This window comes from Streptomyces sp. NPDC020884, from assembly GCF_044333935.1.
Taxonomy (GTDB): domain Bacteria; phylum Actinomycetota; class Actinomycetes; order Streptomycetales; family Streptomycetaceae; genus Streptomyces.
Genome location: NZ_JBIRRY010000015.1, coordinates 111,779 through 169,449, shown reverse-complemented (window position 1 = coordinate 169,449; position 57,671 = coordinate 111,779). Strand labels below are relative to the sequence as shown.

The window sequence follows — 57,671 nt, the reverse complement described above, 5'->3', positions numbered from 1 at the left end:
GCGGCCCGGGGCCGGGGCCAGGCCGAGTCGGTCCGCGACGGCCGCGACGACACCTCCGAGCGTGCGGTGCTCGAAGAGCAGCGTCCTCGGCAGGGAGCCGAACTCCCGCTCCAGGCGCACCGTCAGGTCGACGATGGTGAAGGAACTGAGCTGGAGTTCCTCCAGGGTCGTCGACTCCCGGAGCCGGTCCAGCGGCACCCGCAGCACCTCGTGGAAGGCCTCGCGCACCCCGGTGAGCACATCCGCGGCGTCCCCGCCGCGGGCGTCCGCGCTGCCGTCCGGGGCGTCGGTGGGGCGCTCGTCGGCGGTGATACGGGCGTGCACCTCGTCGATGCCGGTCAGCTCGGTGGCGATGACCACCAGGGACTCAGGACGCACGGCCACCGCAGCGGCCTTCGCCTCGTCCCCCGTCCCGTCCTTGTCCTTGCCGTCCCTTTCCTTGGGTTCCGCTTCCGCGCCGGACGGCTCCTCCTGCTCGGCCGGGTCCAGCGGCCGGAACGTCAACGCGGCCGCGTACTCCGCGGGCAACCGGTACACCAGGGCGCCGTCCGGACTGCTGGACCCGCCGCTCTCCCCGGATCCGGTGGATTCCGGTTCGGCGTGGTCCCCGGCGACGGAGTCCAGGAAGCGACGCACCGGGGCGTTGCGCTCGGTCGGGCGGAACGGTACGTCGAGCCGCTCGAAGCCGCCCCGCAGCGCCTGCTCGCCCAGATGCGCCAGCACCCGGTGCTCAACGCCGCGCCCCAGCACCCGGCAGCTCATCATCAGCCCGTCGACCACCAGCGCCTCGCCCGCCCCGCGGGTGAACGCGATGCTGACCAGCCCGTAGTCCCCGAAGCGGTCACTGACGGCGGTGGCCCAGCAGGTGCCGCCCTCGTCCGCCAGACCACGGATCTCGGACTCGGTGCGACGCACCGCGGTGGTGTTGAACTGGTTGGTGCGGTACGTGAGCTGGGAGACCCGCGGGGCCTGCTCGGCGGTGGCCTCCGCGATGGCGATGTCCAGGCCGAGACCCTCGATGAACGCCGAGTAGTCCATGGCCGACTCACGGAACCGGTCGCGCTCCTGCCCGGCCCGGTAGTAGTCGGCGCGGCGGCCGTCCTCGGCGGTCACACCGAGCTGGTCGAACACCCACAGATGGTCCAGGAGCGCCGGGAACCCGGCCGCGTCCCCGGGGAGGGTGAGGGTGAGCACCTGCGGGTGCGCGGCGGCCATCTCCGCGGTCTCCACCGGGTTGTCGTCGAGGAAGACGAACGCATCGAGTCCCAGACTGAGTTCCTTGCCCAGCGCCGCCATGTTGAGCGACTTGGGGTCCCAGTTGACCCGCCGTGCGGCGATGTGTTCCGGCCGCAGCACCATGTCCTCGCGCTCGAAGACGGCCTCGACGTCCTGCTCGACGTTCTTGCTCGCCAGGGCCAGCAGGACGCCGCGTTCCCGCAGCCCCAGCGCCCAGCGCTGGAGCCGCAGATGCCCTTCCTCCAGGACGACGCCGTCGGCCCCGTCCTCACCGCACACCCCACGCCAGAGGGTGTTGTCACAGTCCAGGACGAGCACCTTCGCCGGCGGCCGCAGCAGCGCCCGGACGGCGCGCATGGCGACGGTGGCGAGCGCGGTGTACGCCTGCGGGGTGTAGGGGATGTGCCCCAACTCCTCGCGCATGGAGTCGTGGTGGTCCGTCACCCGGTACAGCGGGCCGAAGTGGTCCCAGTCCAGCAGGTGCACCCCGGCCACCGGCTCCAGGGCGGCGCGGAGCGTGCGCTCGGCGTCGGCGAGATCGCCGGCGCGGGCCTCGTCCGCCAGGGCGTCCGGGGACGCGGGACACAGCAGCACGACCAGCGGGACCCGGCTGCGCCCGGCGAAGGACCGGACGGCGGCGGCGAAGTCCTCGGTGATGCGCGCAAGATCGTCATCCGGCCAGTCCTGCAGGCGCAGCAGCAGCAGGTTGCCACCCTGCCGGTTTGTTCCGAACTCACCGTTTACGTCCAGCAGTTGCTGGAAGATCTGTCCGTAGTCGGTGAACTCCACCGCGAGCGCCAGCCCGAGATGACCGCTCCAGAAGCGCAGCGCGCCCTCGATGGGCTGGGCGGTGAAGGTCGCGGAGACCACCAGCCGGCCGTCCACGGGCTCCTCGCCCTCGCCACCGCCGGACACCGCCGGCACGGACGACGCGGGCTCGGCGGCCGGGGTCGGGCCCCCGGTGACGGACACCGGGGACGCCGGGGACTCCGGGAAGTCCTCGACGAGTTCGACGTCCCGCCCGGACGCGGTGCCGGGGGCGCTCAGCCGCGCGACCAGGGTGGCGGCGACCACCTCCGGCTCCAGCGGCTGCTCCCCGCTCGCCGGGGCGTGGGTGAGCGTGGTGCGCAGTCGCGGCGGCCGGGCCACCACGCACCGTACGCGGGGCTGCTCGGCGACCAGCGAGCGCAGCAGACCCTCCAGCGCCGTCTTCGCGGCCACGTAGTGCGGCCAGCCGCGCGGTGGGTCGGTGACCGCGGCCGACGAGATGGCGAGGACGGTGCCGTCGTTCGCCGCGACGTCGGAGAGGAGGGCAGCCGTCGGGGCCTGCACCATGGCGAGCGATTCCCGCACGTACTCCACGAGACGGGCGCCGCCGTCGGCGCGGACGTCCATGTCGTGCAGCGGCGGGCAGGCGTTGAGCACCAGGATGTCGCAGCGACCCTGCTCGGCGATCACGCGTTCGCCCAGTTCACGGCACCAGTCGGGGTCGGCGCAGTCGCCCCCGGCGAGCAGCACGCGCCCGGCGGATTCCGCGAGCGCCTCGCGTACCTCCTCGGCGGCCTCGCGGCTCCGGTGGTACCCGAGGTAGACGGTGCAGCCCTGGGTGGCGAGGGCCTGCACCAGCGCGGCGCCCAGGCCGCGACTGCCGCCGACGACGACGGCGACCTTGCCGTCGAGCCGGTCCGAGGGCGGCAGCAGCTCGGTGAGCCGCTCGATCCGCGCCGAGGTCGCCTCGGGGCGGGCCCGCACCTGGATCTCGGCCTCGGCGACGGTCCGGGCGGTGCCGTCGTCCGGGTCCCCCGAGCGCAGCGAGCCCGTCACGGTGAGGGCGGCGAAGTCGGCGTGGAACGCGGTCACTTCGGCCGTGCCCCGCAGGGCGGGCCGGCCGTCGGTGCCGGTATCGCTCTCGTCGTCCGCGCCGGTGTCGTCCGCCTTCTCGGCGCCGGCGTCGTCCGCGTCGTTCTCATCGTCCGCGCCGGAGCCGTCCGCGTCGCCGGTGTCCGCTGCGGCCGGGAAGGTCAGCGCGATCCGGGAGAGCAGGGAGGCCTCGCCGGGGAGCTCCATGCCCGCGGTGTAGCTGCACCAGGCCAGTGCCGCCAACTGCGCTGCACCGACGCCCCGTTCATCGAGCTCCCAGTCGGCGACCAGCGCGTCCAGCTCGGCCCAGTCCGGCGCGTAGGGAGCCTCGACGGTCAGCCCGGTCCGGATCTCCGCGGCAGGGCGGGCGGCGGCCGTGGTGCGGCTCCACACCGCGCCGCCCCCGGTCGGGAGTTCAGCGGTCGGTCCCGCGGCATCGGCGAATCCCGCGTCCAGCGTCAGCACCGGCCGGTCGCCGTCGAACAGGGAGGCGCTGACACGTAAGCCGTCGCTCCCGGCCCCGGCCCCGTCCGCCTCCTCCGTGACCGCCCACCGGTAGGCGCGCCCGGGAAAGACCGGCGCGGGGAAGCGGATGTCCAGGCTCGCCAATCGCTGTCCGGGCCGGGGGCCGACGGCGGCGAGGGTCCGCAGCGCGGCCAGCACCCCGTGCGCGACGGGCTCCCCGAAGGGCGTACTCCGTGCGTAACCCGCGTCCGTGTGCAGGGGGTTGCGGTCACCGCTGGCACGGGCGAACCGCGCCACGTCACTGCTGTCGAGGCGGACGGTGACGACGGGCTCGTCACCGTGGCCACCGGCGGTCGCGGGCGTGTTCATGCGGTCACCTCGGCGCTGTTCGCACGCTCTTCCAGGACGTTGGCTGACGGACGGACGGGTTCAGCAAGCAGTACGGCGTACATGTCCAGGGTTCCTCGTCGCGGTTGGGCCGGGCAAAGACGTGAGGCGGGTGCCTCTGCCGGTCATGCCGGTGGCGGTGAGGGCAACCGCCGACAGCGGGGAGCCCGGCGCTGTCCGCCCCGGGCCGGGCCCGGAGTCATGAGGCGTCCCGAGCGGTGGAGGTCTCCCCGTGCGAGCCGTGACGCTCCCACGGGTAGATGCCGTGCTCCACGAAGCGGGTGATGCGCCGCAGGTTGGCCGGGTCGGAGAAGATCTCCCGGTTCGCGGCCACCGCGGGGTCGCGGTGCCTCTCCAGCGGGGCGATCTGCGTGCTCACGAACCGCTTGTACCGGGCGATGCCGTCGCCGGACAGCTTGCTCAACCGGCCCAGATGCCGGGCGAGGAGCGGGCCGCTGCGCTCGGCGCTGCTGTCGACGAGTCCCCACTCGGTGGCCTGCCGCGCGTCGACGGCCCGGGTCGTCAGCGTCAGGTAGTTGGCGCGCTGGAATCCGACGCGTCGCACCAGGAACGGCAGCACCATCGCCGGGTACAGGCCGAACAGCAGCTCCGAGAGGCCGAAGGTGGCGGTGGTGTCGGCGATCACGATGTCGGAGGCCGCGACGAAGCCGATGCCTCCGGCGTTGGTCCTGCCCCGGACGTGGGAGACCGTGATGTACGGGCCGGTGGCCATCCGCAGCCACAGGTCGTAGAGCGGCGAGGGGTCGTACTCGGCCGGGGCGCCGGTGGCGTCCGCCTCCGGCGCGGTGAAGGCGGTGAAGTCGGCGCCGACGCAGAAGGCCTCCTCGTCGCCCTCCAGCACCACGACGGTGGTCCCGTCCTTCTCGCAGGAGTCGAGCAGCGCGTGCAGCTCGCGGATCACGGCGTCGTTGATCGCGTTCTGCTGTTCCGGACGGTTGAACCTGACCCGGCACACCGACTTCTGACGGTGCACCACTATTGCTGAAGGTTCCATTCAGTCGGTCCCCACCGCGAGCAGTCGCCGCGCCATGAGGTCCGCGGCCTCCTGGAGGAGGCGGAGGTTGATCTCCGCGACCCGGCGGCGACGCCAGTCCTGGAGCTCGGTGCCCTTGACCCACTGGTTGAAGGCTCCGAGGGCGGGCCCGCAGTGCACCTGGTAGTCCACCCGGCCCTCGTCGGAGCCGCTGAGGGCGGCCTGCGTCGAGTAGCCGAAGTACCAGCGGAAGACCAGGGCCATCTTGTGCTTGGGGTCCTGATCCGCCTTCTCGATCTCGGCCGCGGGGTGGTGGGCGCGCACCTCCTGGTACACCTCGTCGAAGGTCCGGCCGAAGTACCGGGTCTGGAGCTGCCCGGCCGTCGTGGCGTCGATCTCGTCCAGCGAGTCGTGGCGTTTGTACAGCTCGTACAGCTTGTTGGCGCGGGCGGGGAACAGCACGCCCTTGCGCAGCACCTGCACACGGGAGCCGTACTCGAAGAGGTCGCCGGCCGGGGCGTAGTCGGTGTCCTGGATGTCGATGTCCTGGAGCAGGTCCTTGACCTGCTCGCTGGTCCCGGCCTCCGCGGTGCACTGGTTGATGGACCCGGTGGTGACGAAGTCCGCGCCCATCAGGAAGCAGGCCGCGGCGGCTTCCGGGGTGCCTATCCCTCCGGCTGCGCCGAGGCGGACCCGCTGCCGGTAGCCGTACTGGGCGGTCACGGTGTCCCGCAGGCGCCGGACGGAGGGCAGCAGGGCGAGCGCGACGCCCTGGTCGGTGTGGCCCCCGGAGTCCGCCTCCAGGCAGAGGTCGTCGGCGACGGGGAGGTCCGCGGCGAGTTCGGCCTCCTCGGCGGTGATCCGGCCCTGCTCCAGCAGTTGGCCGACCAGCCGGGCGGGGGCCGGGCTGAGGAAGGCCTTGGCGACCTCGGGCCGGGAGACCTTGGCGATGACGCGGTGGCGCGGTACGACCCGGCCGTCCGCCTCGCGGCGCAGCCCGGTCAGTCGGTAGCGGACCACGGCGGGCGTCAGCGTGATGAAGGCGGAGACCTCCGCGACGCGGATGTCGTGCCGCAGCAGCAGGTCGACGAGGCTGTCCTCCCACCCGGCGCGCCGCGGGTCGTGCACCAGGTTGACGCCGAACGGCGTGCCGTCGGTGAGGGTCTGCTTCAGCCGGCGGATGCCCGCCTCCGCCTGGTCGACGGTCTGGCCCGCGGTGCCGAGGAAGCCCAGCATTCCCGCGCGCCCCACGGCGGCGACCAGTTCGGGGGAGGCGATCCCGCGGTACATGCCGCCCGTGACACAGGCGTAACGCAGCCCGTAGTCCCGCCGGAAGCTCGCGCTGCCCAGGTCGGTCGCCAGGATGGTCCGGGCGGCGGCCGGTGCGGCGGAGGCGGTGTCGGCGGCGGTGACGGCGAGGGGGGCGGCGGCGGCCGGTGCGACGGTGGCTGCGGATGTGGTGGCGGGTGCGGTGACGTCCGTGCGCTGCGACGGCTCGTTGAGCAGGGCGGCCTCCCGCTCCTCCTCCGGCGTGACGATGAGGGGTTCGGCCTTGCGCCGGATGCTGCGCACCAGTCCGGTCAGCACCCGGCCGGGGCCGACCTGCGCCATCTCCTCCACATCCTTGCCCATCAGATAGCGCACGCTGTCGCACCATCTGACGGGGGACGAGATCTGCGAGACCAGGGTGTCGACGACGCGGTCACGGCGGTAGGGGCGCGCGGTGACGTTGGCGATGACCGGCACGGTGGGCGGACGCAGCTCGAACTGGTGGGCATAGGAAGCGAATTCGCGCTGGGACTCGACCATCTGGCGGGAGTGGAACGCCCCGCTGACCTTGAGTACGGAGTAGGACTGCGCGTTGGCCGCCATGAAGAGGTCCTTGGCCTGCTCGACGTCCTCGCGCGGTCCCGAAATGACCGTCTGGGTGAGGGAGTTGAGGTTGGCCACGTCGATGCTGTCGAGGCCGGAGTCCCGCAGGACGTCCAGCACCTCCTGCTCGCCGAGGCCCAGCACGGCGGCCATGCCGCCCCCGCTGACCTGCCCCATCAGCTCACCGCGCTTCTTGACCAGCCGCAGCCCGGTCATGAAGTCGAAGACGTCGGCGGCCAGCAGCGCGTTGTACTCGCCCAGACTGTGCCCGGCGACGTAGTCGGGGCGCGGCTTGCCCTCTTCGAGGAGCTGGTAATAGCTCAGCGCGTTGACGACGTACAGGGCCGGCTGGGTGTACTCGGTGTTGCCCAGGCGCTCCGGCTCGTCGAGACAGAGGGAGCGGATGGAGTAGCCGAGCACCTCGTCGGCGATGTCCGTGAGCTTCTTGAACTCATCGAACAGGTCGGCGCCCATGCCGAGTTGCTGCGATCCCTGCCCAGGAAAAAGGTAAGCGATCATGACGGTAAGTCAGTCCCCTCCGCGCGTCCCTGGAAGCCGGAGCGCCTGCCGTGTCACGGCCGGGATCGTCCAGCATCACTCGGGGTTACAAGAAAGGCGGAAAGCCAGGAATTCCTCAGATTCGACAGCCCGCCGGGCACCCCACTCGGAGAATTATCCATTCCAAGCGGAGTCAGCATGCAAACATGACCACAGGCGCATAAACGCAATCGCGGCACGCCATGCAGACAACACAAATAAGAGAGATTCGCTGCGCCCCCCGACTGACACTCCGTCACCAAAAAGTGAGGTCCCCGTTCCCCCCTCCGCCCACGAGAACTACATAGGAGGAGGTGGCGACCATTGCACCCCATGGGCTGACTCAAAATCAACCACCCCAGAGCTCGTTTACCGGATCGTAACGAAGCGCGGAGTTTCTGGACCGGCGGGACGATGGTATGCGCAGGTCACCGAATCATTCACACACCCCACCAAAGATGACCCACGCCCCGACCGGCGCCATCCGGTACACCGAATCCCTATTGCCATTTCCCCCGCATATCGACCACATCGGGCCAACAGCAGAGATATCCGACACCCGCGCCCGACCTGCGGTGTTCCCCGGACGAGCCCCCCAACGAGCCGCAAAATGAGCCGAGTTGACGAGGGCCGGAGCGGCCCGTAATCTTCTCCAGCCCTTCTGGTAAGCACAGGGCATGAGCGCCCGGCCAAACACCGGCGGCGCTACTCATCAGTAATCGACAAACCGCCGACAGCAGTTCACAACAAGTTTCCCGGGGGATCCATCGTGAGCAATACTGTGTACCTTCTCGGCGGTCAAGGTTCGCAGTACATAGGGATGGCTTCATCTCTCTATGAGCAGAACTCCGAGTTTCGCAGCACCATGGACCGACTGAATGCCGTGTGCCTGGATCACTACGGCTGGTCGGTCACGGCCGGCATGTACGATCCGTCGCGCGGGATAGCCGACGCATTCGACGACCTACCGAAGTCCAATGCCGCCATCTTCATGGTCGAGTATTCCCTCGCTGCGGCGCTCGCCGCAGAGGGTCTACGGCCCGACATACTGGTCGGTTCCAGCCTCGGAGAATTCGGCGCCCTCGCCATCGCGGGACATGTGGCGCCGGAGGACGGTCTGCGGTTCGTGATCGACATGGCACAACTGCTGGACCGCAGGCTCCCGCGGGGCGGGATGCTGGCCGTTCTCGGGGACCCCCGGCTGCACGAGGAACTGCCGATCCTGCACCAGCACACCGAGATGGCGTCCGTGAACCACGACGGCCACTTCGTGCTCAGCGGTGAGCCCCAGGGGCTGGAGCGGGCCAGGGTGGCCCTCAAGGAGCGCGGGCTGATGGCCGTGCCGCTGCCGGTCTCCAAGGCGTTCCACTCCTCCGCGCTGGACACGGTGCGCGAGGAAGTCACCGCGCTCGCCTCGTCGTTCTCCTTCGATCTGGCGGACGGCACGGCCCCCACGGCACCCGTGGTGGTCTCCGCCACCACCGCCGGCATCCTCACCCGATGGACCCCCGAGGACTGCTGGAACACCCTGCGCCGGCCCATCAGCTTCACCAGGTCGCTGGCCGCGGTCCCCGGCGCGAGCGAGGCCCGCTATGTCGACCTCACCCCGTCGTCGACCCTCTCCACCATCATGAAGACCAGCCACCGCGGCTACCGCACCTACCCGATCATCACTCCGTTCGGCAGCGAACTCGCCCACCTGAAGAGCCTGTTGGCGGACCTCCTGCCGTGAGTCGAGACAGCAGGGCCGTCATCACCGGGCTCGGGGTGCAGTGCGCCGGCGGCAGCGGCCTCGCGGAGTTCACCGGGTCACTGCGCGACGGCGTCCCCGGCGTGACGTTCCAGCCCCCGGACGACGGACTGCCGGCCGCCGTGGGCGTGACGGCCATCCCGCACAGCTCACCCCGCGACGTCCTCGACACGCTGCTGACCGGTACCGACCCCGAACTGCGGGGACGGCTAGGGTCGTTGATGCGCCGGGCGACCCGTTCCAAGCAGTACGCGCTGCTCGCGGCCGTCGAGGCGTGGTCGCACGCCGCCCTGCCCGCCGACCGGGACACCACCCGCACCGGGGTCGTCATCGCCGGGGGCAACCAGGCCCATGAGCTGTACCAGGACATGGGCCGCCGATTCCGCAAGTCGCCGTCCTACGTGCGCCCCAGCTACGCCGTCGAACTGTGGGACACCGACCTGCTGGGCACCGTGTCCGAGCTCCTCGGCTGCCTCGGCGAGGGGCTGAGCACCGGCGGGGCCTCCGCCGCAGGCAACGTCGGCCTCATCACCGGCCTGCGCATGGTGCGGGACGGATACGCGGATGTGTGCCTGGTCGTCGCCCCCGTCACCGAACTCTCCCCGGTCGAGCGGATGGCGCTGTTCAACCTCGGTGCGCTCGGGGCCAAAACGCAGCAGGAACCGGCTCCGGAACGCAGCCGCCCGTTCGACTCGCAGCACGACGGGTTCATCTACGGCGAGGGTGCCGCCGCCCTGCTGCTGGAGTCCCGGGAGCACGCCGACCGGCGCGGCGCCCGGCCGCTCGCCACGCTGCTCGGCGGCGCGTCGGCGCTGCACGGCAGCCGGCTCACCACGCCGTCCCTCGACGGGGAGGTGCGGGTGATGCGCCAGGCCCTCGCCGAAGCGGGCCGGGATGCCGACCAGGTCGATCTGGTCAGCGCGCACGCCACCTCGACGCCCCTCGGGGACGCCACCGAGGCCGAGGCGATCCGCACGGTCTTCGGCGAACGCACCGGCGAGGTCTGGGTGAACGCGACCAAGTCGCTGATCGGCCACTGCCTGGGGGCCGCCTCCGCGATCGAGGCGATCGCCGCCGTACAGCAGATCCGGTACGGCTTCATCCACCCCAACGCCAACATCGAGCAGCCGATCCCCGAGGCCGCCCCGCTGCGCCTGGCCCCCGCCACCGCCGTGGACGCACGGCCGCGGCTGGTGCTGAGCAACGCCTTCGGCTTCGGCGGGATCAACACCTCGGTGCTGCTGGGCGAGGCGGAGTAGCCCCCAACTGTCGTCTCTCACGCCTGGGTTGATTCGATACAGTCGCCCCGTGAAGCAGATCGACCCGCTCCCCGCGCGGAGCCTGGACTTACCTGCCCTGGCCGCCACCGCGGGCACCGGTGAACCGGCCCCGCCGCCGACCGGGACGCCCACGGTGTGGCTGTCGCCCGCAGCCGTGGTCCCTGAACTCCCCGCCGGGCTCGCCGAGTCCGTACTCAGCGACGAGGAGTCGAAGAAGGCGGCCCGCTTCGTCCACGACCGGGATCGGCACGCCTACGTGGCCGGCCACCTGGCGGTCCGGCTGCTGCTGGCCGCCCGACTCGGCCTGCCGCCACGGGAGATCACCCTGCTGCGCGAGGCCTGTCCGGGCTGCGGCAAACCGCACGGCCGCCCCGCGGTCGCCCCCCACCACGGGCTGCACTTCTCCCTGAGCCACACCCGGGAACTCGCCGTGGTCGCCATCGCCGGGCGTCCGGTCGGCGTCGACGTGGAGACGCTGCCCGCCGAACGCACCATCGAGCAGCTGGTCGACCAGTTCCACCCCGCCGAGACGGCATCGGTGCGGGCGCTGCCCCCCGCGCTCCGCCCGCAGGGCTTCGCCCGTGTCTGGGTGCGCAAGGAGGCCTATCTCAAGGGCCTGGGAATCGGCCTGGGCCGCCCGCTGGAGGCGGACGACCTGACGGGCGACCCGCCGGGCTGGAGCATCCGCGAGGTCGACCTCGGCGGCAGCCACCCCGGCCACCGCGCCGCACTGGCGGTCGCCGCCGGCTGACCGGCCGCGGCTCCCCGTCAGGCGGGGGGGGCGGCCCGGCACCGATCACCAGACCGGCGTGACCTCCACCGAGATCCCGGACGGTGACGGCGGCGTCTGGGGCGCACCGGCCCGGACCGAAGGATCGTTCACCCTGGCCTCCGGGGGCGTCTCCGACGTGGTGAAGTACAGCTACGGGCCGAACACCAACCCGCCCACCACCGAGGCCACTCCGTCATCGGCGGGCGGCTCCGTGACGGTCAGGCTCACCCCCACCCACACCGGCCCCCACATCCCGTACGTCGTCAGCCACGACGGGGCCGGCAACAAGTCCGACACCCAGGCGGTGCGGCCCCTTGCGCGTCACACGGGCCGCACCGCCCCGGGACTCGACGAGGGCGGGATGCCGGCACCAACACAGAAGAAACCCCAGGTCAGAGAATTGACCTGGGGTTTCGACGGGGCCGCCTTCGGGATTCGAACCCGAGACCTACGCATTACGAGTGCGTTGCTCTGGCCAACTGAGCTAAGGCGGCGCGGCCTGTCGCACTATGGTGCGATCAGCAGCGGGGCCAAGTCTACACAGTTTCCGGGGGTGCTCCGCACAAGGCGCCCCCGGAGGCATCTGCACAGGTCAGGGCAGGTCAGGGCAGGTCCGGTGGTCAGGGCAGGCGGTCAGGTCCTGCGGTCAGGTGCACTTCTTGCCGTCGGTGGGCGGGGTGCCCTCCAGGAGGTACGTGTTGATCGCCGTGTCGATGCAGTCGCTGCCCCGGCCGTACGCGGTGTGCCCGTCGCCGTCGTAGGTGAGCAGGGTGCCGGAGGAGAGCTGCTCCGCGAGGGAGCGGGACCAGGTGTACGGGGTGGCCGGGTCGCGGGTGGTGCCGACGACGACGATCGGGTCGGCGCCCTTCGCCTCGGTGCGGTGCGGGGTGCCGGTGGCCTCGGTGGGCCAGTAGGCGCAGTTCAGGGAGGCCCAGGCGAAGCCACGGCCGAAGACCGGAGAGGCCTTCTCGAAGTCGGGGAGGGCCTTCTCGACGGCGTCGGGGCCGTCGAAGGCGGGCGGCAGGTCGAGGCAGTTCACGGCGGCGTTGGCGAACATCAGGTTCGCGTACTTCCCGCTCGGCTCGCGCTCGTAGTAGCTGTCGGCCAGGGACAGCAGGCCGGAGCCGTCGCTGCGCTGCGCCCCCGCCAGCGCCTCGCGCAGCTGCGGCCAGGCCGCCTCGTCGTACATCGCGGCGATCACCCCGGTGGTGGCCAGGGCCTCGCCCAGCTCGCGGTCGTCGCCGGTCGGGATCGGGTTCGCGTCCAGGTCCTTGAAGAGCTGCTTCAGCGCGGTCGCCGCGTCGGCGGTGGAGGTGGTGCCGAGGGGGCAGTCCGGCTGCTTGACGCAGTCGGCGGCGAAGGACTGGAAGGCCCCCTCGAAGCCGGCCGTCTGGTCGCGGTTCATGTCGATGGCCTTCAGCGACGGGTCCATCGCCCCGTCCAGGACGAGCCGCCCGGCCCGCTCCGGGAAGAGGTCCGCGTACGTCGCGCCCAGGAACGTGCCGTACGACGCTCCGACGTAGTGGAGCTTCTCGTCGCCGAGCAGCGCCCGCAGGACGTCCATGTCGCGGGCCGTGTCGACGGTGGAGACGTACGGCAGGATCTCGCCGGACCGCTTCTCGCATCCCTGCGCGAACTTCTCGAAGGCCCCGCTGAGCCGCTGGATCTCCGCCTCGTCGTCGGGCGTCTGGTCGACCTGGGTGTAGGCGTCCATCTCCTTGCCCGTGAGGCACTCGACGGGCTCGCTGCGGGCCACCCCGCGCGGGTCGATGGCCACCATGTCGTAGCGGGCCCGCACCTGGGCCGGATAGCCGAGTGCCGCGTACCCCTGGAGATAGCCGATCGCGGAGCCGCCGGGACCGCCCGGGTTCACCAGGAGGGAACCGATTCGCCGGCCCGGTCCGGTGGCCTTCTTACGGGAGACAGCGAGGTCGACGTCACCGTCATCCGGCTTGTCGTAGTCCTTCGGCGCCTTCATCGTCGCGCAGGCGAACCCCTCCACCCCGCAGTCGCGCCAGCTCAGCTTCTGCGTGTAGTACGACGACAGCCCCTCGGGAGCCGCGGTGCCGGTGGCCGAAGCATGCGGCGACGAACCGCTGCCACTGCAGCCGGAGATGAGCAGGCCGGCAGTGCCGATCCCGATGGCGAAGGTGCGGAGCAGCCGCCTGGTATCCATCCTCGGAGCGTATCCGGCAGGTGACGAGTCGTCCGATTCCCTGCTCATTCGGGTGAACAGGGCCCGCACACCGGGGCCCTCGTCATCCCGCCCGCAGCGCCATCGTCATCGCCTCCACCGCGAGCAGCGGCGCCACATTGCGGTCCATCGCCTCCCGGCAGGCGATCACCGACTCGATCCTGCGCAGGGTCTGCGCGGACGTCGAGGACTCCGCGATCCGGTCGAGGGAGTCCTGCACGTCGACGTTGGCGATGGCGACCCGGGAACCGAGCTGGAGCGCCAGCACATCGCGGTAGAACCCGGTGAGCTCGGTCAGCGCCAGGTCCAGGCTGTCGCGCTGCGTGCGGGTCTTGCGGCGCTTCTGCCGGTCCTCCAGCTCCTTCATCGCCCCCGCCGTGCCGCGCGGCATCCGGCCACCGGCCACCCCGCCGAGCGCCGCCTTGAGGTCCTCGGTCTCCTTGACGTCGACCTCCTCCGCCATCTGCTTGGCGTCGTCGGTGGCCGTGTCGATCAGCTCCTGGGCCGCCTTGAGGCAGCCGCCCACATCGGCGATCCGCAGCGGAACCTTCAGCACCGCGGCACGCCGCGCCCGCGCCCGCTCGTCCGTCGCCAGGCGGCGGGCCCGGCCGATGTGCCCCTGGGTGGCCCGCGCCGCGGAGTGCGCGCGCTCGGGGTCGACGCCGTCGCGCCGGATCAGGACGTCGGCCACGGCCTCCACCGACGGGGTGCTCAGGGTCAGGTGCCGGCAGCGGGAACGGATCGTGGGCAGGACGTCTTCGAGCGAGGGCGCGCACAGCATCCAGACCGTGCGCGGCGCGGGCTCCTCGACGGCCTTCAGCAGGACGTTGCCCGCGCCCTCGGTGAGGCGGTCGGCGTCCTCCATGACGATGACCTGCCACCGCCCGACCGCCGGGGAGAGCTGGGCGCGCCGGACCAGGTCGCGGGTCTCCTTCACGCCGATGGAGAGCAGGTCCGTGCGGATGACCTGGACGTCGGCGTGCGTGCCGATCAGGCTCGTGTGGCAGCCGTCGCAGAAGCCGCAGCCCGGGATGCCGCCCAGCGCCCGGTCCGGGCTCGTGCACTGGAGCGCGGCGGCGAAGGCCCGCGCCGCCGTGGACCGGCCGGAGCCGGGCGGTCCGGTGAACAGCCAGGCGTGCGTCATCTTCGAGCCCTGCTCGACAGCCTCGCGGGGCTTTCCCTCGGCCACGACGGTGACCAGCGCATCGGCGTCCTTGGCGGCAGCGGCGAGCTGTTCCTGCACCCGGTCCTGTCCGACCAGGTCGTCCCATACGGTCATGGGTCACCGCCCTTCCGGTGGTGTCGTGCGGCGGTGGCACGGTGCGCTGTCCGTCGTCGCCCTCCATTGTGGGGGACGCCACCGACAGTCCGGCCCGCCCGCCCCCGGAGGGACGGACGGGCCGGGACTTCACCGTCGGCGGTGGGGCAGGGCGGGCGTCAGCCGCGCGAGCGGCGCCCCCGGCCCCCGGAGCCGTCGTCGTCCTGGCCTCCGAGCAGCTCGTCCGCCAGGGTCGGCAGATCGTCCAGCGGAGTCTCCTCCGCCCAGTCCGGGCGGGGGCGCTTGCGGCGGCCCTGCTGCCGGTCGGGCGTCTCCCCGGCGTTCGGGTCCTCGACCTGCGGCAGTTCCCGGGTCCGCTCGTTCTCGTTCTCCGCGGAGGAGGACGCCGGGCTCTCGTCCCGGAAGAAGCCCTGGGGCACCCGGTCGGAGGGCTGATCGGCGGGCACCGGCGGCAGCACGGCTGTCTCGTCCGCGTCCCGGACCGGCCGCCGGTCCGCCGGCCGCTGGTCCGTGACGCGCGGCAGCATCGCCGTCTCGTCGTCCCCCAGACCGGAGCCGGAACGGGAACCCGTGCCCGTACCCGTACCGGAGCCGGAGCCGGAGCCGGAGCCGGAGCCGGAGCCGGAAGGAGCGTCGCCTTCCGGTCGGGCCGTCGGGACCGGCTGCGTGATCTCGTTCGGGTTCACGATCGGTGTGGGCACCGTGAGCTCGTTCTCCGGGACGGACGGGCCGTCCGACCGCGAGGACAGGGGCGAGGACGTCTCCGTACGGGACGTGCGGGACGCCCGCTCGGCCTCGGCCCGCTCGGCCTCCGCCCGTGCCGCCTCCGTACGGGCGGCCGCCTCGGCCTCCGCCTTGCGACGGGCCTCCTCGGCGCGCATCAGGGACTCTTCGGCCTTGCGCTGCTTCTCCAGCCGCTGTGCCTCGGCCTCCTTGCGGAGCCGGGCCTCCTCCTCGGCCTGCCGGCGCAGCCGCTCCTGCTCGGCCTCGCGGACCCGCTCCTCGGCCTCCAGCCGGATCCGGTCCTCCTCGGCGCGACGGCGAGCCTCCTCGGCACGCTGCCGGGCCTCCTCCGCCTGGCGTTCGGCCTCACGGCGGCGGGCTTCCTCCAGCTCGCGCTGCTTGCGCTCCTCCTCCTCGGCGCGCAGCCGGGCGAGCTGTTCCTGGCGCTCCTTCTCCAGGCGCTCCTCCTCGGCCTTGCGCGCGGCCTCTTCCTCCGCCTTGCGCCGGGCCTCCTCCTCGGCCTGGCGCCGGGCCTCCTCGATGGCCTCGACCTCGGCCTCGGAGAGCGGCAGGAGCTGGTCGAGCCGGTGGCGTACGACCGTGGTGATCGACTCCGGCTCCTGGCCGGCGTCCACCACCAGATAACGCGTGGAATCGGCGGCGGCCAGGGTCAGGAAGCCGGACCGCACCCGCTCGTGGAACTCGGCAGGCTCCGACTCCAGCCGGTCCGGAGCCTCGGTGAACCGCTCCCTCGCGGTCGCCGGGTCGACGTCCAGCAGCACCGTCAGATGCGGTACGAGGCCGCTCGTCGCCCACCGCGAGATCCGGGCGATCTCGGTCGGGGCCAGGTCCCGGCCCGCGCCCTGGTAGGCCACGGACGAGTCGATGTACCGGTCGGAGATGACGATCGCGCCGCGCTCCAGCGCCGGGCGGACGACGGAGTCGACGTGCTCGGCGCGGTCGGCGGCGTACAGCAGGGCCTCGGCCCGGTTGGACAGCCCGGCGGAGGACACGTCGAGCAGGATCGACCGCAGCCGCTTGCCGACCGGGGTGGCCCCGGGCTCGCGGGTCACGACGACCTCGTGGCCCTTGGCCCGGATCCATTCGGCGAGCGCCTCGACCTGGGTGGACTTGCCCGCTCCGTCGCCGCCCTCCAGGACGAGGAAGAAGCCGGTGGCGGCGGGCGCGACCGCCGGGTCGCCCCCGCGCAGCGCCTCGCGCAGGTCCCGGCGCAGCGGCACGCCCGCCCGGTCGTCCGTCTTGGCGAGGACGAGCGCGGCGACGGGCAGCAGCAGCGCGCCGAGCAGCATCAGCGTGAACGCGGCTCCGCCGTGGGCGAAGACGAAGTCGCCCGCGACCAGGCGGTGCCGCCCGATCGCGGCGGCCAGCAGGGGCCCGGCGACCGCGCCGAGCGCGACGAGCACCCGGACGACGGCCTGGAGGTGCTCGGTGGTCCGGGCCTGCCGGAACACCTCGGTCTCCTGGTCGATCAGGGTGTGCCCGGTGTTCGCGGCGACCCCGGCGGCATAACCGGCGAGCAGTGCGACGCCCAGCCCGGTCGCGGTGTCCGGCACCAGGCCGAGCGCGAGGAGCGCGAGGCCCGTGACGGCGGTGGCCAGCGCCAGCAGGCGGCGGCGGGACAGGGCGGGCAGCACCTGGCCCGCGGTACGGATGCCGAGGGCGGTACCGCCGGTCAGTCCGAGGATCAGCAGCGCGAACGTCGCGGGCCCGCCGTCCAGGTCGTAGGCGTGCAGTACGGAGACGGCCGCGGCCGCGGCAACGACTCCGGCGACGGCCGCGCAGACCGCGACGAGCAGCGGGACGGCGCCGGTGCGGCCCTTGTCGGGGCCGTTGCCGGTGGCGGGGCGGCGCAGGCCCTCCAGCGGGGAGCGCGGCCGGGGCGTCTGGATGGCCGGGAACTCCAGGAAGTACAGGGTGGAGATGGAGGCGGAGAAGAGTCCGGCCGCGACGTAGGACCCCAGGGCCGCCTGGTGGAAGGAGAACCACTCCAGGCCCGAGCCGAGGAGGTTGCCGACCAGCGTGGCGGCCAGCAGGACCGCCGCGGCGGCGGGCACGGCGAGGAAGTCGGTCCGGAGCGAAAGACGACGCAGGGCGTCGAGGTGGTCGGGCAGGGGGCGTACGGCTGCGCCTTCGAGGGGCGGGGCGGGCAGCAGCGCCGGGGCGGCGCCGTCCTTGGCCACGGCCCACAGGCGCTCACCGGCGCCGGTCACGAAGACGGTGATGAGGATCATCATGAGCGCCTTGTCCGGCGTCCAGTCGATCCACAGCGGGGCGATGACCAGCAGCGCCAGGCGCAGCCCGTCCACCCCGATCATCAGCCATCGCCGGTCCAGCTTTCCGCCGGGCCCCGTGAGGGACGTCAGGGGCCCCAGGAGTACGGCTCCGAAGAACAGGGTGGAAAGGATCCGGGCACCGAAGACGGCGGCGACGGCGAAGGCCGCCCCGCGGTATCCGGTGCCGAATGAGCCCTCAAGGACCGCCGCTTGCAGCGACAGCAGCACCAGCACGAGAAGGGCGAGTGCGTCGCCGATACCGCCGACGAGCTGGGCGCTCCACAACCGCTTCAGCGGAGGAATACGCAACAGGGCCCGTACGGCGCGCTCGCGTGAGTCTGCGGCAAGTGTGTCGGAGGTGGGGCTCACGACCGTTGGCTGCTCGGCTCGCGTCATCCGCCCAGCCTATCGGCAGCGGTGCGGTGACTGTCGGCCCGTCCGAACATATGGACGCAGACAGCTTCCGGCCATGTCTCCCGCCCGCCCCTGACGCACCGCCGCCCGGCGTCCGGATCACGGGGATCAAGGCGCCGGGCGGCGGAGTGGTGCGTGCGACGGGACGGTCCGTGCGAGAGGGCCGTCAGTCGTCCGACGGGGCCGAGGAGGAGGCCGAAGCCGTCGTCTTCTTGGCGGCCGTCTTGGCGGTCGTCGCCTTCTTGGCCGTCGTCGTCTTCTTCGCCGCGGTCTTCTTGGCGGCCGTGGTCTTGGTGGCCGTCGTCTTCTTCGCGGCCGTCTTCTTGGCCGTCGCCTTCTTCGCCGGGGCCTTCTTGGCCGTCTTCTTCTTGGCGGGCCCCTTGGCGCGCTTCTCGGCGAGCAGCTCGTAGCCGCGCTCCGGCGTGATGTCCTCGACGCTGTCGTCGGTCCGCAGCGTCGCGTTGGTCTCGCCGTCGGTGACGTACGCGCCGAAGCGGCCGTCCTTCACCACGACCGGCGCACCGCTGACCGGGTCGGTGCCCAGCTCCTTCAGCGGCGGCTTGGCCGCGGCCCGCCCGCGCTGCTTGGGCTGGGCGTAGATCGCGAGGGCCTCGTCGAGGGTGATGTCGAAGAGCTGGTCCTCGGCGGTCAGCGACCGGGAGTCGGTGCCCTTCTTCAGATACGGGCCGTAGCGGCCGTTCTGCGCGGTGATCTCGACGCCCTCGGCGTCCTCACCGACGACGCGCGGCAGCGACATCAGCTTGAGGGCGTCGGCGAGGGTGACCGTGTCCAGGGACATGGACTTGAAGAGGGAGGCGGTCCGCGGCTTCACCGCGTTCTTGCCGGTCTTCGGCGTCCCCTCGGGCAGCACCTCGGTGACGTACGGGCCGTAGCGGCCGTCCTTGGCGATGATCTGGTGGCCGCTGACCGGGTCCGCGCCCAGCTCGAAGTCGCCGCTGGGCTTGGCCAGCAGCTCCTCGGCGAGCTCGACGGTCAGCTCGTCGGGCGCCAGGTCCTCGGGCACGTCGGCGCGCTGGTGACCCTCGGCGTCCTTCTCGCCCCGCTCGATGTACGGGCCGTAGCGGCCGACGCGGAGCTTGATGTCGTTGCCGACCGGGAAGGAGGAGATCTCCCGCGCGTCGATCGCGCCGAGGTCGGTGACCAGTGCCTTCAGGCCGCCGAGGTGGTCGCCGTCGCCGTTGCCGGCGTCGGAGGCCGCACCGACTCCGGCGGTGTCGTCGCCGGGCTGGGCGCCGAAGTAGAAGCGCTTGAGCCACGGCACGGACTGGGCCTCGCCCCGCGAGATGCGGTCGAGGTCGTCCTCCATGCGGGCGGTGAAGTCGTAGTCGACGAGCCGGCCGAAGTGCTTCTCCAGCAGGTTGACCACGGCGAAGGACAGGAAGGACGGGACGAGGGCCGTGCCCTTCTTGAAGACGTAGCCGCGGTCGAGAATGGTCCCGATGATCGAGGCGTACGTCGACGGGCGGCCGATCTCGCGCTCTTCGAGCTCCTTGACCAGCGAGGCCTCGGTGTAACGGGCCGGGGGCTTGGTGGCGTGCCCGTCGACCGTGACCTCCTCGGCGGACAGGGCGTCGCCCTCGGCCACCTGCGGCAGTCGGCGCTCACGGTCGTCCAGCTCGGCGTTCGGGTCGTCGGCGCCCTCGACGTACGCCTTCATGAAGCCGTGGAAGGTGATCGTCTTGCCGGAGGCGGAGAACTCGGCGTCCCGGCCGTCGCTCGCCCGGCCGCCGATCTTGACGGTGACGGAGTTGCCGGTCGCGTCCTTCATCTGGGAGGCGACGGTCCGCTTCCAGATCAGCTCGTAGAGCCGGAACTGGTCGCCGCTGAGCCCGGTCTCGGCGGGGGTGCGGAAGCGGTCGCCCGAGGGACGGATCGCCTCGTGCGCCTCCTGCGCGTTCTTGACCTTCCCGGCGTACGTACGCGGCTTCTCGGGCAGGTAGTTCGCCCCGTACAACTGCGTGACCTGGGCCCGCGCCGCGGAGATCGCGGTGTCGGAGAGGGTCGTGGAGTCGGTACGCATGTAGGTGATGAAGCCGTTCTCGTACAGCTTCTGCGCCACCTGCATGGTCGCCTTCGCCCCGAAGCCCAGCTTGCGGCTCGCCTCCTGCTGGAGGGTCGTCGTCCGGAAGGGGGCGTACGGGGAGCGGCGGTACGGCTTCGACTCGACGGACCGGACCGCGAAGGAGGAGTCGGCGAGCGCGGCGGCCAGGGCGCGGGCGTTCGTCTCGTCCAGGTGCAGGGTCTGGGCGGAGCCGGCCTTCAGCAGCCCGTCGGGGCCGAAGTCGCGGCCCTGGGCGATCCGGCGGCCGTCGACCGCGCTGAGGCGGGCGGTGAGGGTCGAGGGGTCGGAGGCGTCACCGGTGCGGCCGGTGGCGAACTTTCCGGTCAGGTCCCAGTACTCGGCGGAGCGGAAGGCGATGCGCTCGCGCTCCCGCTCGACGACGAGCCGGGTGGCGACGGACTGGACGCGGCCCGCCGAGAGCTTCGGCATGACCTTCTTCCACAGGACCGGCGAGACCTCGTAGCCATAGAGGCGGTCGAGGATGCGGCGGGTCTCCTGGGCGTCGACCATGCGCTGGTTGAGCTCGCGCGGGTTGGCGACGGCGGCCCGGATCGCGTCCTTGGTGATCTCGTGGAAGACCATCCGGTGGACCGGGACCTTGGGCCTCAGCACTTCCTGCAGGTGCCACGCGATGGCTTCGCCCTCGCGGTCCTCATCGGTGGCGAGGAAGAGTTCGTCGGACTCGGCCAGCAGCTGCTTGAGCTTCCTGACCTGGGCCTTCTTATCGGCATTGACCACATAGATGGGCTGGAAGTCGTTCTCGACGTCCACTCCGAGGCGGCGTACCTCGCCGGTGTACTCGTCCGGGACCTCGGCCGCGCCGTTCGGGAGGTCGCGGATGTGCCCGACGCTCGCCTCGACGACGTATCCGGGGCCGAGATAGCCCTTGATCGTCTTCGCCTTGGCAGGCGACTCGACGATGACGAGTCGGCGGCCGCCCTGTGCGGTCTCGCTGGTCGGGGACAACTTCGCTCTTCTCTCCGGTCGACACTCGATGGGCATCCGGGCAGCGTCATGACGCTGCCCGCGGTGCTGTCGCTGCGGAGTGTGACGGTACAACCCGCCCCCGTGTCAAACGGCAAAAGCCCGCAACGGCCACTCGAACGGTAACCCGACTTCCGCCATTCCTGCCGCCCGGACCGCCGGGTCCGGGCGGCGCGGAGGCTCGGCGCGGACGTTTTCCGAGGTGGTCGAGGTCGCCGCCGGGCAACCTGCCGGCAGGGCCCCGCCCGGCCGGGGGCGGGAATCAGACGAGCGTGAAGCACCACACGCCGAGGCCGAGGAAAACTACGCCGAAGAGCGTCGTGAGTGCGGTGGAGGCGACGGGGCTCACACCGTGCGCCACCGGCGCGCGGTGCAGGGCTCGCGCCCCTGTCCAGATCAGCAGGGCGGCACCGAACAGCGCCAGGGCCGTGCCGGCGAAGACTGCTGAGACGCTCTCCATGTCCTACCCCTAGCCCGTCGTGGCGAACCGCCCGGGACCGGCCCGCCGGGGCCCGGATCCGGACCTCGCAGGTCCGGCACGGGGAGGTTGTCACCCCGGGGCGTCGCCCACACGAACCCCGGGTGAACAGCACTCCCCCGCCGACCGGCGGAACACCATCGGCCGCATGCGGGAGGGCGGTGCGGGGCTCACGGACACCGCGCCCGGCCGGCTGACGGGCCACGGAGGAGTCCCCGGGCGGGTCGTGACCGGAATACGCGGACCGGGCGCGTCGGGGAGGAAACCGAACACGAACGCGCTGGTGACAAGGACAGCGCCGCCCGAGCGGGCAGCAACGTCGGCCGGTACCGGAAGAAGGCCGAACCGGCACGGCCTACCGGCTGCCCGGAGCCGTGCGGTCACCCCTCCCGCTCCCGGATCCTGCCGCCCGGAGCCGTGAAGCCACCGCTTCCGGATTCTGCCGCCCGGAGCCGTGCGGTCACCCCTCCCGCTCCCGGATCCTGCCGCCCGGAGCCGTGAGGCCGCCTCCTCCCGCTTCCGGATCCGGGCCGGCGACGCCGGCTCAGCGGTCGGCACGCCCCGACATCCGGGCCCCCGGCCTGACCCCGCCGAGGGGCAACGGCCCGACCACCCCAAGCCCCGCCCCGCTCCGCCGCGGCCCGACCGTCCCGGGCCCCCGCTCCCGCCCCCGCTCCACCGCGGCCTACCGCCAAGGGCCGCGGCCCGGCACCGTACCTCCGCGCCTTACTCGCCCTGCGATCCGGCGCCGGGCACCGGCTCCAGGAAGCCCTCCTCGACCAGCAGCCGGATCGCCTGCGGGGTGCGGTCGCGCAGGAGCACCGGGTCCTGCGACATCAACTGCGCGATGGCGTCCAGGATCCGCCCGGCGGGCAGCGAGCCGTCGCACACACCCGCGAACCCGGCGGCCACCGCGTCGACCTTGGTCGCCCGCATCATGCCGCGGTGCTGACGCAGCACCACATGCTCGGGGTCCTCCGCACCCGGCAGGCCGACCTGCTCCTGCACGACCTCGACGGCGAGGGCGAAGTGCCCGGCCAGCAGCGCCGCGTCATCCTGGTCACGGAGGTAGTCCTGGCGGGCGAAGTGCTCCTGGACGGCCTGTCCGAGCGGCTGCTGCACCGCGTGCGGCCATTCCTCGACGACGATCGAGGGATTCCCGGCCGCCGCCGCTGCCGACCTGCGCAGGGTGATCCAGCCGAATCCGACGGACGTGGTGCCCCGCGCCTCGAACTCGTCGAGCCACGCCTCGTACCGCTCGTCGTACTCGGCGGGATCGCTGCGGTGGTCGCCGCTGTCCCGCAGCCACAGCTCGGTGTACTGCGTGACGTCCTGGACCTCGCGCTGGACGATCCAGGCGTCGCAGCCGTACGGCACCCAGGAGCGCAGCCGGTCCTGCCACTCCTCGCCCTCCACGTGCTGCCAGTTGGCGAGGAACTGGGCGTATCCCCCCTCGTTCAGATGGTCGCCGGACTGCTGCACCAGCGTGCGGCACAGGTCGTCGCCGCCCATGCCGCCGTCCCGGTAGGTGAGGCGGGCGCCGGGCGAGATGACGAAGGGCGGGTTGGAGACGATCAGGTCGAACGTGTCGGAGCCCACCGGCTCGAAGAGGGACCCCTCGCGCAGGTCGGCGGGGGCGGCGCCGGACAGGGCGAGGGTGAGCCGGGTGAACTCCAGGGCGCGGGGGTTGAGGTCGGTGGCGGTGACCCGGGTCGCGTGCTGGGCGGCGTGCAGCGCCTGGATGCCGGAGCCCGTACCGAGGTCGAGGGCCGAGACGACCGGCGCCCGGACGGTGATCCCGGAGAGGGTGGTGGAGGCCCCGCCGACCCCGAGGACGACGCCCTCCTCGCGCGAGGCGATACCGCCCGCACCGCCGACCGCGCATCCGAGGTCGGACACGATGAACCAGTCCTCGCCGTCCGGCCCCCCGTACGGCCGTACGTCGACGCTCGCGCGGACCGTCCCGTCCACGTGGGTCACCCAGCCGTCCGCGACGCACTCGGCCAGCGGCAGGGCGGCGCGGGCCCGCTCCTCGTCGACGGGGCGCTGCAGGAGGAACAGCCGCACCAAGGTGTCGAGCGGGGTGTCGCCCCGGGTGGCCCGCAGGGCGGGCACCGTCTCGCTGCGGGCGAGGGCGGCATAGGCGGGCGCGCCGAGGCGTTCGAGGAGCCCGTCCGCGGTGAAGTCCGCGGCGAGGAGAGCCTCGCGGAGGGCGGCGGCGTGGTCGGATGTGGGAAGGCTGGTCTCACTCACCCACCCATTGTGTCCGGTCCCACCGACAACGGCAGCGGCCCGGACACCCACCGGGTGTCCGGGCCGGGAGAACGGCGCTCAGGCCTTCTACTCCGAGTCCTTCTCCGCCGAGTCCTTCTCGGTCGAGCCCTTCTCGGTCGAGTCCTTCTCGGTCGAGCCCTTGTCCGTCGAATCCTTCTTCTCGGAGGCCGAGCTCTCCGGGGACGCGGCGGCGTCGGCGGCTCCGGAGCCGGAGGGGCCGGTCGAGGCGGTCGGCTTCTGGCAGCCCTCCTGCTTCGACATCGCGACACCGACCTCGCCGGACTGGAGCTTCTTCAGAGCCTGGTCACCGCTGGTGCTGATCTTGTTCAGCTCGTCGGCGATGCCCTTCAGTCCGTCGGCGAACTTCGCCTGGTCCTTGGTGTCGAGCGCGTCGACCTTCGTCTTGAGGCCGGCGTACGCCTTGGAGGAGGCGTTGAGCTCCTTCACCGCCTCCTTCTGCGTGGTCTCGCCGTCGTCGACCGGCGGCGGGCCGGCCGAGTCCACGGCGGTGCCCAGGGACTTGTACGCCTGGGAGATCTGCTGGAAGGCGGCCGAGTCGGTCTTCTGGACGTCAGCGGGCTTGCTGTTGTCCGCGGTCTGCTGCTGGATGGAGGCGTTGGCGTTGGCGATCTTCTGCAGTTGCGGCTGAACCTGGTCGCAGACCTTCTTGGACCAGTCGTTGACCTTGTTGTCGCTGTCGTCACTGCAGCCCGACAGCGTCAGTACGAGTACCGCACCGCCGGACAGTGCGGCTGCAAGCTTCTTGTTCACCGGATTGGTCCCTTCCAAGGCTCTCGGCCCCGGAACTTACACGCCGAGGGGGCGAGAGCCGGGTGCCGGTCATCCGGTGTGCACCCTTTTGAAGCCATTTGCACCAAGGGAAATGAGGGAGATGCCACTCATGCAGGGAATCGGACGCCTGATCGGTCACTCACCCGAAGGGCTTCTGGCGATTCTCGGCACACCGCCGGTGCCCACACCGCCGGACGCCACCGGACACCGCCGGACGCCCGTGGCGGCAGGGGAAGAGGGCGGACGGCGCGTCAGTGCGCACCGCCCGCCCGTCACCTGATCGTGCGTCACGCCATGGAGCGGCCGACGCCCCTCCCGTACGCACGGATCACGGGGCCGCCGCGGGATCCGGTGCGGGGACCGAGGGACCCGCGCCCGCCGAGGCGTCGTCGTCGCCCACCGTGATGCCCCGGCGCTTGGAGATGTAGACCGCGACGACGATGATCCCGATGGAGACGACGGCCACCAGCGCCCGCACCCAGGGATTCGCGTCCGCTCCATAACTGAACTGCACGATCGCCGGAGCGATGAGCAGGGCGACCAGGTTCATCACCTTCAGGAGCGGGTTGATCGCCGGGCCCGCCGTGTCCTTGAACGGGTCGCCGACCGTGTCGCCGATGACGGTCGCGGCGTGGGCCTCGCTGCCCTTGCCACCGTGGTGGCCGTCCTCGACGAGCTTCTTGGCGTTGTCCCAGGCGCCGCCGGAGTTGGCGAGGAACACCGCCATCAGCGTTCCGGTGCCGATCGCGCCCGCGAGGTACGAGCCGAGCGCGCCGACGCCGAGGCTGAAGCCGACCGCGATCGGCGCCAGCACCGCGAGCAGTCCCGGCGTGGCCAGTTCGCGCAGCGCGTCACGCGTGCAGATGTCGACAACCCGCCCGTACTCCGGCTTCTCCGAGTAGTCCATGATCCCGGGGTGCTCGCGGAACTGCCGCCTGACCTCGTAGACCACGGATCCGGCCGAGCGGGACACCGCGTTGATGGCGAGCCCGGAGAACAGGAAGACGACCGCGGCGCCCAGGATCAGGCCGACGAGGTTGTTGGGCTGCGAGATGTCCAGGCTCAGCCCGAGCTCGCCCACTCCGGCCCCGACGTCGTCGACCGCCGTGGCGATGGCGTCGCGGTAGGACCCGAAGAGCGCCGCCGCCGCCAGCACGGCGGTGGCGATGGCGATGCCCTTGGTGATGGCCTTGGTGGTGTTGCCGACCGCGTCCAGGTCGGTGAGCACCTGGGCACCGGCCCCCGTGACATCCCCGGACATCTCGGCGATGCCCTGGGCGTTGTCCGAGACCGGACCGAAGGTGTCCATGGCCACAATGACCCCCACGGTGGTGAGGAGCCCCGTTCCGGCGAGCGCCACCGCGAAGAGCGCCAGCATGATCGACGTACCGCCCAGCAGGAACGCCCCGTAGACGCCGAGGCTGATCAGCAGAGCGGTGTAGACGGCCGACTCCAGGCCGATGGAGATGCCCGCGAGCACCACGGTGGCCGGGCCGGTGAGCGAGGACTTCCCGATGTCCCGGACGGGGCGGCGGTTGGTCTCGGTGAAGTAGCCGGTGAGCTGCTGGATGAGCGCGGCCAGGACGATGCCGATGGCGACGGCGACCAGGGCGAAGACGCGCGGATCGCCGCCGTGCGCGGCGATCGCCTCGTCGGTGACCCCGTCCAGCTCGGCGTAGGTGGACGGCAGATAGACGAAGGCGGCCACGGCCACCAGGGCGAGCGAGATCACCGCGGAGATGAAGAAGCCCCGGTTGATCGCGGTCATCCCGCTGCGGTCGGCGCGACGCGGGGCGACCGCGAAGATCCCGATCATCGCGGTGACGACGCCGATCGCCGGAACCATCAGGGGGAAGGCCAGACCGGAGTCGCCGAACGCGGCGGTCCCGAGGATGAGCGCGGCGACGAGCGTCACGGCGTACGACTCGAAGAGGTCGGCGGCCATGCCCGCGCAGTCACCGACGTTGTCGCCCACGTTGTCGGCGATGGTGGCGGCGTTGCGCGGATCGTCCTCCGGGATGCCCTGCTCCACCTTGCCCACCAGGTCGGCACCCACGTCGGCGGCCTTGGTGAAGATCCCACCGCCGACCCTCATGAACATGGCGATCAGCGCGGCGCCGAGACCGAATCCCTCCAGCACCTTGGGCGCGTCGGCCGCGTAGACGAGCACCACGCAGGAAGCCCCGAGCAGACCGAGCCCCACCGTGATCATTCCGACCACGCCACCGGTACGGAAAGCGATCTTCATCGCTTTGTGCGAGACAGCGGTGAGATCCTTTTCCGGTTCTCCCTCCGCCGGAGTCGCCTCACGCGCGGCCGCGGCCACCCGCACATTGCTCCGCACGGCGAGCCGCATGCCGATGTATCCGGTCGCTGCCGAGAAAATCGCGCCCACCAGGAAGAAGAGGGAACGCCCCGCGCGCTGCGACCAGTTGTCGGCCGGCAACAGGAACAGCAGGAAGAACACGACGACGGAGAAAACACCGACCGTGCGCAGTTGTCGGGCCAGATAGGCGTTCGCGCCTTCCTGGACCGCCGCGGCGATCTCCTTCATCCGTTCGGTGCCCTCGCCGGCCGCCAGGACCTGGCGTACGAGCAGCTGGGCGACGATCAGCGCGGCGACGGCGACGACCGCCACCACGATGATGATCATCCGGTTGCCGTCGGTGAGTACCGCCGCCGCGAGGGAGACGGGTCGGTCGGAAAGTGCGGATTCTTGCGTCAGTGCTGCCATTGGGGTGGTGAAGAACTCCGCCATACGTCCTCCTTGACGCTCAGCGCTCAAGTCGTGGACGGATTGTAGGGAGCGGAACCTGATCAAAACAGTGGGCGGGAGGAGAATTGATCGATCTCCCCTCAACGCCAAAGATCAGCGGAGAGATTCTGCTCGAATGCAGTAATGCGGCATACGCATTACCCCCGGCCTGGGGAGCGCCCCGCGAAAAGCCTCGACAAGAAGGTCAAGAAGCGGTTCACGAAGAGAAACAAGAAGAAAGGCCCTGCTCAGCAGGGCCTGGGAAAACGAAACATCGCCCGCACGCCTGGGCGCCCCCGCACCTCAGGGAGCGCGAAGGCGGTCCCGGCGCCTCAGCCCCTCGGGGTCGCGGGCACGGGCGGGAGCCTCAGGGCTGTGCCGCGACGCCGGCCGTCGGCCAGCTCATACGGATCACTCCGCCGCCCGCACCGGAGCGGACTTCCACGTCGTCGACGAGACCACTGATGACCGCGAGGCCCATCTCGTCCTCGCCCTCGCCGTCCGGCTCGTCCAGCCCCGCTCCGGAACCACCGGCGCCGTCACGCGCCCCCGAGGCGGCCGGCTCCCCGCCGGGGCCGGGAACGCTGTCCCCGACCTCGATGGAGAACATCTTCTCCTCCTCGGTCAACGCCACGCTGACCGGCGCGGTGATGCCGTGACTGCGGTGCAGCCCGACCGCGCGGCTGCACGCCTCGCCGACGGCGAGCCTGACCTCGTCGAGCACCGCCTCGTCGACGCCGGCCCGGCGCGCCACGGCGGCCGCCACCAGGCGGGCCGTCCTGACATGTTCAGGCTGGGCGCTGAAGCGGAGTTCAACGGTGGCCATGCCATCCCCCTCGAACGTTTGGGCGTACGCCTCAGAGGCCCCGGGCGTTTCGCCCGGCACCCCTGCTCTCCTCCTCCGGAAGCCGACAAAGCCGGCAGCCGACCCAAGGGTCGACCGCCTGCCCGTCACGGCCCAAGCACTGCCGCTGCCGGCCTGTTCACTGCCTGCCGACCGGCCCGGAGGCCAGTCCGCTCCGACCTCAGTCGGTGGCGGCGACAGCCTCGTCGACCGTGGTGTGAATCGGGAACACCTTGGTCAGACCTGTGATCCGGAAGATCTTGAGAATGCGCTCCTGGTTGCAGACCAGGCGCAACGAGCCCTCATGGGCCCGGACACGCTTCAAGCCGCCCACGAGCACGCCGAGGCCGGTGGAGTCGAGGAAGTCGACACCTTCCATATCGACAACCAAGTGGTAGCTGCCGTCATTCACCAACTCGACCAACTGCTCGCGCAGCTTGGGCGCGGTATACACATCAATCTCGCCACCGACCTCGACGACCGTACGGTCGCCACCAGGGCCGGACACATTGCGAGTCGACAGGGACAGGTCCACGGATCCTCCAGCACCTTGCTATCGAGCGGTCGCCCCTCGGTCTCCCCGACGGAGGCCAGGGGACGGATCGCCAGCCGCGATGGCATTCAATCACTTACCAGCAGCCATGCACGACGCCTTGGGACCATTGTCCGTCACGCCAGTGACACACTCGGTGCCGATGGCCAAGAATCACCGTCCCGGACGACCACCCGAGAGTGGGGACTCGCGCCCCTCTCCCGCCATGATCCTCGACCGGCTCGCCGCAGGGGCGGGCCGGGCCGCGCGCATCACTCATACGGAGCACTTGCCCCCGCGGTCGGGAACCCATGCCATCTGGCCGGATCGCATCCGGCCAGAAGTGATCTCGGCGATCGAAAAAGCCGGGATCGACCATCCGTGGGCCCACCAGGCGACCGCGGCCGAGCACGCGCTGGACGGCGAATCCGTCGTGATCGCCACCGGCACGGCCTCCGGGAAGTCCCTCGCGTACCTCGCGCCGGTCCTCAGCGCCCTCCTGAGCGGCTCCGAGGCTCCGAACGGCCGCGGGGCCACCGCCCTGTACCTCGCGCCCACCAAGGCCCTGGCAGCCGACCAGCGGCGCTCGGTGAAGGCACTCGCGGCCCCGCTCGGCAACGCCGTCAGGCCCGCGGTCTACGACGGCGACACCCCGGTCGAGGAACGCGAATGGGTGCGCCAGTACGCGAACTACGTTCTGACCAACCCCGACATGCTGCACCGCGGGATCCTGCCGTCCCACCCTCGCTGGGCGTCCTTCCTGCGGGCCCTGCGATTCGTCGTGATCGACGAGTGCCACACCTATCGGGGCGTCTTCGGCTCCCACGTCGCCCAGGTCCTGCGCCGCCTGCGCCGCCTGTGCGCCCGCTACGGGGCCGATCCGGTCTTCCTGCTGGCCTCCGCCACGGCAGCGGATCCCGCGGTCGCAGCCGGGCGTCTGACGGGCCTGCCGGTCCAGGAGGTGTCCGACGACGCCTCCCCGCGCGGCGAGCTGGTGTTCGCCCTGTGGGAGCCCCCGCTGACCGACCTGCACGGCGAGAAGGGCGCCCCCGTACGCCGTACCGCGACGGCCGAGACCGCCGACCTGCTCACCGACCTGACCCTCCAGGGCGTCCGCTCGGTCGCCTTCGTACGCTCCCGGCGCGGCGCGGAGCTGATCTCGCTGATCGCCAAGGAGCGGCTCGCGGAGGTCGACCGCTCGCTGCCGAAGCGGGTCGCCGCCTATCGCGGGGGCTACCTCCCCGAGGAGCGCCGGGCCCTGGAGCGGGCGTTGCACTCCGGCGAGCTGCTCGGTCTGGCGGCCACCACCGCCCTGGAACTGGGCATCGACGTCTCCGGTCTCGGCGCGGTCGTCATCTCCGGCTACCCGGGCACCCGGGCGTCACTCTGGCAGCAGGCGGGACGCGCCGGCCGCTCGGGCCAGGGCGCCCTGGCCGTTCTCGTGGCCCGGGACGACCCGCTGGACACCTACCTGGTGCACCACCCGGAGGCACTCTTCCGGCAACCCGTCGAGTCGACGGTGCTGGACCCCGACAACCCCTATGTCCTCGCCCCCCATCTCTGCGCCGCGGCCGCCGAACTTCCCCTCACCGAAACCGACATCGCGCTCTTCGGCCCGGCCGTCCCCGAGCTGCTGCCGCAGCTGGAGGCTGCGAAGCTCCTCCGGAAGCGTGCCTCGGGGTGGCACTGGACCCGTCGCGAACGGGCCGCCGACCTCGCCGACATCCGGGGCGGGGGCGGCCGTCCCGTCCAGATCGTCGAGGAGGGCACCGGCCGCCTGCTGGGCACCGTCGACGCGGCCGCCGCGCACACGACCGTCCACGAAGGGGCCGTCCACCTCCACCAGGGCCGCACCCACCTGGTCCGGAAACTGGACCTGGAGGACTCCGTGGCCCTGGTCGAACAGGCCGACCCGCCCTACTCGACGGTCGCCCGCGACACCACCGCCATCACCGTGCTGGAGACCGACACCGAGATCCCCTGGGGTCAGGGGCGGCTCTGCTACGGCTCCGTCGAGGTCACCAACCAGGTCGTCTCGTTCCTCCGCCGGAAACTGATCACCGGGGAGGTCCTGGGCGAGACGAAGCTCGACCTGCCGCCCCGCACCCTGCGCACCCGCGCCGTCTGGTGGACCGTCACCGAGGACCAACTCGACGCGGCCCGGATCAACCCGGAGATCCTCGGCGGCGCGCTCCACGCCGCCGAGCACGCGTCGATCGGCCTGCTGCCGCTCTTCGCCACCTGCGACCGCTGGGACATCGGCGGCGTGTCCGTGCCGCTGCACCCGGACACCCTGCTGCCGACGGTCTTCGTGTACGACGGCCACCCGGGCGGCGCCGGATTCGCCGAGCGTGCCTTCCACACCGCAGTGACGTGGCTGACGGCGACCCGGGAGGCCATCGCCTCCTGCGAGTGCGAGGCGGGCTGCCCCTCCTGCATCCAGTCCCCCAAGTGCGGCAACGGCAACGAGCCCCTGCACAAGCGCGGAGCCGTACGCCTGCTCACCGAACTCCTCAGGGCCGCGCCCCCGGAGCCGGACGGAGCGAACACACCGGAGGGTTGATCCGCCGGATGCCCGGCGGTCGACGAGCGCGGTCAGGACGGCAGGAGCGGTACGACCAGCCGCTTCAACTCCGCCTCTCCGATCGCTCCGATCCGTGCGGCGGCGATCCGCCCCTCCGGGTCGACGATGATCGTGAACGGATATCCGGTGGTGTTCACCACACCCTTCGGGAGCCGGAGGAGCTGCCGACCCTGCGGGTCGTGCAGACTCGGATACACCAGCTCCGCGTCCTTCTCGAAGGCACGTGCATCGCCGATCGACACATCCGCGTTGACGCCCACGACCCGTAGCCCCCTGCTCCGCAGTTCCTCGTGCACCCGGGAGAGACCGGGAGCCTCCGCACGACACGGACCGCACCATGACGCCCACGCGTTGACCACGACGACCTTGCCCCGCAGCCCCTTCAGGCTGAACCGCCCGTCGCCGTCGACGCGTTCCCCCGCCATCTCCGGCATCGCCACCCGGTCTGCGGGGGCGTACGACGTCAGCGGCGCGGGCCCGCCGGCGTCGTCCGCGGGCAGGGGCGATGTCGAGCATCCCGCCGACGCGGCCAGCGAAATGGCCACCGCAGTCAAGGTCCGTAGCATCTTCACGTTCGTCGATAATGCCACCGGGCTCATGACCGACTACCCGTGCCCGCCCCGGGCCGGTCGGAACGCTTGGGCTGGTTGGGCTGGTTGGGCTGGTTGGGCCGCTCAGGCTGGTCGGGCCGGTCGGAACGCTCGGGCCAGGCTGGTCGGGACCGTCGGGCTGGTCGGGCTGACCGGGCTGGTTGGGCTGGTCGGGCTGGTCGGGCTGGTCGGGTTGGTTGGGCTGGTCGGGCCGGTCGGAACGCCCGGAACGCTCGCGCTGGTCGCGCTGGTCGCGCTGGACGCGACGCTCGGGCTGGTCGGCACGCTCGGGTTGGTCAGGCCGGTCGGGCCGCCCGGAACGCTCGTGCCACGGCGGCTGGCGCGCCCGCATTACCGCGGCGGCCGGCCGGACCCGGATGACCTTGTCGGCCGCCGTGGCGCGGGGAGCGGTCGGCGGGCCGGCTCGGGCCCTGACGGCGGGCTCGTAGGGCCCGAACCTCGAACGGGCGGTCACATCGGCGATCTCCCCGCGCACCGCGCAGCGAACGAGCACGGCGCCCTGCGCCAAGGCCACCCGCTGGGCCGCCCCGCAGGCGACGCCCGTTCCCTCCAGCGCCCGGTCCGCAGCCGCGAGGGCCGCTAAATCCGCGGCACCGCCCGCCCGGTGACGGGCCGCCACGGCCTGTCCCAGCGCCAGCACAACGGCGAACACGGTGCACAGGCCGGCCGCCGTGACAGCCACCCACACGGTCGCCATGCCCCGATCCCTGCCGCGGAGCACGCCTCCATCCACGCCAGGGACTGCGCTCCGATCCACGCCGCGGACCGCGCCCAGGTCCGCACAAGGGCCCACGCCCCGATCCACGCCCAGGTCCACACCACGGACCACACCCAGGTCCGCACCCTGAGCCCGGCCTCGCCGTCGGAGCACATCCCGACGGCACCGCTCGTCGCGCCCTCGGCCCTCGGGTCCCCTCTCCCTCATGGCCCGGCACCCCCCACCGTGTCCTCCGCCAGGGCGGCCGCCTCGGCGCTCAACGTCAGGGTCAGCGCGCCCGGCCCCGGGGTCGGCGCCTCCACCCGGACGCGCCACAGGTCTCCCGCCCGCCCCACCTCGATCCGGGCTCCCTGGGGCGCCGCGTCACGCGCGGCCTCCCGCACCGCGGCCTCCGGCTCCGAACGGGCCGCGGCCCGCGCCCCCGCACGCGCCGCGTCCACGCACCGGATCTGGTCCGAGGCCGCCATCAGCGCCCAGAGCAACGCCATCGTGAACGCCACCAGCACCGGGATCACCAAGGCCGCCTCCGCGGTCACCGCGCCCCGGTCACCACGCCCGTCGCCTCGCGTGGCCCGGCTCCGGTTCCGCCCCCGGGGAAGGTCGCGGGCCGACGCCACACACCCCTTCCCCGGACGAGGCCCCGCCTGGACCTCAGAACTTCGCATCGAGCGCGTCCTCGACCAGCGACTGCATCGCCGACAGCACCGGCCCGCTGTTCACGACCTTGTAGAGCACCGCCGCGAAGGCACACGCCGCGATGGTGCCCACCGCATACTCGGACGTGGTCATCCCCCGATCGGACCGGCCAAGCCGCCCCGCCCACCATGTGGACCACTTCGCTGGCCGGTCCGGCGCCCCTGTGGACAGCCGCCCCGCGCGCAGAGCGTCGACGGCCCGGTCCCAGAACTTCGTTTCCATTTCATCCCCCGATGAGCATCGATGACGAGCGGGTGCCCCAACGGAACACCCGTGAGTGACAGCGAAAATGACCGACCGGTCGCCGATGGTCCGACCCACGCGCAACGTCACGGGCCCGGACGGCCGTTCGCGAGCAGGTCGCCGGCCAGGCCAATGATCACCGGCGCCACCCCGACCGTCAGGAAGGCGGGGAGGAAGCAGAGCCCGACCGGCGCGGTGATCAGCACCCCGGCCCGTTGCGCCCGCGCCACCGCCGCACCGGCTCGCTCGGCGCGCATCGACTCGGCCAGCCGGGCAACCGGCTCCGCGGCCGGAGCCCCCGTCGAACCTGCCCGGTGCAGGCAGCGGGCCAGCGGGCCTGCGCCCGGTATCTCCCCGAACCGGCCCCATGCCTCGGCCGGTTCACCGCCGAGGCGGATCTCGGCGGCGGTTCGGGCGAGCCGATCGCCGACCGGGCCACCGATGGATTCACCCACCTCCTCGGCCGCCTCCCGGGGGCCCGCCCCGACCGCGATACAGGCGGCCAGCAGATCCGCGGCCAGGGGAAGCTGCTCGGCGATCACGGCCCGCTCCGGGCGCGTACCGCCCGGACGACGACGGGGCCGGGTCCGCTGCCACCGCCATATCCCGTACGCCACGGCCGAACCGACGGCGCAGCCCAGCACACCGCCGACCAGGATCCATCCGGTCAGCCAGGCCCCCGCCGGAGCCGCCCACCGCCGAGCGGCCTCGGAGAGACCCGGCCCGCCGCTCGACCGGAACGGTGCAGCCATCCGGCTCCACCTGCCGGGCCGTGCCGCCGTGACCATGCCCAGCAACAGTGCGCCCCGCCCGCGAACCGCCCGCTCCCGATGCCCGGCGGCAGTCATGGCGGCCAGCTGCGCCATCACGCCGAGCACCGCCGCCGACATCCCCAGGCTGTGGAGAACTTCTCCGCCCGGCGCGCTCACCCCGCCTCCCCTCCCCGCACGATCCGGCAGGCCCAGAAGAGCCCGGCCGCCTCCAGGAACGCGCCCATCGCCAGACAGACCAGGCCGCCCGGGGTGTGCAGCAGTACGCGCAGGGGGTCGGCTCCGAGGGCCGCTCCCAGCCCCAGGCCCGCGACCGGGAGCAGTGCCAGGACCACGACCGTCGACCACGCTCCCGCCAGTTGGGCGCGCAACTCCTCCCGTCTGCGCCGGTCCCCCCGCAGCGCCGCCTCCAGGCGTTCGAGCCCGGTCGCCAGCCCGGCCCCGCCGTCCACGGCCACGCGCCAGCACACGGCCATCCCGGACAGCCCCTCCAGACCCGGACCCGCCGCCGCCTGCCGCAACGCCGCCGGCACGTCACCGCCGAACCGCGCCGCCGCCAGCACCGCGGCCTCCGCCTCCCCCAGCAGGCCGCCGGCGGCGGACGTCGCCCAAAGGCCGTCCTGCGCCAGGCCCTCGCGCAGCGCGACCAGCAACGCCTGCCCCGGCTCGCGGCCGGCCCGCAGCTCCCCGACCACGGCTCCGCACAACGCCGCCACCCCAGCCGCCGCCCTCTCCGCCTCCCGCGCTCCGGCCCTCCTCCGCAGCCATCGACGCGCCAACGGGACCGCAACGGCTCCCGCGACCAGCGGCAGCACCGAACTCCCCAGCACCGCAAGCAGCACCGCCGGCGGAACGCACCACCACTCCCGGCGCACCCGGGCCGACTCCGTGACGCGCCACCAGATCTTCAGCAGACGTGGCCACCGGCCCCACGGCTGACGCGACGCGGGCGGAGCGTCCACGAACAACACCCGGGCCCGCCGCACACCCGGGTCCCGCATCATCGCGAGCCACACCGCCGAACCCGCGCAGAGAGCCACCGCGTGGGCCGTGTACGCGGGCGTTCCCCCTGTCACAACGCACCTCCGATCAGTGACCGCAGCCGCTCCCATCCCCGCTCCGGAACGAATCCGCCGACGCCCCAGCTCAGGGCCGGGACCGTGTGGACGAGTCCCGCCGCGTCCCGCTCCAGCAAGTGCACCTGGGCGACCCGCCGTTGCCCCGCACGGTCCCGCACGAGGTGCACGACCACCGAGAGCGCGGCCGCCAACTGGCTGTGCAGGGCGACACGGTCAAGACCGGCCGCGGTGCCCAGCGCCTCCAGTCGGGCGGGGACATGCTCGGCGGCGTTCGCATGGACGGTGCCGCACCCTCCCTCATGGCCGGTGTTCAGCGCGCCCAGCAGGTCCAGGACCTCGGCCCCGCGCACCTCCCCGACCACGAGCCGGTCGGGCCGCATGCGCAGCGCCTGGCGCACCAGATCGCGCAACGTCACCCGGCCCGCGCCCTCCTGATTGGCCGGGCGTGACTCCAGTCGGACCACATGCGGATGATCCGGCCGCAGTTCGGCGGAGTCCTCGGCGAGCACGATGCGCTCGTCCGCGCCGACCGCCCCCAGCAGACTGGCGAGGAGCGTCGTCTTGCCCGCCCCGGTGCCGCCACTGATCAAGTAGGAGATCCGCGCCTCCACGAGGGCGCGCAGGATCCGGTCGCCGCCCGGCGGCACCGTGCCCGCGTCCACCAACTCCATGAGCGAGAAGGCCCGCGGCCGCACCACGCGCAGCGAGAGGCAGGTCGAGCCGACGGACACCGGCGGCAGCACGGCGTGCATCCGTGTGCCGTCGGGCAGTCGTGCGTCCACCCACGGCCGCGCGTCGTCCAGCCTCCGGCCGGCGACCGCGGCGAGACGCTGGGCCAGTCTCCGGACCACCGCCGCGTCCGGGAAGGTGACGCCCGTCAGCTGGAGCCCGCCGCCCCGGTCCACCCACACCCGGTCCGGCGCGGACACCAGCACATCGGTCACCGCGGGATCCGCGAGCAACGGCTCCAGCACTCCCGTGCCGACGAGCTCGCCCCGCAGTTCCGCCGCGGCCCCGAGCACCTCGGCATCCCCCAACAGCCGCCCCTGGGCCCGCAGAGCGGCGGCCACTCCGGCCGGAGTGGGAGCGGCACCGCTGCGTGCCAGCCGCTGGCGTACGGCGTCGAGCAGTTCGTCCGTCATGCCGTCCCTCCCCCGTGCGGGCCGGTCACGGAACTTGGGTCACCGGCGGCCGCCACTTGGTCCCAGAAGGCCGAGCAGAACCGGGCCAGCGGGCCCCGGGCACTGCCGCCGGGCGGGGTGCCACCGTCCTGCGAGGCCAGAAGGCCGGATTCGGAAGGGAGTTCACCGACGAGCGGAAGGCCGACGGCCTGCGCGACCCACTGCCCGTCCAGGCCCGACGCATACGGGCCCCGGGGCACCACCCGCAGGTCGTCCAGGACCATGCCGGCCGTGGCCGCGACGCGCTTGGCCGCTGCGACCGCGCGCAGTTCGCCGGGCACCACGAGCAGGCCGAGATCGAGTTGGGCCAAGGCTTCCGCGACTCCCTCGTCGACCCGGCGCGGGAGGTCCACGATCACCACGCCGCCGAGTCGGCGCGCGGCCGCGAGCACCGCCCGCATCGCCTGCGGCGGGATCACCACCTCGTCGTCGCGACCCCAGCTCAGCACCCGCAGCCCGTGGAGCGCGGGCAGCGAGTCCTCAAGGGCTCCACCGCCGAGCCGCCCCTTCGACTGCGCGAAATCCGGCCACCGCATTCCTTCGGCGCGTTCGCCTCCGAGCAGGACGTCGATCCCGCCGCCCAGCGGGTCGGCGTCGATCAGCATCGTCCGCCGGCCGGACCTCGCCGCACTCACGGCCAGCGCGCAGGCCAGCGTCGATGCGCCGGAGCCGCCCCGGCCGCCCATCACGCCGACGGTGAGCGCGGGCCGCCCCACGCCTTCGGCCGCGTTGGCGATCTGATCGACGAGCCAGCCCTCGGAATCGGGCAGGCGCAGCACATACTCGGCCCCGATCTCCACCGCCCGCCGCCACACGTACGGGTCGTCCTGGTCCCGGCCGACCAGCATCACGCCCTTCCTGCGGCCGGCGCCCCGGCATCGCGCGGCGGCGTCATCGCCGACCAGCACCATCGGAGCCCGCTCCCAGCCGCCGCGACGTACGGGCGGCCCGTGATGGACCTCCGGCTCGGCTCCGGCCGCGGCGCACAGCCTCAGCAGATCGTCGAGCAGCTCCACGTCCTCGGTCACGATCAGCGGGCCTCCGCGCCGCCCATCGGCGACCGCCGCCCCTTCTCCCACAAGCGATCCACTCACGATCTCCGCCCCCTTCTCACTGCCCCTTCAGTGCGGTTCGCGGCGTTCTCGGAGCGTTTCCGAGATGCGCGATTCCGGCACCCGCGGACTTCGCGGGTGGAATCAACGTGCAGCACCGCGGAAAATCATGTGGATCTTGATGAAAAACTGTGGACAACCTCGGGGTTGTGAATAACTCCGTAACCCAAACCAGCGACTTCCGGAGCGCAGGCCTTTGGCTACACACTGTGACGAGACGAGTCGCACAACGCCCGGCTCGCACGATCAGGCCGAAGACGGCCGGACGGGAGGCTCAGGTGGTTCCCACCCCAAAAATGCGTCCGGACATGCGACGACCCCCGCCGGGGGGAGAGCGGGGGTCGTCCCCACGGCCGACTCGGGGGGGGGAGGAGTCGGACCGGGTTAGCACGGTCGCGAACGATCCGTGACTTCCATGGTGTACCCGAGGGCCTTCTCAGGCAAACCCACGCGCCGGAGTTTACGCCGAATGGTGGGCCCCTATGCTCAGCGTTGTGGAAAACTGCTTCTCGCCGCGCACAGCAGCCTTCTTTGACCTGGACAAGACGGTCATTGCGAAGTCTTCGACGCTGACCTTCAGCAAGTCCTTCTACCAAGGCGGACTGATCAACCGCCGCGCTGTACTGCGCACTGCGTACGCACAGTTCGTGTTCCTCGCCGGGGGCGCCGATCACGACCAGATGGAGCGGATGCGTGAGTATCTCTCCGCCCTCTGCAAGGGGTGGAACGTCCAGCAGGTCAAGGAGATCGTCGCCGAGACCCTGCACGACCTGATCGACCCGATCATCTACGACGAGGCCGCCACCCTCATCGAGGAACACCACACCGCAGGACGCGATGTGGTCATCGTGTCCACCTCGGGCGCCGAAGTCGTCGAACCCATCGGCGAACTGCTCGGCGCCGACCGTGTCGTCGCCACGCGCATGGTCGTCGGCGACGACGGCTGCTTCACGGGTGAGGTCGAGTACTACGCCTACGGGCCGACCAAGGCCGAGGCCGTGAAGGCGCTCGCGATCTCCGAGGGGTACGACCTCTCGCGCTGCTACGCCTACAGCGACTCGGCGACCGACGTGCCGATGCTGGAATCGGTCGGCCACCCGCACGCGGTCAATCCCGACCGCGCGCTGCGCCGCGAAGCGACCCTTCGCGAGTGGCCGATTCTCGTCTTCAATCGCCCGGTCCGGCTCAAGCAGCGCCTGCCCGCCTTCTCGATGCCGCCCCGCCCCGCTCTCGTGGCGGCGGCCGCGGTCGGCGCGGCGGCCGTCACCGCAGGGCTGGTCTGGTACGCCAGTCGTCGACGCACCGCCGACTCCGCCCTGCCGGGGTGAGGGCGGAGCGGGATGCCCCCGGAGCACCCGCGCCCGATTCGCCCCTGATTGAACCTAAAAGTAAAGAAGTGGGGCCAGGGGTTTCCCTTCCCCTGGTCCTGGAGTACAAAGGATTTAACGGCCCGCGAGACCAAGGACATCCGCGAGGATGACCTGTAACGCAGAACGGCCCCACGGACCGCGCACGAAAGCCGAGCACCCACGCGACGTCGACCCGTCGATTACGGGCCAGCCGCACCAGGTGACGGGCAAAGCACCCGACCTGATGGGCAATTTACGAGGACGCTTGGTAACTGGGCGGACGTGCCAGCGGCGGTACCGCACATCGGTACCGCCGCAACCCTTGCCCCGGGCCCTTGCCCCGGACCATCGCCCTTCCGTCACCCCGGGCCATCACCCTTCCGCCGCCCGGAAGTCGATCCCTCCCGCGCCTGCCGCGTACCGCCCTCAGGCCGCGCCGCGCTGAAGCGCCTCGCACACCGCGGTCGACTCGCGCACACCCAGCTCGATCGAGCGCCCGCAGTGGGCGATCCAGGCGGCCATGCCCTCCGGGGTTCCGGCCGTGTAGCCCGCGAACGCCGCGACATAGGCCGCCCGGCCCTGTTCCGCGTGCCCCACCTCGGCCGGGCAGATCGACTTCGGATCCAGTCCGCTGCCGATCAGCACGATGCGCTCGGCCGTCCGAGCCACCAGGCCGTTGTGCGAGCCGAACGGCCGGAGCGCCAGCAGTTCGCCGTGCACCACGGCGGCCGTGACCAGAGCGGGGGCGCTGCCGCCCGCGATGATCAGCTGAGAGAGGCCTTCGAGTCGTCCGGCGACCTCCTCGGCCCCGGGAAGCGGCGCCTCGATCAGCGGCTCGTCGACGGATTCACCCGCCAGGCGCGGACGCCCCACCGCGTCGTCGGGAGCCGCCCCGCCGGCCGCCACCAGATGCAACCGAGCCAGCACCCGCACCGGCGACTGCCGCCAGATGGAGAGGAGTTGGCCCGCTTCCGCCGTGAGTCGCAGCGCGGCGCCGACCATGCGCGCCTCGTCCTCACCACTGAAGTCGGTACGCCGACGCACCTCCTCGAGGTTCCAGTCGGCACCGGCCAGCGCGGCCGAACCACGAGAACCCCGCAGAGCGGCTTCGGCCGTGACCTCATTGCTGCGGCGCCGCATGACGCGATGGCCGTAGACCCGGTCGACGGCCTTGCGCACGGAGTCCACGGCATCGGGCGCGCCGGGCAGGGAACCGAGCGCGGCAAGCGGGTCTGAGGTAGTCGTACTCATAAGTAGCGAGGCTACGCGCCCGTCCCGCCGGGACCACCCTCAAGTGGCCTTCTTCACGGAACGATGACAGCACAGAGCGAGGAAACCGCTACCGTAGGTGAACATGAAGATCGCTTTCGTCGGGAAGGGCGGCAGCGGAAAGACCACGCTGTCCTCGCTCTTCATCCGCCACCTCGCCGCCAACGAAGCCCACGTCGTCGCCGTGGACGCCGATATCAACCAACACCTGGGGGCCGCTCTCGGCCTGGACGAGGCGGAGGCCGCCGCGCTGCCCGCCATGGGTGCGCACCTCCCCCTCATCAAGGACTACCTGCGGGGCGCCAACCCCCGTATCGCCTCCGCCGAGACGATGATCAAGACGACTCCGCCCGGCGAGGGCTCCCGACTGCTGCGGGTCCGCGAGGACAACCCGATCTTCGAGGCCTGCGCGCGTACGGTGCGGCTCGACGACGGGGACATCCGGCTGATGGCGACGGGCCCCTTCACCGAGTCCGATCTCGGAGTGGCCTGCTACCACTCCAAGGTCGGAGCCGTGGAGCTCTGCCTCAACCACCTGGTCGACGGTCCCGACGAGTACGTCGTGGTCGACATGACAGCGGGCTCGGACTCGTTCGCCTCGGGTATGTTCACGCGCTTCGACATGACGTTCCTGGTCGCGGAGCCGACCCGCAAGGGGGTGTCGGTGTACCGCCAGTACAAGGAGTACGCACGGGACTTCGGCGTCGCCCTGAAGGTCGTCGGGAACAAGGTGCAGAGCCCGGACGACCTGGAGTTCCTGCGCGCGGAGGTCGGCGACGACCTGCTGATCGGGATCGGCCACTCCGACTGGGTCCGGTCGATGGAGAAGGGTCGGCCGTCCAGGTTCGAGCTGCTGGAGGCCGACAACCGGATGGCCCTCCAAGCACTGCAGAACGCCGCCGAGGACTCGTACGAGCTGCGCGACTGGGAGCGCTACACGCGCCAGATGGTGCACTTCCACCTGAAGAACGCCGAGAGCTGGGGCAACGAGAAGACCGGCGCCGACCTGGCCGCCCAGGTCGACCCCTCCTTCGTGCTCGACGAGCGGCACGCCGGAGCGGGCGTCACCGCCCCCGCCTGACGCGACACGCGGGAGCCGCCACGTTCACCGCCCGCGCCCGCGGTCACCCGCCCCTGCCCCTGCGTTCGGCAACCCCGCACTCCTCGGCCGCCGTTCGCCGGTGGCCGGGCACAGGCGGCCGGGCACAGGCGGCCAGCCACCTGCCCCTGTTCGCCGATCGCTGATCGCTGATCGCCGTTCGCCGTTCGCCGTTCGCCGTTCGCCGTTCGCCGTTCGCCGGCCACGGGAAGGTGGCCGGCGAACGATGGGGTGCGATTCAGCCATTGTTCCGATGCTCCGACGGGTCGACCGGCTGCCCGGCCGCCCGGCTGACCGGTTACCCCGTCGACCGTCGGTGTGCCGGCTGGCGCTTGATCGACCGTCAGTCGGACCGTCGGCCGTCGGTGTTCCGGCCGACTGCTCGATCGACCGTCAGTCGGTGTTCCGGCCGGGTGCTCCCGCGGGAGCCGGACCCGCGGCGCCCTTCTCCGTGCCCTTGTCCGCGGGCGGCGCGGCAGCCGACTGGGTGCCGAGGTAGGACGACCAGCCCGTCTTGGGCGCCTCGCCGACGCCGAGCGTGGTGAGCTTGGCCAACGTCTTCGGGTCCTGCGCGTCCAGCCAGTCGGCGAGCTGCCGGAAGGACACGCAGCGCACGCCCTCCTTGGTGCACACCTTCGCGATGGTCTCCTCGATGGCGCGCATGTAGGTGCCGCCGTTCCAGGACTCGAAGTGGTTGCCGATGATCAGGGGCGCCCGGTTGCCGCCGTACGAGCGATCGAAGGCCTGGAGCAGCCCGTCCCGCATCTGGTTCCCCCAGTACTCGTGCTGGGAGGGGTCCCCCTGGGTGGCCGTGCCGGACTGGTTGACCATGAAGTTGTAGTCCATCGAGAGGGTCTCGAAGGCGCGGCCGGGCATCGGAACGAGCTGGAGCGGAATGTCCCAGACCCCGTCCTTCTTCTGGGGCCAGACCTGGTTGCCGACGCCACTGGAGTCGTAGCGGAAGCCCATGGTCCGCGCTGCGGCGACCATGTTCTTCTGCCCTTCGAGGCAGGGGGTGCGGGCTCCGACCAGTTCCTTGTCGTAGTCGAAGGGGAGCGGGGCCTCGCCCTTCAGCTCCGGAGTGTTGGTCTTCCAGCTCTTGACGAAAGCTTTCGCCTGGCTGATCTCGCTCTTCCACTCATCGACGGACCAGGTCCCGACGCCGCCGTCCTTGCCGCAGAAGTGGCCGTTGAAGTGGGTGCCGATCTCGTTGCCGTCCTTCCAGGCGGCACGAACCTCGGCGAGGGTGTCGCGGATGCCCTCGGTGTCGTTGAAGCCGATGTCGGAACGGCCCGGCGCGTGCTGGGGCGGGTTGTAGAGGTCCTTCTTGTCCTCCGGCAGCAGGTACACGCCGCTGAGGAAGTACGTCATGTTGGCGTTGTACTTTTTGGCCACGCCACGGAAGTGCGAGAAGAGCTTCTGGCTGTCCTCTCCGGCACCGTCCCAGGAGAACACCACGAACTGGGGCGGCTTCTCGCCGGGCGCCAGGCGTTCGGCGGCCGGCATCTTCGGCTGGACCCCGGTGAAGGCGGTGGACCCGTCCCCGATGAGCTTGACGGCGTTCTTCGGGGCGGCGGCCGGGGGGTTCTCCTTGGCGCCGTGGGCGCCCTTCTCCGCGTCGGCTCCCGCACCCCCGGACGCGGCCCCTCCGGATCCGGCTCCGGAACAGCCCGCGAGAACGGCGACCAAGGCCGTGGTCATGACGCCCAAGGCGATCCTCTTCGTGGCGGCCATCATCCGCCCACCCTCTTCCTTGCAGGTTATTTGCGTTGAAGTGCCGACACGGCGCGGCCAAATTCGCACGCGGTCCCGCACGGCAAGGGCGACATACCGAATGAAAAGCTGCTTATTCACTGATAAGAGTTATCAACTAGCCCGAACGCCCCCGGTCTGAACCGGACGAGCCCCGGGCCCGTGCAACCGAACGGCCCCGTTCCTCATCGCACCCCGGCGCACCACGAGGGACGGAACCGCCGCGCGCCACGCGTCGTACGGCGACCCTGAATCGCGGGGCGGGATCATGGCTCCATACACGAAGACACAGGTCTAAACCAATTCCCGGCAGACACTTGTCACCCGGCCTCGCGCCTGATGAGCTATGCCCCGGGACACAACGGACACCCTGGGACTGGGAGAAGTCGTGAGCAACGAGAGCCTGGCCAACCTGCTTCGGGAAGAGCGGAAGTTCGCTCCGCCTGCCGAGCTGGCCGCCAACGCCAACGTCACCGCAGAGGCGTACGAGCAGGCCGAGGCGGACCGGCTGGGCTTCTGGGCCGAGCAGGCCCGCCGCCTGACGTGGGCCACCGAGCCGACCGAGACCCTCGACTGGAGCAACCCGCCCTTCGCGAAGTGGTTCGCGGACGGCAAGCTGAACGTCGCGTACAACTGCGTGGACCGCCACGTCGAAGCGGGCAACGGCGACCGGGTCGCCATCCACTTCGAGGGCGAGCCGGGCGACAGCCGGGCCATCACCTACGCGGAGCTGAAGGACGAGGTCTCCCGGGCCGCCAACGCGCTGACCGAGCTGGGCGTCGGCAAGGGCGACCGGGTCGCCGTCTACCTGCCGATGATCCCCGAGGCCGCCGTCGCGATGCTGGCCTGTGCCCGCATCGGCGCCGCGCACTCCGTGGTCTTCGGCGGCTTCTCGGCCGACGCCATCGCCGCCCGTATCAAGGACGCGGACGCCAAGGTCGTCATCACGGCCGACGGCGGCTACCGCCGCGGCAAGCCGTCCGCCCTCAAGCCCGCCGTGGACGACGCCGTCTCCCGGTTCGAGAGCGTCGAGCACGTCCTGGTCGTCCGCCGAACCGGCCAGGACACCGCGTGGACCGAGGGCCGCGACGTCTGGTGGCACGAGATCACCGCCCGGCAGTCCGCCGAGCACACCCCCGAGGCCTTCGAGGCGGAGCAGCCGCTCTTCATCCTCTACACCTCGGGCACCACAGGGAAGCCGAAGGGCATCCTGCACACCTCCGGCGGCTACCTCACGCAGGCCTCGTACACGCACCAGGCGGTCTTCGATCTCAAGCCGGAGACCGACGTCTACTGGTGCACCGCCGACATCGGCTGGGTGACCGGGCACTCGTACATCGTTTACGGGCCGCTGGCCAACGGCGCGACGCAGGTCATGTACGAGGGCACCCCGGACACCCCGCACCAGGGCCGCTTCTGGGAGATCGTGCAGAAGTACGGGGTCACGATCCTCTACACCGCCCCGACGGCGATCCGTACGTTCATGAAGTGGGGCGACGACATCCCCGCGAAGTTCGACCTCAGCAGCCTCCGCGTCCTGGGTTCGGTCGGTGAGCCGATCAACCCCGAGGCGTGGATGTGGTACCGCAAGCACATCGGCGCCGACAAGTGCCCGATCGTGGACACCTGGTGGCAGACCGAGACCGGCGCGATGATGATCTCGCCGCTGCCCGGTGTGACGGAGACGAAGCCGGGAAGCGCCCAGCGCGCGCTGCCGGGCATCGCCGCCACAGTGGTGGACGACGACGCCAACGAGGTGCCGGACGGCGGGGGCGGCTACCTCGTCCTCACCGAGCCGTGGCCCTCCATGCTCCGCACCATCTGGGGCGACGACCAGCGGTTCATCGACACCTACTGGTCGCGTTTCGAAGGCAAGTACTTCGCGGGCGACGGTGCGAAGAAGGACGAGGACGGCGACATCTGGCTGCTCGGCCGGGTCGACGACGTCATGCTCGTCTCCGGACACAACATCTCGACCACCGAGGTCGAGTCCGCCCTCGTCTCCCACCCCTCGGTCGCCGAGGCCGCCGTGGTCGGCGCGGCCGACGAGACGACCGGCCAGGCCATCGTCGCGTTCGTCATCCTGCGCTCCACCGCCACCGCCTCCGACGAACTGGTCGCGGAGCTGCGCAACCACGTCGGCACCACCCTCGGCCCGATCGCCAAGCCCAAGCGGGTCCTGCCGGTCGCCGAACTGCCCAAGACCCGCTCCGGCAAGATCATGCGGCGCCTGCTGCGCGATGTCGCCGAGAACCGCGAACTGGGCGACGTCACCACACTCACCGACTCCTCGGTGATGGACCTGATCACCACCCAGCTGCCGTCCTCCTCCGAGGACTGACAGCACGCACCAGAGACATGAGTACGGCTCCGATGGGCATCCGGCGACGCGCCGGGTGCCCATCGGGCCTTTAGCCTGAAGTCCGCCCCTCCCGAAGATCGACCCTCAGCGCTTCTGAAGATCACCTCTTCCGAAGATCAGGTCATACGGTCCCGCCCCGCACGCCCCCGGTACAGTGGGCGCCGCATCCACAACTTCAGAGAACATCTCCACAGGGGCGCCGGGAAGTCTGGTCGGCACATCCATCAGTCCTGCCCTCATGCCGCCCTGACCTGGAGGTCTCTCTCGTGGCACCGTCCGATCCGCCCACCCCCGCCCCGCCCCGGCGTCCGCTGCTCGGCAGGCTCTCCCTCCCCGAGCGGAACTACGTCGCGGAGGCGCTCCGTACCGAGACGGTCGGCGGCGTGCTCCTGCTGGTGGCGGCGGTCGCCGCACTCGTCTGGGCCAACACCTTCGGCGGCTCGTACGAGACGGTCAGCGACCTCCACTTCGGCCCCGACGCCCTCGGCCTGGACCTCTCCGTGGCGCACTGGGCGGCGGACGGACTGCTCGCCGTCTTCTTCTTCGTCGCCGGCGTCGAGCTCAAGCGCGAACTGGTCGCGGGCGAGCTCCGCGACCCGAAGGCCGCGGCCCTCCCCGTGGTGGCGGCCCTCTGCGGCATGGCGGTGCCCGCCCTCGTCTACACCCTCACCGCGGTCGTCGGCGGCGGGTCGACGGACGGCTGGGCGGTCCCGACGGCCACCGACATCGCCTTCGCGCTCGCCGTCCTCGCGGTGATCGGCACCTCTCTGCCGTCCGCGCTGCGGGCCTTCCTGCTCACCCTGGCCGTCGTCGACGACCTCTTCGCGATCCTGATCATCGCGGTGTTCTTCACCTCCGACCTGAACTTCCTGGCGCTCGGCGGCGCCGTGCTCGGCCTGGCCCTCTTCTACCTCCTCCTCCGTTTCGACGTACGGGGCTGGTACGTCTACGTGCCGCTCGCCCTGGTCATCTGGGGCCTGATGTACAACAGCGGCATCCACGCCACCATCGCCGGTGTCGCGATGGGCCTGATGCTGCGCTGCACCCGGCGCGAGGGCGAGAAGCACTCCCCCGGCGAGCACATCGAGCACCTGGTCCGCCCGCTGTCGGCCGGCATCGCCGTCCCGCTGTTCGCGCTGTTCTCGGCCGGCGTCGCGCTGAACGGCGGGGCGCTGGCGGGCGTCTTCACCCGGCCCGAGACGCTCGGTGTCGTCCTCGGTCTCGTCGTCGGCAAGACCGTCGGCATCTTCGGCGGCACCTACCTCACCGCCCGCTTCACCAAGGCGGAGCTGAACAAGGACCTGGCCTGGGCCGATGTCTTCGCGGTGGCCTCGCTCGCCGGCATCGGGTTCACCGTCTCGCTGCTCATCGGCGAGCTCGCCTTCGAGGGCGACCCGGAGACGGTCAACGAGATCAAGGCCGCCGTGCTGCTCGGTTCGCTGATCGCGGCCGCGCTCGCCTGTGTACTGCTCAAGATCCGGGTACGCACCTACCGGGCGCTGATCGCGGCCGAGGAGCTGGACGAGGACGAATCCGGGGTACCCGACGTCTACGAGCAGGATGATCCGGAGTATCACCTGCGGATGGCCGCGATCCACGAGCGCAAAGCGGCCGAACACCACCGTCTCGCCGAAGAGCGGGCGGGGGCAGCGCGCAACAAGCCGAACAGTCCGGCATGATCTGACATCGGATGTGTCGAAGACGGAGAGGGAGTCAGGGATGAGCGACCCCGGCAACTACGTGGGCAGTGCGGACCGCAGCATCGGGCAGCTGGTCGCCTCGGCGACGGCCGAGATGTCCGCGCTGGTGCACGACGAGATCGCCCTGGCCAAGGCGGAGGTGCGGCAGGACGTCAAGCGCGGGGCGATCGGCAGCGCGGCGTTCATCGCCGCCGGCGTGCTGCTGCTGTTCACGATGCCGATGCTGAGCTTCGCGGCCGCCTACGGGATCCACAACCTGGGCCTGGGCCTGGCGTGGTCCTTCCTGATCGTGGCCGGCGCCTTCATCGTGCTGGCCGCCCTGATCGGGTTCATCGGTCTGCGGAAGTTCAAGAAGATCAAGCCGCCGGAGAAGTCCATCGCCTCCGCCAAGCAGACCGCCGCCGTCCTGCAGAAGGCCAAGCCGCACCCGCGCGCGTCCGTCGAGGCCGCCGCGATCATCGAGCGCTCCGGCGGCTCCGGCAGCAGCCTGGCGAAGAAGGGCATCGAAGGCGGCTCCGGTAAGGACAAGGCCGCCGCTGTGGCACGCTCGTCCACATGACGGTTCCCGATTCCAGCGCATTCGGCCCGACGGGTCCGGTGGACCCGGAGGGTTCGGCCGCCCCGGCCACGAGCCCGGCGGGCCGGACCGCGGCGGGGGGCCCGGTGCGCCTCGACGGCCCCTGGACCCACCGCGACGTGGCGGCCAACGGTGCGCGGTTCCACATCGCCGAGGCGGGCGAGGGGCCGCTGGTGCTCCTGCTGCACGGCTTCCCGCAGTTCTGGTGGACCTGGCGCCACCAGATCACCGCGCTCGCCGACGCGGGCTTCCGGGCCGTGGCGATGGACCTGCGCGGGGTGGGCGGCAGCGACCGCACCCCGCGCGGTTACGACCCCGCCAACCTGGCCCTCGACGTCACCGGGGTGATCCGCTCCCTCGGCGAGCCCGACGCGGCCCTGGTCGGCCACGACCTCGGCGGCTACCTCGCCTGGACGGCCGCCGTGATGCGGCCCAAGCTGGTCCGCCGGCTCGCCGTCTCCTCCATGCCGCACCCGCGCCGCTGGCGCTCCTCGATGCTGTCCGACTTCGCCCAGTCGCGGGCCGGTTCGTACGTCTGGGGCTTCCAGCGCCCGTGGCTGCCGGAGCGTCAGCTCCTCGCGGACGACGCCGCCCTGGTGGGCGGCCTCATCCAGGACTGGGCAGGCCCCCGCACCCCGGACTTCCCCGACGCGGAGACCCTGGACGTCTACCGGCGGGCCATGAGCATCCCCTCCACCGCCCACTGTTCGATCGAGCCGTACCGCTGGATGGTGCGGTCGATGGCACGTCCGGACGGAATCCAGTTCAACCGGCGGATGAAGCGCCCGGTCCGGGTGCCCACGCTGCACCTGCACGGGTCGCTCGATCCGGCGGTCCGCACCCGGAGTTCCGCGGGGTCCGGTCAGTACGTCGAGGCGCCCTACCGGTGGCGACTTTTCGACGGTGTCGGGCACTTCCCGCACGAGGAGGATCCGATCGGCTTCTCCACCGAACTCATCAACTGGCTCAAGGACCCCGAGCCCGACCGGTAGCCGCCCGCCCGACATGGGCACGCGTGTCCGACGAACAGCCAATTGCCTGCCGCATAGGCCAATTGGCTGACTCGCCCACGATTACCGACCTTGGCTCACGGGCAGAGGTCGGGGTATGGGCTGGACGCACGACTTCACTGACGAAGCACGCAACCGCCGCTCCACCGCGTCAGCCGGTGTGAGCACTCATGAGGGGGGCGGCCCCCGTGGCCGGGTGCACGATGTGCATGACCTTCACCGTTCCCGGCTCGGGATTCCGCGCATCCTCCGTCGTCGGGCCCGCTGGGTTTCGGCGCGGCTCCGCCATCCCCGTAACTGATCACCTGACGACTCCGTCGGAGGACGTCCGGCGCTGATTCGCCGGACGCCCCCACGGGCCTAGAGGGCGCAGCCCTGGCTGTCGACCTGCTGGTTGGCCGTGCGGCCGATCTCGATGTCCTCGCGGATCTCGTCGGCCGTCAGCGCGTAGCCGGTGTCCGGGTCGTCGAGCGACTTGGCGAACACCACTCCGTACACCTTTCCGTCCGGAGTGAGCAGCGGGCCGCCCGAGTTGCCCTGGCGCACCGTCGCGTAGAGCGAGTACACATCGCGGCGCACCGTGCCCCGGTGGTAGATGTCCGGGCCGTCGGGGTTGATACGGGCGCGGACGCGGGCCGAGCGCACGTCGTACGCGCCGTTCTCGGGGAAGCCCGCGACGATCGCGCTGTCGCCGGTGCCCGCGTCGTCGTCCGGGCCGGTGAACTGCAGCGGCCTGGCCCGGAGATCGGGGACGTCCAGGACCGCGATGTCGCGCTGCCAGTCGTAGAGGACGACCTTCGCGTCGTACAGCCGGCCCTCGCCGCCGATCTGGACGGTGGGCTCCTCCACGCCACCGACCACATGGGCGTTGGTCATCACCCGGCGCTCGGAGAAGACGAAGCCGGTCCCCTCCAGGACCTTGCCGCAGCTCGGGGCCGTCCCCACGACCTTGACGATCGACTTCTTGGCACGGGCGGCCACCGGACTGCCCACCAGGGCCGGGTCCGGGGCCTTGACCTCGGTGATCGGTTCGTTGGCGAACGGGCTGAAGACCTGCGGGAAGCCGTTCTGCGCGAGGACGGAGGAGAAGTCCTGGAACCAGCTGGGCGCCTGCTCGGGCATCACCCGGTCGACCCCGAGCAGGACCGAGGAGGTGCGGACCTCCTTGCCGAGGGTCGGCAGCGAAGTGCCCGCCAGCAGCAGGCCGATCATCCAGGCCACCAGCAGCATGGCCACCACGTTGACCAGGGCGCCGCCGGTGGCGTCCAGGGCGCGCGCGGGCGACCACGTGATGTACCGGCGGAGTTTGTTGCCGAGGTGGGTGGTGAAGGCCTGGCCGATCGAGGCGCAGACGATCACGATGACGACGGCACCGATGGCGACCGCGGTGGACACCTCGGCGTCCTCGGTCACCCGGTCCCAGATGACCGGCAGCACATAGACGGCGACGAGGCCGCCGCCCAGGAAGCCGATCACCGACAGGATGCCGACGACGAAACCCTGGCGGTAGCCGATGACCGCGAACCACACGGCGGCGAGCAGCAGCAGGATGTCGAGCACGTTCACCGTCTATAGCCTCGCAGTTTCGTCACCTGGCCCGTCGGTGGTGACGGGGTCCGGGCCGGTCCCGGGGCAGCGCAGCAGGACGGCAAGCGTGTCATGCGCGCCAGTCGAGCGGCACCTGCCTGGCCCTGTCCCAGGGGCGTTCCCATCCCGCGTAGTGCACAATCCGGTCGATCACTCCGGCCGTGAAGCCCCAGACCAGGGCCGATTCGACCAGGAATGCCGGGCCGCTGTGCCCGCTCGGGTGGACGGCCGTGGCCCGGTTGGCGGGATCCGTGAGATCCGCCACGGGCACCGTGAAGACCCGGGCCGTCTCGGCCGGATCGACCACCCCGACCGGGCTGGGCGCGCGCCACCAGCCGAGCACGGGCGTCACGACGAAGCTGCTGACCGGGATGTAGAGCCGGGGCAGCACGCCGAAGAGCTGTACGCCCCGGGGGTCGAGGCCGGTCTCCTCCTCCGCCTCGCGCAGCGCGGCCCGCAGGGGCCCCGTGGTGGCCTGGTCGCCGTCCTCGGGGTCCAGAGCGCCGCCCGGGAAGGACGGCTGCCCGGCGTGCGAGCGCAGCGTGCCGGAGCGCTCCATGAGCAGCAGCTCGGGCCCGCGCTCCCCCTCGCCGAACAGGATCAGGACGGCGGACTGCCGGCCCGCCCCGCTCTCGGGCGGCAGGAAGCGGCTGAGCTGCTGCGGCCGGACGCTGCGCGCGGCAGCGGCGACGGGGTCGAGCCACGCGGGCAGACCGTCCGTGGTGACGGCGACGGCCGGGTCAGGAGCACGGCCGTCGCCACCGCCGGGTCCCGGCCCCTCGGCGAGGTCGTTCCCGGCGTGCGCCGTGCCGTGTGTGTGCGTGTGCGTCATAGGCACCCCCGTCGATTCACAACGCCTGTCGTCGGCCATTTCGTTCCGAGCCGTTCCGTCCTGAGGGGTGAAAGTGAAGGGGTGCCGCGCGCGGGGGCTTCGCCCTCATCCGGCCCCCAGCGCGGGCGCGGGCTTTCCCGGGTAGTCGGCGGGCGGGCTGAGCCGCTGGCCCGGATAACCGCCCATCTCGTACTTCAGGAGCTTCCTGGCCTTCTCCGGGTCGGTCTCGCCCTCCCCGTACGCGGGGCAGAGCGGGGCGATGGGACAGGCCCCGCAGGCGGGCTTGCGGGCGTGGCAGATCCGGCGGCCGTGGAACACCACCCGGTGCGAGAGCATCGTCCACTCGCTCTTGGGGAAGATCCCTGCGACCACCGCCTCGACCTTCACCGGGTCCTCCTCGTCCGTCCACTTCCAGCGCCGCATCAGCCGCCCGAAGTGCGTGTCGACGGTGATGCCGGGGACCCCGAAGGCGTTGCCCAGAACCACGTTGGCGGTCTTGCGGCCGACGCCGGGCAGCTTCACGAGGTCCTCGAGACGCCCCGGGACCTCGCCGCCGAACTCGTCCCGGAGGGCGGCCGAGAGGCCGAGCAGCGACTTGGTCTTGGCCCGGAAGAACCCGGTCGGCCGGATGATCTCCTCCATCGCCTCCGGCACGGCCGCCGCCATGTCCTCGGGCGTGGGATAGGCGGCGAACAGCGCGGGGGTGGTCTGGTTGACCCTCAGGTCGGTGGTCTGGGCGGAGAGGACCGTGGCCACGAGGAGCTCGAAGGGGTTGCGGAAGTCCAGCTCGGGATGGGCGTACGGATAGATCTCGGCGAGCTCGCGATTGATCCGGCGCGCCCGGCGGACCATCGCGAGGTGCGACTCCGCTCGCGGCGCCCTGCGCGCCGACGCCTTGGCCGTGGCCCCCTCGGGAGCGACCGCCTTGCGCGCCGTCGCTGCCGTGGCCGTGGCTGCCTTGGCGGGTTTGCCGGGCGTTGACGATGACACTGCGGACCTCCTGGCCGACTTCCGGAGCGGGTTCCCCGGCTCTCCGGGGGAGCCGTGCGCGTCTTCGGGGGAGCCATTCGCGGCATTCTCCGGGCGCGGCCGAGGGTGTTCGCCCACAGCGGAATCGCCGCCCTTCCGTGCCCCGTCAGCCCCCTTGGCCTGCGCTCTCCCCGGCATTCTGGACACCCGGCCAGCCTAGAGCCAGGCACCGACAACCACCCCCGTCCCTGCGTATCCACCCCCGATCGGCCCCCTGCCGTAGGGTCCGGCACGCCCGTGCGTCAAACTGGTTTGTGATTGATCGCACTGTTTTACCGTCCGGCATGATGGGGACCACGGTTCCCTGAACAGGCCGACAAGGAGAGAACTCGTGGACGACGTTCTGCGGCGCGCCCCGCTTTTCGCGGCGCTCGATGATGAGCAGGCCGCGGAGCTCCGCGCCTCGATGAGTGAGGTGACCCTCGCGCGCGGAGACGCGCTGTTCCACGAGGGCGACCAGGGTGACCGCCTGTACGTGGTCACCGAGGGCAAGGTGAAGCTCCACCGCACCTCGCCCGACGGGCGCGAGAACATGCTGGCCGTGCTCGGCCCCGGCGAGCTGATCGGGGAGCTGTCGCTCTTCGACCCCGGCCCCCGTACGGCGACCGCCTCCGCGCTGACCGAGGTCAAGCTCCTCGGCCTCGGCCACGGCGACCTGCAGCCCTGGCTGAACGCCCGGCCCGAGGTGGCCACCGCGCTGCTGCGCGCGGTCGCCCGGCGGCTCCGCAAGACCAACGACCAGATGTCCGACCTGGTCTTCTCCGACGTGCCGGGCCGGGTCGCCCGCGCCCTCCTGGACCTGTCGCGCCGCTTCGGCGTCCAGTCCGAGGAAGGCATCCACGTCGTGCACGACCTCACCCAGGAGGAGCTGGCCCAGCTGGTCGGCGCCTCCCGCGAGACGGTCAACAAGGCGCTCGCGGACTTCGCGGGCCGCGGCTGGCTGCGCCTGGAGGCCCGTGCGGTGATCCTGCTGGACGTGGAGCGGCTGGCGAAGCGTTCGCGCTGACCCTCGCCCCCGTACGCGACGGACATGACCTGACGCGAAGGGCCCCGCCGACCGGAACACGTCCCAGGACGTCCGTCGGCGGGGCCCTTCGCGACGTACGGCCCCGGGGCCCCGGGTCAGCTCTGGATCAGCCCGTGCTCGGTCAGATACTCCAGCTGCGCCCGGACCGACAGCTCGGCGGCCGGCCACAGGGACCGGTCCACGTCGGCGTAGACCGTCGCCACCACCTCCGCCGGCGTGCGGTGCCCGGCCTCCACCGCCGTCTCCACCTGGGCGAGCCGGTGCGCGCGGTGGGCCAGGTAGAACTCCACCGCCCCCTGCGCGTCCTCCAGCACCGGACCGTGGCCCGGCAGCACCGTGTGGACGCCGTCGTCGACCGTCAGCGACCGCAGCCGCCTGAGCGAGTCCAGGTAGTCGCCGAGCCGCCCGTCCGGGTGCGCGACCATCGTCGTCCCCCGGCCGAGGATCGTGTCGCCCGTCAGCACCGCCCGGTCGGCGGGCAGATGGAACGAGAGCGAGTCCGCGGTGTGCCCCGGCGTCGGCACCACGCGCAGCTCCAGGCCGCCGGTGGTGATCACGTCGCCCGCCGCGAGGCCCTCGTCGCCCAGCCGCAGCGCCGCGTCCAGAGCCCGCACCTTCGTCCCCGTCAACTCCGCGAACCGGCCCGCGCCCTCCGCGTGGTCGGGGTGCCCATGGGTGAGCAGCGTGAGGCCCACGCGCCGCCCGGACCGCTCCACCGCCCCGATCACGGCCCGCAGGTGTACGTCGTCGAGCGGCCCGGGGTCGATGACGACCGCGAGCGCGGAGTCGGGCTCGGCCACGATCCAGGTGTTCGTGCCGTCGAGCGTCATCGCGGACGGGTTGGGCGCGAGGACGTTGACCGCACGGGCGGTCGCGGGCCCGGAGACCACGGCTCCGCGCGGCTGTCCGGGCAGTGCGGCTGCATCGCTCATGCGGCACCGCCTCCCGCGCCCGCCGTGGGCACGTGCTTGGTGAACTCGTCGTGCCCCGGCCAGCTCAGCACCAGCTCGTCGCCCTCCAGCCGGGCCTGCGCGAGCACCGGGGTCATGTCCTGCACATCAGCCGCCTCCAGGGCCTCGGCGGCCGTCCTGTACGGCGCGAGGGCCCGCAACGTGGTCACGGTGGGCGGCATCATCAGCAGCTCGCCCTGGTCGTAGCGGCGGGCCGCCTCGACGGGGGCGATCCACACCGTGCGGTCGGCCTCGGTGGAGACGTCCCGGGTGCGCTGCCCCTCGGGGAGCGCGGCGACGAAGAACCAGGTGTCGTACCGGCGCGGTTCGAACTCCGGGGTGATCCAGCGGGCCCAGGCGCCCAGCAGGTCCGAGCGCAGCACCAGGCCGCGCCGGTCCAGGAACTCCGCGAAGGACAGGTCCCGGGCGACCAGCGCCTCCCGGTCGGCCTCCCAGTCCGCCCCGGTCGTGTCGCCGACCACGGTCCCGGCGGTCGGCCCCGCGAGCAGGACGCCCGCCTCCTCGAACGTCTCGCGCACCGCCGCGCAGACGACGGCCTGCGCCTCGGTGACCGTCGCCACGCCGAGCCGGGCCGCCCAGTGCTCCAGCGGGGGCCCGGCCCACCCGATCAGCCGGTCGTCGTCGCGCGGATCCACTCCGCCACCCGGATAGGCGTACGCGCCCCCGGCAAAGGCCATCGAGGTCCGGCGGCGCAGCATGTGCACGAAGGGCCCGCCCGCCTCGGATCCGCCCGCGTCGCGGAGCAGCATCACCGTGGCGGCCCTCCGGGGCGTCACGGCCGTCAGCTCACCGGCGGCGAGGGCCCGGATCCGGTCGGGCCATTCCGGGGGGTACCACTGACCTTGGGACATGGCCGGAGGCTATCCGGAACCACGCCGATGTTCGAGAGGCACCGTGCTCCTCCGGACAGGCCGACATGCCCCGTACACACACGATCCCGCCCGGTCACGGGGACCGGGCGGGATCGGCACAGCGGTGTGCGCGGCACGCTCGACGCGCGGGAGGCGCGTGATCGGCTCAGGCCTCGACGAGCTCCACCTGGACCTCGACCTCGACCGGTGCGTCCAGCGGCAGCACGGCGACGCCCACGGCGCTGCGGGCGTGCACGCCCTTGTCGCCGAGGACCGCGCCCAGCAGCTCGCTGGCGCCGTTGATCACGGCGGGCTGTCCGGTGAAGTCGGAGGCCGAGGCGACGAAGCCCACGACCTTCACGACGCGCTTGATCCGGTCCAGGTCGCCGGCGACCGACTTCACGGCGGCCAGCGCGTTGAGCGCGCAGGTCTTCGCGAGCTCCTTCGCCTCGTCCGGCGTGACCTCGGCCCCGACCTTGCCGGTCACGGCGAGCTTGCCGTCCACCATCGGCAGTTGGCCCGAGGTGTACACGTACACCCCGGACTGCACGGCCGGCTGGTACGAGGCCAGCGGCGGCACGACGGCGGGCAGGGTCAGGCCGAGCTCGGCGAGCCGCGCCTCGACGGCGCCCGCCACTACGCCTTCTCCCGCTTCAGGTAGGCCACGAGCTGCTCGGGGTTGTTCGGGCCGGGAACGACCTGGACCAGCTCCCAGCCGTCCTCGCCCCAGGTGTCCAGAATCTGCTTGGTCGCGTGCACGAGAAGGGGCACGGTCGCGTATTCCCACTTGGTCATGGGCCCGACTGTAACGCCTGGCACGTACGGTCCCGTGCGTAGGCCGTGGCCGGACTGGTTAGGCTCGAATACGTGAGCAGGTTCCAGGTCGTCAGCGGCAAGGGCGGCACCGGTAAGACCACGGTCGCCGCCGCCCTCGCGCTCGCCCTCGCGACCGAGGGCAGGCGCACTCTCGTCGTCGAGGTCGAGGGCAGGCAGGGCATCGCCCAGCTCTTCGATTCCGACGCGCTCCCCTACGAGGAACGCAGGATCGCCGTCGCGCCGGGCGGCGGCGAGGTCTACGCGCTGGCGATCGACGCCGAACGCGCGCTCCTCGACTACCTCCAGATGTTCTACAAGCTCGGCAGCGCCGGCCGCGCCCTGAAGAAGCTCGGCGCGATCGACTTCGCCACCACCATCGCGCCCGGCGTCCGGGACGTCCTGCTGACCGGCAAGGCGTGCGAAGCCGTACGCCGCAAGGACAGGCAGGGCCGGTTCGTCTACGACCACGTGATCATGGACGCTCCGCCGACCGGCCGGATCACCCGCTTCCTGAACGTCAACGACGAGGTCGCCGGGCTGGCCAGGATCGGCCCCATACACAACCAGGCCCAGGCCGTGATGCGGGTCCTGAAGTCCCCGCAGACCGCGGTCCACCTGGTGACCCTCCTGGAGGAGATGCCGGTCCAGGAGACCGCGGACGGCATCGCCGAGCTGCGCGCCGCCGAACTTCCCGTGGGCCGCGTCTTCGTGAACATGGTCCGCCCGCATCTGCTGGACGAGGACGCCCTGCGCACCGCCGCGGGCGGCCGCCGCAAGGAGATCGCCAAGGCGCTGACCCGGGCCGGAGTCACCGGTTCCGCCGCCCTCGTACGCCCCCTGGTCGAGCAGGCGGCCGAGCACGCCGGGCGGGTCGGCCTGGAGCGGGAGCAGCGCGCGGCGCTGGCCTCGCTCGGCCTGCCGACGGCGGAGCTCCCGCTGATCGGCGACGGGGTGGACCTCGCCGCCCTGCACGACCTGGCCACGGAGCTCCGTAAACAGGGCGCGGGCGAAGAGGGGGACGCATGACAGCGGACACACGGGGCACGGAAGCGGCCGGTGCCCGGCTGGACACGGACGCGCTGCTGGACGATCCGGGCATCCGGATCATCGTGTGCTGCGGCTCTGGCGGGGTCGGCAAGACCACGACCGCCGCCGCCCTCGGTGTACGGGCCGCCGAGCGCGGCCGGAAGGTCGTCGTCCTCACCATCGACCCGGCCCGCCGGCTCGCCCAGTCCATGGGCATCGACCGGCTGGACAACGTCCCCCGGCGGGTCGACGGCATCGTCGGCGCGGGCGAACTGCACGCCATGATGCTCGACATGAAGCGGACCTTCGACGAGACCGTCGAGGCGCACGCGGACGCCGAGCGGGCCGAGGCGATCCTGGAGAACCCCTTCTACCAGTCCCTGTCGGCCGGGTTCGCCGGTACGCAGGAGTACATGGCGATGGAGAAGCTCGGGCAGCTGCGGGCGCGCGACGAGTGGGACCTGATCATCGTCGACACCCCTCCCTCGCGCTCCGCGCTGGACTTCCTGGACGCTCCGAAGCGGCTCGGGTCGTTCCTCGACGGGAAGTTCATCCGGCTGCTGATGGCGCCCGCGAAGGTGGGCGGCCGGGCCGGGATGAAGTTCCTCAATGTCGGCATGT

Annotated in this window: 44 protein-coding genes, 1 tRNA gene and 1 pseudogene (2 of these 46 running past the window's edge); 14 read left to right on the top strand and 32 right to left on the bottom strand. The window is 71.7% G+C overall.

Annotation, left to right across the window (positions count from 1 at the left end):
- The 3 genes from ACH4UK_RS35840 to fabD form a co-directional block, all read right to left on the bottom strand.
- Positions 1–3,930, bottom strand: the 5' portion of a protein-coding gene (locus ACH4UK_RS35840) for an SDR family NAD(P)-dependent oxidoreductase (RefSeq protein WP_398363256.1). Its footprint begins 2,853 nt before the window's first position; only the first 3,930 of its 6,783 coding nucleotides appear in the window; its start codon is at positions 3,928–3,930; its stop codon lies off the left edge, out of view.
- A gap of 217 nt (positions 3,931–4,147) precedes the next feature.
- Positions 4,148–4,963 carry an enoyl-CoA hydratase/isomerase gene (locus tag ACH4UK_RS35835; RefSeq protein ID WP_398363255.1) on the bottom strand — a complete coding sequence of 272 codons (816 nt, stop codon included), beginning with the start codon at positions 4,961–4,963 and terminating at the stop codon, positions 4,148–4,150.
- The gene (gene fabD / locus ACH4UK_RS35830; protein ID WP_398363253.1) at positions 4,964–7,333 is read right to left on the bottom strand and encodes an ACP S-malonyltransferase; all 2,370 of its coding nucleotides are present in this window, start codon (positions 7,331–7,333) and stop codon (positions 4,964–4,966) included.
- A gap of 787 nt (positions 7,334–8,120) precedes the next feature.
- Between fabD and ACH4UK_RS35825 the strand changes: the two genes are divergently transcribed.
- Genes ACH4UK_RS35825 through ACH4UK_RS35815 form a run of 3 tightly spaced genes read left to right on the top strand, consistent with a single transcriptional unit; the run spans position 8,121 to position 11,132 of the window.
- The gene (locus ACH4UK_RS35825; protein ID WP_398363251.1) at positions 8,121–9,083 is read left to right on the top strand and encodes an acyltransferase domain-containing protein; all 963 of its coding nucleotides are present in this window, start codon (positions 8,121–8,123) and stop codon (positions 9,081–9,083) included.
- Positions 9,080–10,360, top strand: coding sequence for a beta-ketoacyl synthase N-terminal-like domain-containing protein (locus ACH4UK_RS35820; protein WP_398363250.1), 1,281 nt, complete (start codon positions 9,080–9,082; stop codon positions 10,358–10,360). Before ACH4UK_RS35825 ends, ACH4UK_RS35820 begins: the two co-directional genes overlap by 4 nt.
- A gap of 49 nt (positions 10,361–10,409) precedes the next feature.
- The gene (locus ACH4UK_RS35815) at positions 10,410–11,132 is read left to right on the top strand and encodes a 4'-phosphopantetheinyl transferase family protein (RefSeq protein ID WP_398363248.1); all 723 of its coding nucleotides are present in this window, start codon (positions 10,410–10,412) and stop codon (positions 11,130–11,132) included.
- Positions 11,133–11,303: 171 nt separating this feature from the next.
- Here ACH4UK_RS35815 and ACH4UK_RS35810 read toward each other — a convergent pair whose 3' ends face one another.
- The 12 genes from ACH4UK_RS35810 to ACH4UK_RS35755 form a co-directional block, all read right to left on the bottom strand.
- Positions 11,304–11,450, bottom strand: a complete 147-nt coding sequence (locus ACH4UK_RS35810) for a hypothetical protein (RefSeq protein WP_398363246.1) — start codon at positions 11,448–11,450, stop codon at positions 11,304–11,306.
- A 123-nt stretch (positions 11,451–11,573) separates the two neighbouring features.
- Positions 11,574–11,647, bottom strand: a tRNA-Thr gene (locus ACH4UK_RS35805).
- 152 nt (positions 11,648–11,799) lie between these two features.
- A complete protein-coding gene (locus ACH4UK_RS35800) occupies positions 11,800–13,329 on the bottom strand; it encodes an alpha/beta hydrolase (RefSeq protein WP_398363244.1) in 1,530 nt (509 codons plus the stop codon).
- An 82-nt stretch (positions 13,330–13,411) separates the two neighbouring features.
- Complete coding sequence (locus ACH4UK_RS35795) at positions 13,412–14,626, bottom strand: DNA polymerase III subunit delta' (protein ID WP_398363242.1); 1,215 nt, start codon at positions 14,624–14,626, stop codon at positions 13,412–13,414.
- Between the two features lie 158 nt (positions 14,627–14,784).
- Positions 14,785–18,039 carry a dTMP kinase gene (tmk, locus tag ACH4UK_RS35790; RefSeq protein WP_398363241.1) on the bottom strand — a complete coding sequence of 1,085 codons (3,255 nt, stop codon included), beginning with the start codon at positions 18,037–18,039 and terminating at the stop codon, positions 14,785–14,787.
- Positions 18,040–18,223: 184 nt separating this feature from the next.
- Positions 18,224–21,106, bottom strand: coding sequence for a type I DNA topoisomerase (gene topA / locus ACH4UK_RS35785; RefSeq protein WP_398363239.1), 2,883 nt, complete (start codon positions 21,104–21,106; stop codon positions 18,224–18,226).
- A 280-nt stretch (positions 21,107–21,386) separates the two neighbouring features.
- The gene (locus ACH4UK_RS35780; RefSeq protein WP_032791540.1) at positions 21,387–21,584 is read right to left on the bottom strand and encodes a hypothetical protein; all 198 of its coding nucleotides are present in this window, start codon (positions 21,582–21,584) and stop codon (positions 21,387–21,389) included.
- A gap of 744 nt (positions 21,585–22,328) precedes the next feature.
- Positions 22,329–23,855 carry a methyltransferase gene (locus ACH4UK_RS35775; RefSeq protein WP_398363237.1) on the bottom strand — a complete coding sequence of 509 codons (1,527 nt, stop codon included), beginning with the start codon at positions 23,853–23,855 and terminating at the stop codon, positions 22,329–22,331.
- 87 nt (positions 23,856–23,942) lie between these two features.
- Entirely contained in the window at positions 23,943–24,647 is a 705-nt protein-coding gene (locus tag ACH4UK_RS35770) for a small secreted protein (RefSeq protein WP_398363236.1), read from the bottom strand.
- Positions 24,648–24,996: 349 nt separating this feature from the next.
- Positions 24,997–27,426, bottom strand: coding sequence for a sodium-translocating pyrophosphatase (locus tag ACH4UK_RS35765; RefSeq protein WP_398363234.1), 2,430 nt, complete (start codon positions 27,424–27,426; stop codon positions 24,997–24,999).
- A gap of 364 nt (positions 27,427–27,790) precedes the next feature.
- Entirely contained in the window at positions 27,791–28,249 is a 459-nt protein-coding gene (locus ACH4UK_RS35760; protein WP_398363233.1) for an ATP-binding protein, read from the bottom strand.
- Between the two features lie 199 nt (positions 28,250–28,448).
- On the bottom strand, positions 28,449–28,802 hold the full coding sequence (locus ACH4UK_RS35755) for an STAS domain-containing protein (RefSeq protein WP_003967428.1): 354 nt from the start codon (positions 28,800–28,802) through the stop codon (positions 28,449–28,451).
- Between the two features lie 79 nt (positions 28,803–28,881).
- On the opposite strand from ACH4UK_RS35755, the gene ACH4UK_RS35750 reads away from it, so the two are divergent.
- Positions 28,882–31,362: a DEAD/DEAH box helicase gene (locus ACH4UK_RS35750; RefSeq protein WP_398363231.1), complete on the top strand. Its 2,481-nt coding sequence runs from the start codon at positions 28,882–28,884 to the stop codon at positions 31,360–31,362.
- 32 nt (positions 31,363–31,394) lie between these two features.
- Here the strand turns inward: ACH4UK_RS35750 and ACH4UK_RS35745 are convergent, their stop codons facing one another.
- The 8 genes and pseudogenes from ACH4UK_RS35745 to ssd form a co-directional block, all read right to left on the bottom strand.
- On the bottom strand, positions 31,395–31,928 hold the full coding sequence (locus ACH4UK_RS35745) for a TlpA family protein disulfide reductase (protein ID WP_398363229.1): 534 nt from the start codon (positions 31,926–31,928) through the stop codon (positions 31,395–31,397).
- 520 nt (positions 31,929–32,448) lie between these two features.
- Positions 32,449–32,691, bottom strand: a pseudogene (locus tag ACH4UK_RS35740) (Rv3654c family TadE-like protein); the annotation flags it as partial.
- Between the two features lie 224 nt (positions 32,692–32,915).
- Positions 32,916–33,248, bottom strand: coding sequence for a TadE family type IV pilus minor pilin (locus ACH4UK_RS35735; protein ID WP_398363227.1), 333 nt, complete (start codon positions 33,246–33,248; stop codon positions 32,916–32,918).
- 115 nt (positions 33,249–33,363) lie between these two features.
- Positions 33,364–33,630, bottom strand: a complete 267-nt coding sequence (locus ACH4UK_RS35730) for a DUF4244 domain-containing protein (RefSeq protein WP_398363226.1) — start codon at positions 33,628–33,630, stop codon at positions 33,364–33,366.
- Between the two features lie 107 nt (positions 33,631–33,737).
- Positions 33,738–34,541, bottom strand: coding sequence for a type II secretion system F family protein (locus ACH4UK_RS35725; RefSeq protein ID WP_398363271.1), 804 nt, complete (start codon positions 34,539–34,541; stop codon positions 33,738–33,740).
- Between the two features lie 35 nt (positions 34,542–34,576).
- Positions 34,577–35,497, bottom strand: a complete 921-nt coding sequence (locus ACH4UK_RS35720; protein WP_398363224.1) for a type II secretion system F family protein — start codon at positions 35,495–35,497, stop codon at positions 34,577–34,579.
- Positions 35,494–36,642 (bottom strand): TadA family conjugal transfer-associated ATPase, encoded by a 1,149-nt coding sequence (locus tag ACH4UK_RS35715; protein ID WP_398363222.1) that lies wholly within the window; start codon positions 36,640–36,642, stop codon positions 35,494–35,496. The genes ACH4UK_RS35720 and ACH4UK_RS35715 overlap by 4 nt, the downstream gene beginning before the upstream one ends.
- A complete protein-coding gene (gene ssd / locus ACH4UK_RS35710) occupies positions 36,639–37,709 on the bottom strand; it encodes a septum site-determining protein Ssd (RefSeq protein WP_398363269.1) in 1,071 nt (356 codons plus the stop codon). The genes ACH4UK_RS35715 and ssd overlap by 4 nt, the downstream gene beginning before the upstream one ends.
- Positions 37,710–38,275: 566 nt before the next feature.
- Between ssd and ACH4UK_RS35705 the strand changes: the two genes are divergently transcribed.
- Positions 38,276–39,121: an HAD family hydrolase gene (locus ACH4UK_RS35705; RefSeq protein ID WP_398363220.1), complete on the top strand. Its 846-nt coding sequence runs from the start codon at positions 38,276–38,278 to the stop codon at positions 39,119–39,121.
- A gap of 447 nt (positions 39,122–39,568) precedes the next feature.
- On the opposite strand, the gene ACH4UK_RS35700 is transcribed toward ACH4UK_RS35705, so the two are convergent.
- Positions 39,569–40,393 carry an oxidoreductase gene (locus ACH4UK_RS35700; protein WP_398363218.1) on the bottom strand — a complete coding sequence of 275 codons (825 nt, stop codon included), beginning with the start codon at positions 40,391–40,393 and terminating at the stop codon, positions 39,569–39,571.
- Positions 40,394–40,496: 103 nt separating this feature from the next.
- Here ACH4UK_RS35700 and ACH4UK_RS35695 point away from each other — a divergent pair, with 103 nt between their 5' ends.
- On the top strand, positions 40,497–41,492 hold the full coding sequence (locus ACH4UK_RS35695; protein ID WP_398363216.1) for an ATP-binding protein: 996 nt from the start codon (positions 40,497–40,499) through the stop codon (positions 41,490–41,492).
- Positions 41,493–41,903: 411 nt separating this feature from the next.
- Here ACH4UK_RS35695 and ACH4UK_RS35690 read toward each other — a convergent pair whose 3' ends face one another.
- A complete protein-coding gene (locus tag ACH4UK_RS35690) occupies positions 41,904–43,247 on the bottom strand; it encodes a hypothetical protein (RefSeq protein WP_398363214.1) in 1,344 nt (447 codons plus the stop codon).
- 361 nt (positions 43,248–43,608) lie between these two features.
- Between ACH4UK_RS35690 and acs the strand changes: the two genes are divergently transcribed.
- The 5 genes from acs (at position 43,609) to ACH4UK_RS35665 (ending at position 49,212) form a co-directional block, all read left to right on the top strand.
- On the top strand, positions 43,609–45,603 hold the full coding sequence (acs, locus tag ACH4UK_RS35685) for an acetate--CoA ligase (protein ID WP_398363212.1): 1,995 nt from the start codon (positions 43,609–43,611) through the stop codon (positions 45,601–45,603).
- 287 nt (positions 45,604–45,890) lie between these two features.
- Positions 45,891–47,303, top strand: a complete 1,413-nt coding sequence (gene nhaA, locus ACH4UK_RS35680; protein WP_398363211.1) for a Na+/H+ antiporter NhaA — start codon at positions 45,891–45,893, stop codon at positions 47,301–47,303.
- A 40-nt stretch (positions 47,304–47,343) separates the two neighbouring features.
- Positions 47,344–47,883 carry a phage holin family protein gene (locus ACH4UK_RS35675; protein ID WP_398363209.1) on the top strand — a complete coding sequence of 180 codons (540 nt, stop codon included), beginning with the start codon at positions 47,344–47,346 and terminating at the stop codon, positions 47,881–47,883.
- Positions 47,880–48,893 (top strand): alpha/beta fold hydrolase, encoded by a 1,014-nt coding sequence (locus ACH4UK_RS35670; RefSeq protein ID WP_398363207.1) that lies wholly within the window; start codon positions 47,880–47,882, stop codon positions 48,891–48,893. Before ACH4UK_RS35675 ends, ACH4UK_RS35670 begins: the two co-directional genes overlap by 4 nt.
- 115 nt (positions 48,894–49,008) lie before the next feature.
- A complete protein-coding gene (locus ACH4UK_RS35665; protein ID WP_073740733.1) occupies positions 49,009–49,212 on the top strand; it encodes a hypothetical protein in 204 nt (67 codons plus the stop codon).
- A 59-nt stretch (positions 49,213–49,271) separates the two neighbouring features.
- Here ACH4UK_RS35665 and ACH4UK_RS35660 read toward each other — a convergent pair whose 3' ends face one another.
- The 3 genes from ACH4UK_RS35660 to nth form a co-directional block, all read right to left on the bottom strand.
- The gene (locus ACH4UK_RS35660) at positions 49,272–50,477 is read right to left on the bottom strand and encodes a MarP family serine protease (protein WP_398363205.1); all 1,206 of its coding nucleotides are present in this window, start codon (positions 50,475–50,477) and stop codon (positions 49,272–49,274) included.
- Between the two features lie 91 nt (positions 50,478–50,568).
- Positions 50,569–51,330 carry an NUDIX hydrolase gene (locus ACH4UK_RS35655; RefSeq protein WP_398363203.1) on the bottom strand — a complete coding sequence of 254 codons (762 nt, stop codon included), beginning with the start codon at positions 51,328–51,330 and terminating at the stop codon, positions 50,569–50,571.
- Positions 51,331–51,435: 105 nt separating this feature from the next.
- Positions 51,436–52,182 (bottom strand): endonuclease III, encoded by a 747-nt coding sequence (gene nth / locus ACH4UK_RS35650; protein WP_398363267.1) that lies wholly within the window; start codon positions 52,180–52,182, stop codon positions 51,436–51,438.
- Between the two features lie 508 nt (positions 52,183–52,690).
- On the opposite strand from nth, the gene ACH4UK_RS35645 reads away from it, so the two are divergent.
- Entirely contained in the window at positions 52,691–53,365 is a 675-nt protein-coding gene (locus ACH4UK_RS35645; RefSeq protein ID WP_003967450.1) for a Crp/Fnr family transcriptional regulator, read from the top strand.
- Positions 53,366–53,481: 116 nt separating this feature from the next.
- On the opposite strand, the gene ACH4UK_RS35640 is transcribed toward ACH4UK_RS35645, so the two are convergent.
- The 4 genes from ACH4UK_RS35640 to ACH4UK_RS35625 form a co-directional block, all read right to left on the bottom strand.
- Complete coding sequence (locus ACH4UK_RS35640; protein WP_398363200.1) at positions 53,482–54,318, bottom strand: MBL fold metallo-hydrolase; 837 nt, start codon at positions 54,316–54,318, stop codon at positions 53,482–53,484.
- Positions 54,315–55,208 carry an NUDIX hydrolase gene (locus ACH4UK_RS35635; RefSeq protein WP_398363198.1) on the bottom strand — a complete coding sequence of 298 codons (894 nt, stop codon included), beginning with the start codon at positions 55,206–55,208 and terminating at the stop codon, positions 54,315–54,317. Before ACH4UK_RS35635 ends, ACH4UK_RS35640 begins: the two co-directional genes overlap by 4 nt.
- A gap of 166 nt (positions 55,209–55,374) precedes the next feature.
- On the bottom strand, positions 55,375–55,845 hold the full coding sequence (locus tag ACH4UK_RS35630) for an Atu1372/SO_1960 family protein (protein WP_391189308.1): 471 nt from the start codon (positions 55,843–55,845) through the stop codon (positions 55,375–55,377).
- On the bottom strand, positions 55,845–56,003 hold the full coding sequence (locus tag ACH4UK_RS35625) for a DUF4177 domain-containing protein (RefSeq protein ID WP_003967454.1): 159 nt from the start codon (positions 56,001–56,003) through the stop codon (positions 55,845–55,847). The genes ACH4UK_RS35630 and ACH4UK_RS35625 overlap by 1 nt, the downstream gene beginning before the upstream one ends.
- 72 nt (positions 56,004–56,075) lie before the next feature.
- On the opposite strand from ACH4UK_RS35625, the gene ACH4UK_RS35620 reads away from it, so the two are divergent.
- Together ACH4UK_RS35620 and ACH4UK_RS35615 are read left to right on the top strand one after the other, a co-directional pair.
- Positions 56,076–57,050 carry an ArsA family ATPase gene (locus ACH4UK_RS35620; protein ID WP_398363196.1) on the top strand — a complete coding sequence of 325 codons (975 nt, stop codon included), beginning with the start codon at positions 56,076–56,078 and terminating at the stop codon, positions 57,048–57,050.
- Positions 57,047–57,671, top strand: partial view of an ArsA family ATPase gene (locus ACH4UK_RS35615; protein WP_398363194.1) — the 5' portion only. Its footprint extends 818 nt past the window's final position; 625 of the gene's 1,443 nt are visible here — the first part of the coding sequence; it begins with the start codon at positions 57,047–57,049; the stop codon falls past the right edge of the window. The genes ACH4UK_RS35620 and ACH4UK_RS35615 overlap by 4 nt, the downstream gene beginning before the upstream one ends.

Excerpts from the sequence above, each read along its gene's own strand:
- ACH4UK_RS35835 (WP_398363255.1), bottom strand. The coding sequence starts at position 4,963 with ATGGAACCTTCAGCAATAGTGGTGCACCGTCAGAAGTCGGTGTGCCGG.
- fabD (WP_398363253.1), bottom strand. The coding sequence starts at position 7,333 with ATGATCGCTTACCTTTTTCCTGGGCAGGGATCGCAGCAACTCGGCATG.
- ACH4UK_RS35800 (WP_398363244.1), bottom strand. The coding sequence starts at position 13,329 with ATGGATACCAGGCGGCTGCTCCGCACCTTCGCCATCGGGATCGGCACT.
- ACH4UK_RS35795 (WP_398363242.1), bottom strand. The coding sequence starts at position 14,626 with ATGACCGTATGGGACGACCTGGTCGGACAGGACCGGGTGCAGGAACAG.
- tmk (WP_398363241.1), bottom strand. The coding sequence starts at position 18,039 with ATGACGCGAGCCGAGCAGCCAACGGTCGTGAGCCCCACCTCCGACACA.
- ACH4UK_RS35780 (WP_032791540.1), bottom strand. The coding sequence starts at position 21,584 with ATGGAGAGCGTCTCAGCAGTCTTCGCCGGCACGGCCCTGGCGCTGTTC.
- ACH4UK_RS35765 (WP_398363234.1), bottom strand. The coding sequence starts at position 27,426 with ATGGCGGAGTTCTTCACCACCCCAATGGCAGCACTGACGCAAGAATCC.
- ACH4UK_RS35760 (WP_398363233.1), bottom strand. The coding sequence starts at position 28,249 with ATGGCCACCGTTGAACTCCGCTTCAGCGCCCAGCCTGAACATGTCAGG.
- ACH4UK_RS35750 (WP_398363231.1), top strand. The coding sequence starts at position 28,882 with ATGGCATTCAATCACTTACCAGCAGCCATGCACGACGCCTTGGGACCA.
- ACH4UK_RS35730 (WP_398363226.1), bottom strand. The coding sequence starts at position 33,630 with ATGGAAACGAAGTTCTGGGACCGGGCCGTCGACGCTCTGCGCGCGGGG.
- ACH4UK_RS35725 (WP_398363271.1), bottom strand. The coding sequence starts at position 34,541 with ATGTCGGCGGCGGTGCTCGGCGTGATGGCGCAGCTGGCCGCCATGACT.
- ACH4UK_RS35715 (WP_398363222.1), bottom strand. The coding sequence starts at position 36,642 with ATGACGGACGAACTGCTCGACGCCGTACGCCAGCGGCTGGCACGCAGC.
- ACH4UK_RS35705 (WP_398363220.1), top strand. The coding sequence starts at position 38,276 with ATGCTCAGCGTTGTGGAAAACTGCTTCTCGCCGCGCACAGCAGCCTTC.
- ACH4UK_RS35700 (WP_398363218.1), bottom strand. The coding sequence starts at position 40,393 with ATGAGTACGACTACCTCAGACCCGCTTGCCGCGCTCGGTTCCCTGCCC.
- ACH4UK_RS35695 (WP_398363216.1), top strand. The coding sequence starts at position 40,497 with ATGAAGATCGCTTTCGTCGGGAAGGGCGGCAGCGGAAAGACCACGCTG.
- ACH4UK_RS35690 (WP_398363214.1), bottom strand. The coding sequence starts at position 43,247 with ATGATGGCCGCCACGAAGAGGATCGCCTTGGGCGTCATGACCACGGCC.
- acs (WP_398363212.1), top strand. The coding sequence starts at position 43,609 with ATGCCCCGGGACACAACGGACACCCTGGGACTGGGAGAAGTCGTGAGC.
- ACH4UK_RS35675 (WP_398363209.1), top strand. The coding sequence starts at position 47,344 with ATGAGCGACCCCGGCAACTACGTGGGCAGTGCGGACCGCAGCATCGGG.
- ACH4UK_RS35670 (WP_398363207.1), top strand. The coding sequence starts at position 47,880 with ATGACGGTTCCCGATTCCAGCGCATTCGGCCCGACGGGTCCGGTGGAC.
- ACH4UK_RS35665 (WP_073740733.1), top strand. The coding sequence starts at position 49,009 with ATGGGCTGGACGCACGACTTCACTGACGAAGCACGCAACCGCCGCTCC.
- ACH4UK_RS35655 (WP_398363203.1), bottom strand. The coding sequence starts at position 51,330 with ATGACGCACACGCACACACACGGCACGGCGCACGCCGGGAACGACCTC.
- nth (WP_398363267.1), bottom strand. The coding sequence starts at position 52,182 with ATGGTCCGCCGGGCGCGCCGGATCAATCGCGAGCTCGCCGAGATCTAT.
- ACH4UK_RS35640 (WP_398363200.1), bottom strand. The coding sequence starts at position 54,318 with ATGAGCGATGCAGCCGCACTGCCCGGACAGCCGCGCGGAGCCGTGGTC.
- ACH4UK_RS35635 (WP_398363198.1), bottom strand. The coding sequence starts at position 55,208 with ATGTCCCAAGGTCAGTGGTACCCCCCGGAATGGCCCGACCGGATCCGG.
- ACH4UK_RS35625 (WP_003967454.1), bottom strand. The coding sequence starts at position 56,003 with ATGACCAAGTGGGAATACGCGACCGTGCCCCTTCTCGTGCACGCGACC.